Raw genomic sequence first — 40686 nt, 5'->3', positions numbered from 1 at the left:
ACGCCGAGCGGCCCGCCACGCCGAGCGGCCCGCCACGCCGAGCGGCCCGCCACGCCGAGCGGCCCGCCACGCCGAGGTGCGGCGCGGCGGAAGGAACAGCGCGGCGGGGACTCCGCGAGCGCCGAGTATCAAGCGGCCCGTGGGACCGAAACACCCGGCTCGGCCGCCGCCATCGTCGCCCGTACCTTGTCCTCGGCTGCCCCGGCCGTGCCGAGCGCGTCGAGAGCCAGCAACGCCGCCCCCACCGCCGGCGGCGTGTCCAGCACGCTGACCCGCACCCCCGGCGCCTGTGCCTGCGCGCCCTGCACCACCTGCCGGTGCAGCACCGGATGCTGGGCCCGCAGCACCCCGCCGCCCAGCACCAGCGCGTGCGGGGCCCGCAGCAGGCCGAGCCGGGTCGCCGCCACCCGGTGCTGGGCCAGGATCTCCGTCACCTGGCGCCGGACCAGCCGCCCGGCCACCGCGTCGCCGGCCGCCGCCGTGTCGAACAGCAGCGGGGTCAGCTCGCGGATCCGGGTGGTTTGCAGGTCGCCCAGGTGCAGGGCGATGCTCACCTCCGCCATCGTGGCGTAGCCGAAGTGGTCGGCGACCACCCGCGTCAGCCGGGTCTCGTCGCCGCGGCCGTCCTCGCCCCGGGCCGCCAGGCGCAGGGTGTGTTCGGCGAGGTCGTGGCCGCCGCCCCAGTCGCCGGAGATCGGGCCGAGGGCGAGGAAGCGGGCGGTGCGGCCGTCCGCCGCCCGGCCGACGCAGTTGTTGCCCGCGCCGCAGACGACCGCCACCGCGTCGGGCAGCGAGGTGCCCGCGCGCAGCACGGCGAAGCAGTCGTTGTCCACGATGGTCCGGTCTGCCCAGCACTGCGCGCCGATCGCCGCGTGCAGGCGCCGCACCTCGATCGGCAGGTCGGCGCCGGCCAGGTAGTACGCGGCCAGCTCGATCGGTGTGCCGGGGGCCAGGCCGGCGTCCGTGCGGACCGCGGTGATCAGGTCGCCGAGCACCTCGACGGCGCCGGGCAGGCCGATGGTGTGCGGTGAGCTGGTCGGCCCGCGGACGAAGCCGAGGATCTCCCCGTCCGCCGTGCCGAGGACGACGTCGGTCTTGGAGTTGCCGCCGTCCACGGCCAGGTAGAGCGTCCTCATCGGGCCCGGGCCAGGTGCTGCGCGCCCGCGGCGAGCAGCTTGCCGGTCAGGGCCTCGGCGTCCTCGTGCTGGCCGATCAGGGGGTGGGCGAGCAGGGCGCGGTACACCCGGTGCTCGCCGCCGCGGAGGGCCGCGTCCAGCGCCAGTTCCTCGTACCCGGAGACGTGCGCGACCAGACCGGCCAGGTCCGGGGCCAGCGGGGTGACCGGGAGCGGGACCGGTCCGGACCGGCCGGCCCGGGCGGACACCTCGATGACGGCCCGGTCGGGCAGGAACGGCAGCGTGCCGTTGTTGCGGACGTTGACCGAGTGGACGCCGTCCGGGTCCCGGCCGGCCAGCGCGGCGATCAGGCCCACCGCCGCCTCGGAGTAGTAGGCGCCGCCGCGCTCGCCCAGCAGGGCCGGCTTCTCGTCCAGGTCCGGGTCGCGGTACATCTCCATCAGCGTGGCCTCGATCTCGGCGACCCGCTGGCCGCGGGTCGGCACCCCGCGGGCCTGCCGGACGTGCCGGTCGTGCGCGTAGAAGTAGCTCAGGTAGTAGCTGGGCACGTTGCCCAGGGCGGAAAGCACCGCGGCCGGCAGGTCCACCTCCTCGGCCAGTTCCGGCAGGTGGGCGGCCAGCAGCTCGGGGAGCCGGTCGACGCCGTCCACGTACGCGGCGCGCTCCCAGGTCAGGTGGTTGAGGCCGACGTGGTCCAGGACCACCGCCGCCGGGTCCACCTCGAGCATCCGGGCGAAGCGGCGCTGGAAACCGATCGCCACGTTGCACAGCCCGACCGCGCGGTGGCCCTCGTCCAGCAGCGCGCGGGTGACGATCCCGACCGGGTTGGTGAAGTCCACGATCCACGCGTCCGGCCGGGCCCGGGCCCGGATCCGGGCCGCCACGTCGAGCACCACCGGCACGGTCCGCAGCGCCTTGCCGAGCCCGCCCGCCCCGGTGGTCTCCTGGCCGACGCAGCCGCAGTCCAGCGGGAACGTCTCGTCGCTGATCCGCGCCGCCTGACCGCCGACCCGCAGCTGGATGACCGCGGCGTCGGCGTCGGTCACGCCGGCGTCCAGGTCGGTGGTCCAGGTGACCCGGCCGGGGTGGCCGTGGCGCCGGAAGATGCGGGCCGCGAAGGCGCCGACCACGTCCAGCCGCTCCCGCGCCGGGTCGATCAGGACCAGCTCCGAGACCATCGGGCCGAGCCGGGCGAACCCGTCGACCAGCTCCGGCGTGTACGTCGACCCGCCGCCGACGACAGCGATCTTCATCCCTTGACCCCCGTGAGTGTGACGCCCTGGACGAAGGCCTTCTGGGCGAAGAAGAACACGACGACGATCGGGGCCATGGCCAGCACCGTGGCCGCCGTGACCAGGTTCCAGTCGACGTGATGGACGCCGTGGAAGGACGCCAGGCCCAGCGAGAGCGTCCACGAGCTCTCGTTCTCGCTGGTGTAGAGCAGCGGGCCGTAGTAGTCGTTCCAGGCGTAGAAGAACTGGAACAGCCCGGCGGCCGCGATGCCCGGGCGGGCCATCGGCAGCACCACCCGCAGCAGGGTGCGCCACTCGCCGCAGCCGTCGACCCGGGCCGCGTCCAGGTAGTCGGTCGGGATGGTGAGCAGGAACTGCCGCAGCAGGAAGATGCAGAACGCGTCGCCGAAGAGCATCGGGATGATCAGCGGCGCCAGCGAGCCGGTGAGGCCGTACCGGGCCCACATCAGGTAGAGCGGGACGGTCACCACCTGCGGTGGCAGCATCATCACGCAGATCACGGTGAGGAAGACCGCGTTGCGGCCGCGGAACTTGAGCTTGGCCAGGGCGTACGCCGCGGGCACGCTGGACAGCAGCATCAGCGCCGTGGCCGAGCCGGCGTAGATGACCGTGTTGAGCAGGTAGTGCGGCAGCGGGGTGACCTCGAAGACCCGCACGTAGTTCTCGAAGTGCCAGCTGTTGGGCCAGTAGTCGCTGGTCAGCGCCTGATCGCTGGTCATCACGGAGAGTAGGAACAGGTAGACCACCGGGGTCAGGAACATGACGGCCAGCGCGATCGCGATGCTGTGCCGGGCGATCCAGGCCAGCCGGTGCTGGCGGCGTACCTGTCGGACGGTGGGCGGCGCGGCCGGCGCCGCGCGTTCCAAGAGGGCGGTCATTGTTCCTCCCCGGAGAAGGCCTTGGCCCGGCGCAGCAGGATGACCGTCACGGCCAGGGCGACCACGAACAGCGCGACGGCCATGGCGTTGGCGTAGCCGAGCGCGTTGTAGCGGAAGCCGACCGTGTACAGCCAGAGCGGATAGGTGAAGGTGGAGCCCTCGGGGAAGCCGAACGACGACGAGATGCCGCCGCCGGTGACCGCCTGCCCGCTGGCAATCGACCCGGCCACCGCGGCCTGGTCGAAGTACTGCAGCGTGTAGATGACGCCGGTGACCGTGGCGAACAGGATCACCGGCTGGATGGTGGGCAGGGTGACGTAGCGGAAGCGGTGCCAGGCGTTCGCGCCGTCGAGCGCGGCCGCCTCGTACAGGCTGGCCGGGACGCCCAGCACCGCCGCCAGGAAGATGATCATCAGGTCGCCGATGCCCCAGAGGCCGAGCAGGACCAGCGACGGCTTGGACCAGTCGGGCGAGTTGAACCAGAGCGGGCCCTCGATGCCGAGCCGGGCCAGGAACGCGTTGACCGGTCCGGTGCCGGGCTTGAGCAGGTAGACGAACGCGATGGTGGCGGCCACCGGGGGCGCCAGCGCCGGCAGGTAGAAGATCGTGCGGAAGAAGCCCGCGCCCCGCCTGAGCTGGGTGAGCAGCAGGGACAGGCCGATCGCGCCGACGATCCGCAGCGGCACCAGGACGGCGACCATCCACAGCGTGTTGCGGATCGACTGGAGCAGGTACGGGTCCTCGCCCATCCGCCGATAGTTCGCCAGCCCCACCCACTCCGGCACGGTGAGCAGGTCGAACTTGGTGAACGAGAAGTACACGGCGCTGAGCAGCGGATAGCCAAAGAAGACGACGATGCCGATCAGCGCGGGGGCCAGGAACGTCCACGGGGTCAGCCGGCGCAGGCGCATGGCTCAGCCGCCCAGCGTCATCACGCTGTTGATCTGCTTGTCCGCGTCGGCCAGGCCGGCGTCCAGGTCCTTGACCTTGCCGGACTGCCAGTTGGTGACGAAGGTGCCGAAGGTCTCCTGGTACGCGGGCCCGGACGCGGCCGGCGGCGAGGTCAGCGAGTTCGGGTTGGCGAAGATGTCCATGAAGGTCTTGAACTCGGGCTCGACCTGCAGGCCCGGGTCACCGATCGCCCCGGTGGTGGTGGGCACGTTCTTCAGCGCGTTGGCCAGCTTGACGATGGTCTTGTCGTCGGTGGTCAGGTACTTGATCAGCTCCCAGGCCGCCTCGGGGTTCTTGGCATTCTTGGAGATGCCGACGATGTTGCCGGTGACGTAGCCGCCGCCGTACCGGGCGGGGTCGCTGGTCGGCAGCGGCGCGACGCCGTACTTGAGGTTCGGCGCCTGGTCCTTGACGAAGGCCAGCCGGTACTCGGCGTCGACGTTGATCGCCACCTGACCCTTCTGGAACGCGTTGTCCGCGCTGAACTCGTCGCCCAGCCCGGCCCGGAATTTCTGCAGGTTGTCGTAGCCGTACCAGTCGACCAGGTTCTTCTGCCAGGTCAGCAGCGTCTTCCAGGCCGGGTCGGCGCCGACCGCCGACTTGCCGTCCGCGGTGAGCCACTTCGCGCCGACCGCGGGGGCCAGGTGCGCGGCCGCGTTCTCGTAGAAGTCGAACAGTGGCAGGAAGCCGACCCTCTTCAGCGAGCCGTCCTTGTTCCTCACCGTGAGCTTCTTGGCGTCCTCGGCGAGCTCGTCGAGGGTCTTGGGCGGCGCCGCGATGCCGGCCGCGGCGAACAGGTCCTTGTTGTAGAACATCCCGTACGCGTCCGCGAGGAACGGCATCGCGCAGCGCTTGCCGCCGAACTCGGTGTACGAGCGCGTGGTGGCGTTCAGCCGGTTGAGGTCGACCTTGTCCCGGGCGATGTACGGCGCCAGATCCACCCATGCCCCGGACGAGCAGAACTTGCCGACGATGTCCGTGGAGTACGAGAGCCCGATGTCCGGCCCGTTGCCGGCGCCGATCGCCTGGGTCATCTTCGAGTCGTCCTGGCCCGGCTTGACGGTCACCTTGATGTTCGGGTGGGTGGCGGTGAAGTCCTTGATCACCGTGTCGATGGCGGCCGCCTCACGCTCGGTGAAGAAGTGCCACAGCTCGACCGTGCCGGACACCTCCGTACCGGGGTCGGCGATCTTCTGTTCCTTGGGGGCCGGGGTGCAGGCGGCGGTCAGCAGCAGGGCCGTAGCCGCGGCGACCAGCGACTTCCGGGCAGGGGGTATCCGCTTGTTCATGGGGGGAGTCCTCTCGGGAGGGTCAGTCTTGGTTGTCGCGGATCGAGGCGATGAGCGCCTCGCGGACCGCGGTGAGCCCGGCGTCGAGGGCGCCGAGCAGCACCGCGTCGTCGTCGATGGTGGTGACGGCGATGGTGCTCTCCAGGGGGGCGGCGCGGCGCAGCGCGACCTTGACCGCGGTCAGCAGCTGCCCGCCGCCGGCCTGGGCCACCGGGCCGGCCAGCACGACCAGGGAGGGGTCGAGGACGGCGATGACGGCGGCCAGCCCGACCGCGATCCGGTCGGCCAGGTGCGCGAGGAACTCGCCGGTCCCCGTCGCCGCGGCGACCACGTCGCTCGGGGTGGCGCCGGACAGGCCGTGGTCGCGGCCGAGCTCGAGGATCGCCGCGCCGCCGAACAGATCCTGGAGGTCGACCTTGCGGTGGGTCGAGTCGGGCGAGTACAGCGGCATGTAGCCGATCTCGCCCGCGCCGCCGCGGGCGCCGCGGATGAGCGCGCCGCCGATGTCGATGGCCAGGCCGAGGCCGTCCTCGCCGAGCCAGAGCAGGGCGAAACCGTCGGCCTCGCGGCCCACGCCGCGCCGGCGCTCGGCCACGGCGGCGAGGTTGACGTCGTTGTCGACGCCGACGTGGGTGCCGAGCGCGGCGGCGATGGCGGGGACCAGCCCGGGGCGGCTGAAGCCGGGCACGTCCACGTGGCGGATCGTCTCGGCCCGGCTGTCGTACGAGCCGGCCACACCGAGTTGCACGTGCCGTACCCGGTCGGCCGGCACGCCGGCCTGCTCGCCCAGGCCGGCCACCACGTCGAGCAGGGCGGCGCCGGGGTCGGTGAGCAGGAAGTCGACCCGGGACTCGGTGCGGGCCCGGACGGCGCCGGTCAGGTCGCAGAGCGCGGCCACCACCGACGGGCCGCCGCTGGTGCCCACATCCCGTACGGAGACGGCCGCCGCGTACGCTGCGTCCGGATTCGCGGCATAGATCTCCGCGTTCGGACCGGGGCGCCCGCTGTTGTGGCCCACGACGGTCACCAGCCCGGCGTCGGTGAGCCGGCGCAGCACCTCCGAGATGGTCGGGGTGGAGAGCGCGGTCAGCCGGCGCAGGTCGGCGCGGGTGAGGCCGCCCGGCTCGAGCAGGTGGGCCAGGGCCGCGCTCTCGTTCATGGCCCGCAGCAGCTTGGACGATCCCGCCAGTCGCGGCACGGAGCCCCCTCGAGGGATTGGCAAATCGGCTAACAATTAGCTGGACCGTAGGACCGCCCCCTTCCGGTGTCAAGACTTCGTCGCGCTCCGTCCCCTCCGGGCGCCCGGAGCGGGCCGTGAAGCCCCGCCAAACCGGCTATAGGTGATTTATCGACGGGGATTGATAAATCAACTTAACTGTCCTAGCGTGACCAGTCATCGCCCCCGGCGACGGTCCCCCCAACGGCCGTCATCGATGGCTTCACCCTGCGCGCCACCCCCCTCCACCCCCACGAGGAGCGCCATGACCATCCCCTCACGCCCGCACCGCCGTCGGAAAGTGATCGCGTACGCCCTCGGCGGCGTCCTGATCCCCGCCGCGGGCATCGCCTACAGCCTCCTGCCGGCCAGCGCGGCCACCGCCGGCGCGATCAAGGGCCTCGGCGGCAAGTGCGTCGACGTCGCCGCGTCCAACAGCGCGAACGGAACCGCGGTGCAGCTCTACGACTGCAACAGCACGGGCGCTCAGACCTGGAGCGTCGGCAACTCGGACAACTCGATCCGGGCGCTGGGCAAGTGCCTGGACGTGACCGCCGCCGGCACGGCCAGCGGTACGAAGATCCAGATCTACGACTGCAACGGCACGGGCGCCCAGAAGTGGACCGCCGGCGCCGGCGGCACGCTGATCAACACCGGCTCGGGCAAGTGCCTCGACGTCCCCGGCAACAGCTCCGCCAACGGCAACCAGCTCCAGATCTGGACCTGCGGCACCGGCGCCAACCAGAAGTGGACGCTGCCCGGCGGCGGCACCACGCCGACCACGTCGCCCACCACGACGGCGCCCCCCAGCAGCGGCGTGAACCTGGACAACCCGGCCAAGAAGGACGTGGCGATGCAGATCGTCTCGGCCGCCGAGAACTCCTCGCTCAACTGGCGTGCCCAGTTCTCCTACATCGAGGACATCCGGGACGGCCGCGGCTACACCGCCGGCATCATCGGCTTCTGCTCGGGCACCGGCGACATGCTGGAGCTGGTCGAGGCGTACACCGCCACCAAGCCGGGCAACGTGCTGGCCAAGTACCTGCCGGCCCTGCGGGCCGTCAACGGGACCGAGTCGCACGCGGGCCTCGACCCGAACTTCACCCGCGACTGGAAGACCGCGGCGGCCGACCCGGTGTTCCAGGCGGCGCAGGAATCCGAGCGGGACCGGGTGTACTTCAACCCGTCCGTGCGTGACGGCAAGGCCGACGGCGTCCGCGCGCTGGGCCAGTTCGCCTACTACGACGCCGCCGTGGTGCACGGCTACGAGGGCATGCGCTCGATCCGCAGCCGGGCGCTCAAGCTGGCCAAGCCGCCGTCGCAGGGTGGGAACGAGACCACCTGGCTGAACGCGTTCCTCGACGAGCGGGTCGTGGAGATGAAGAAGGAGGAGGCCCACTCCGACGTCTCGCGGATCGACACCGCCCAGCGCGTGTTCCTGCGCAACGGCAACTTCGACCTGAACACCCCGCTGGACTTCGCCGTCTACGGCGACCAGTTCCACATCGGATAGTCGTTCGGTTCCGGGGAAAGCAGGAGGGGGAGCCGCGGCTCCCCCTCCTCGCCCTATCGGTTCCAGGTCCAGGCGTAACCGGTGTCCTCGACGGACAGGGCCGCGTCGCAGAGCTCCAGCGGGCGGAACGTGTCGACCATGACGGCCAGCTCGTCGAAGGCCTCCGCCCCGATCGCCCGTTCCACCGCGCCCGGCTGCGGCCCGTGGGTGAAGCCGGACGGGTGCAGCGAGATCGAGCCCTGCTCGATGCCCGAGCCGCGGCGGGCCTCGTAGTTGCCGCCGGTGTAGAACATCATCTCGTCGGAGTCGACGTTGTGGTGGTTGTACGGCACCGGGATGGCCAGCGGGTGATAGTCGACCTTGCGCGGCACGAACGAGCACACCACGAAGTTCGGCCCCTCGAACGTCTGGTGCACCGGCGGCGGCTGGTGCACGCGCCCGGTGATCGGCTCGAAGTCGTGGATCGAGAACGCCCACGGGTACAGGCAGCCGTCCCAGCCGACCACGTCGAACGGGTGGTGGGCGTACACGTGCCTGGTCCAGCCCGCGCGGTGCTTGACGTACACCTCGACGTCCGTGCCCTCGGCCTGCAGCGGCGCGTCCGGGCCGCGGACGTCGCGTTCGCAGTACGGCGAGTGCTCGAGGAACTGCCCGCGCACCGACAGGTAACGCCGCGGTGGCCCGATGTGCCCGGTCGCCTCGATGGTCAGCATCCGTACCGGTCCGTCCGGCACGATCCGGTGCACCACCGAGGTCGGGATGATCACGTAGTCGCCGGCCGAGACCCGCAACGCGCCGAAGGTCGTCTCGATCGTGGCGGCGCCGTCCTCCACGTACAGGCATTCGTCGCCGACGGCGTCGCGGTACAGCGGGGACGGGCGGTCGGCCACCACGTAGCCGATGCGCACGTCGCCGTTGGCCAGCAGCGGCCGGCGGCCCAGGACCGCGTCGGCCGGGCCGGCGTCGAGCTTGTGGGTCCGCAGGTGCCGCGGCTTGAGCGGCAGGTTCGGCGTCTGGCTCGTGGCCGGCGGTTCGTGCACCTCGGCCGAGCTGATCGCGGTGGGTGGGTACCGGTGATAGAGCAGGGAGGAATCGGAGGAGAAGCCCTCCTGGCCCATCAGCTCCTCCGCGTAGAGCCCGCCGTCCGGACGGCGGAACTGGGTGTGCCGCTTACGGGGGATCTCCCCGACGCTGCGGTAGTACGGCATCGTTGCCACCACCCCTAGAAAACTGACATTACGGACGGTGTTGTCCGCCTCTCGAAGCGTCCATTAGGTTCAGTTTCGTGTCAACGCTGGTGCCGCCGCTGTTCGCAGGACTCGTCGATGACGCGTCCCTGCTGCCGCCGGGCATCCTCGGGACCCCCGAGGCGCTGGCCGGGCACGCCAAACACCGCGAATCGTGGTATTCGGAGCTGATCGGCGCGCTGCTCGTACCCTCGTCCCTGGTCAACCTCGATCTCTCCCCGCGCGGGCTCATGGTCGGCGTCGTCAACGACGCCGCGATCGGCGCCCTGCCCGCGGTCGTCGCCAAGCTGCGCGCCGGCGGCGCCGAGGTGGCGCGGGTCGAGGCGGCCGTCGCCCGCCGCGGCGAGGACCCGCAGCCGGGCCTGAGCGCGCTCGGCGCGCTCGCGGTCGAAACCCCCGAGCTGGACGTGTACGCGGAGATCCCGCTCAGCTGGGGCCTGCTCGCCGGCCTCGACACGGTGGCCGCCCAGCGCGCCGACGGCCTGCGGATCGCGCCCAAGTTCCGGGTCGGCGGGCTCGCCGCCGAGCTGTTCCCCACCCCGGTCGAGCTGGCCGCGGTGATCTGCGCCTGCCGGGACCGCAACCTGCCGTTCAAGCTCGCCGCCGGGCTGCGGCACGCGCTGCGGCACACCGACCCCGAGACCGGCTTCACCCACCACGGCTTCCTGAACGTGCTGGTCGCGTCGGCGGCGGCCAGCGACGGGGGCGAGGTGGCCGAGATCGCCGAGGCGCTGGCCGCGACGCACCCCGTGCCGCTGGTCGAGCCGGCCCGGGCCCGCCGGGACGAGCCGCGGCCGCTATGGGTCGGCTTCGGGGCCTACCACGTGCTGGAGCCGCTGACCGAGCTCATCCGCCTCGGCCTGATCAACGGCGGCGCCGAGTGACCCTCTACGACCTGCGCAACCTCCCGTACGGGGTGTTCAGCACCGGGGACGGCGTGCGGCGGATCGGCGTCCGGCTGGGCGACGGCGTGCTGGACCTGTCCCGGGCCGAGCAGGAGGACCTGATCCTGGCCGGCGGCGCGCTGCGGCAGCCCACGCTGAACGTGCTGATGGCGCTGGGGCGTCCGCAGTGGGGCGCCGTCCGGGCCCGGATCGCCGAGCTGGCCCCCACCCTGCCCGCGGTCCCGCTGGGCGAGGTCGAGCTGCACCTGCCGTTCGAGGTGGCCGACTACACCGACTTCTACTCCTCCGAGCACCACGCCACCCAGGTCGGCCGGATCCTCCGGCCGGAGCGGCCCGGCCTGCAGCCCAACTGGAAACACCTGCCGATCGGCTACCACGGCCGCTCGGCGACGGTAGTGGTCTCCGGCACCCCGGTCGAACGGCCCGCCGGCCAGCTCGGCCCGGGCGTCTTCGGGCCCACCCGGCGGCTGGACGTCGAGGCCGAGGTGGGTTTCGTGGTGGGCGTGCCGGGCCGGCGGATCGGCCCCGCCGACTTCGCCGAGCACGTCTTCGGGGTGGTGCTGGTCAACGACTGGTCGGCCCGCGACATCCAGGCGTTCGAGTACCAGCCGCTCGGGCCGTTCCTGGGCAAGTCGTTCGCCACCTCGGTGTCGCCGTGGGTGGTCCCGCTCGAGGCCCTGTCCGGCGCGCTCGTGCCGGCGCCGCCGCAGGACCCGGTCCCGGCGGAGTACCTGCGGCCCCCGGGCGACGGCCTGGACCTGTCCCTGACGGTCGAGTGGAACGGGACGGTGGTGAGCTCGCCGCCGTTCGCCCAGATGTACTGGACGCCGGCCCAGCAGCTCGCCCACCTGACGGTCAACGGCGCCAGCGTGCGGACCGGCGACCTCTACGCCTCCGGGACCGTCTCCGGGCCGAACCGCGCGCAGGCCGGGTCCTTCCTGGAGCTGACCTGGAACGGCGCCGAGCCGGTGGAGCTGGGCGACGGGTCGGTCCGGGGCTTCCTGGAGGACGGCGACACGGTCACCATCAGCGCCACCGCGCCCGGCCCGGACGGCGAGCCGCTGGGGCTCGGCTCGGTAACCGGAACTGTCTGTCGCTGACGAACGACTCCCCGTACCTTGTAGGCGGGAGGTGCCGATGTCCACGGTTGCGGTGACCCGACTGGTCGAGGCGCCGGTCGCCACGGTGTGGCGCGTCTTCACCGACCTGCCCAGCCGCTGCGAACGACTGTCCACCGTCATCGCCGTCGAGCTGCTCACCCAGGGGCCGTTCGGCGCCGGCACGAGTTGGCGCGAGACCCGGACCATGGCGGACGGCACGGAGATCACCGAGGAGTTCCGGGTCGACGAGTGCGTGAGCCCGGAACGGTTCGTGGTCTCCTCGCCCGGCATCGGCGCGGAGTACCGGATGACCTACACGTTCGTGCCGGTGCTGGAGGGACGGCACCGGGGCGGCACGATGGTCACCGTGGTGCAGGACGGCACCCCGACCGCGCCGGCGGGCCGGTTCCTGGCGCTGGTCTTCGGCGGCCTGGCGGCCCGTACGGTCGAGGGCGCGCTGCGGCGTGACCTGGACGACCTGGCCGCCGCCGCCTGACCTATCGTCCCTGTGGTGATCCGGCTGCTGCGTGTCGTCGTCCCCGTCGTGGTGCTGGCGGCCTCGGTCCTGATCGGCTGGCGGGTGCTGGCCCCGGCCGAGGTCCTCGAGCCGGCCACCGGCGCCTACCCGGTGGCCGTCACGCTGCCGCCGGGAACGACCGGCAAGACCACGATGGCGCCGCTGATCGTCGACGGCCGGATCCGGGTCTACGCGGGGGCGCGACTGGTCAAGGCGGACGGGCCGGTCCAGGCCGAGACCATGTACACGCCGCTGTGGTCGTACCGCCGGTGGCCGCAGCGGCTGGCCGGCGTCGTGGCCGTGGCGGCGACGGTGGTCACCCGCTGGTCCGACGGCGAGGTGGTGGCGCTGGACGGGCGTACCGGCGAACCCGTCTGGCGGGCTGCCGGGCCCGCCGCCGGATCCTTCACCGGGCGCACCGGCTCCGCGGCGGTCTGGGCGCCGCCCGGGCTGCACACGGCCGGGACCAGCGTGCTGATCGCCGGTGGCCGGCAGCTTACCGCCCGCGCGGCCGCCGACGGCACGCCGCGCTGGGCGGTGACCCTGCCGCCGGGCTGCGGCGACGGGTTCGTGACCGCCGGCGGTCGGTACGTGTGCGCCGCGGGCGCCTGGGACGTGCTCACGGGCCATCCGGTGCGGGGCTGGCCCAACGGGCCGTTCAGCGCGGTCGGCTGCGACGTGGCCCGGTCCGGCTGCGCCGGGCTGCGCGACGGCTCGGGCCAGGGCTGGCTGACCGGCGGCCGGCGCCCGGAACGCGCGCCGCGGCTCGACGCCCCGGACGCCACGGCCGCCGGTGACCTGGTGCTGAGCCCGGCCGGCGGGGCGGTGACCGCCTTCCGCGCGGGCCGCGAGGTGTGGCGCTGGGCGGGCGCGGCGCGGGTGCTCGGGGCCCGGGCCGGCCGGGTCGTGCTGCTCGCCGCGGATCTGCGCGCGGTGGTGCTGGACGCGGCCACCGGGGCCCAGCGGGCGGCGTTCCCGCTGTACGTGCCGGACGAGCGGGTCGAGCCGTGGCAGCCCGACGCCTGGCAGCTGACGGACGGCTTCCTGGCGGTGCAGCGGCTGGGGCCGGACGCGGGCGGCTTCTACACGACCGATCCGGTGGTCGTCGCCGCGCTCTAGGGTGGTGGGCATGCGGGTGGTGCTGGAAGGTCTCGTCATGGGGGAATCGACCCGGTGGCACGACGGGCGGCTCTGGTTCTGCGACTGGGGCGCCGGCGAGATCGTCCGGATGGACGGGGACGAGCCGCACGTGATGGCCCGGATCGACGACTTCCCCTTCTGCATCGACTGGCTGCCCGACGGGCGCCTGGTGGTGATCACCGGCCGCGGCCTGCTGCTGCGCCGCGAGCCGGACGGCACGCTGGTCACCCACGCCGACCTGCGCGCGCTCGGCGGCCCGTTCCCCTGGAACGACATCGCCGTCGACCCGGCCGGGCACGTCTACGTCAACAACATCGGGTTCGCCTTCCCCGGCGGCGAGCCCGCGCCCGGGACGATCGCGCTGGTCGGCCCGGACGGCGCCGCCCGCACGGTGGCGGAGGACGTGCGGTTCCCCAACGGCATGGCCGTCACCGCCGACGGGCGGACCCTGATCGTCGCCGAGTCCTACGCCGGGCGGCTGACCGCGTTCACCATCGCCGCGGACGGGAGCCTGGGCGAGCGGCGGGTCTGGGCCGAGCTCGGCTCTGGGGTCCCGGACGGCATCTGCATCGACGCGCAGGGGGCGGTCTGGTACGCCGATGTGCCGAACCGGCGCTGCGTCCGGGTCCTCGAGGGCGGCGCGGTGACGCGCACCGTCGACCTGGACCGGGGTGGCTTCGCCTGCGCGGTCGGCGACGGCGTGCTGTACGCGGTCACGGCGATCTATCCCGGCGCGGGCGAGCCGGCCGGCCAGCTCGTGGCCGTGCCGTTGTAGGGCCTCAGGCCAGCCGGGCCAGCAGCGCCGTCCACGCCTCCTCGGCCGCGCCCGCGATCGGGCCGTCGTCGCCCAGCAGCGCGGGCAGCACGGGTGGCGGGGCCGCGCGGCGGAAGCTCATCAGGCCGGCCCGGTAGGCGGCCATGAGCTGCTCCGGTGCGGCGGCCAACAGGTCGACGCCGAGGCCGCCCAGCGTGACCAGGTCCGCGTCCAGGCCGTTGACCAGCCCGGCGATGCCCCGGCCGAGCGCGGTCGCCACGGTCGCGGCGGCGGCGGCCGGGCCGGGCTGCGGCGAGGTGATGACCCGCCGGGCGTACGTGATCGGGTCGCGGGGCGGTTCGTGGCCCAGCAGCCGGGCCAGCGCCGAGCCGTCCACCGCCGCGCCCCAGCAGCCGTACGCGCCGCACGGGCAGCGCACCGCCGGATCGCCGAACGGCATGTGCCCGAACTCGCCGGCCGCGCCCAGCGCGCCGATCAGCACCTTGCCGCCGTCCACCACCGCGCCGCCCAGGCCCGCCTCGATGCGCAGGTGCAGGGCCACCGCCGCGCCGACGGCCGTCCCGCGCCGCGACTCGGCCGAGGCGGCGAGCGTGGCGTCGTTGCCGGCCACGAAGATCTCCGCCCGTGGCCACGCCGCCGCCAGGTCGACGTCGTGCCAGCCCAGGTTGCTGGCGTCCAGCATGAGGTCGCGGGACACCGTGCCGGGCACGGCGATGCCGATGCCGCGGATCCGGTCGCCGTACTCCTGCCGCAGCCGGCGTACCGCCGCGCCCAGCGCCGCGACCACCTCGTCGCCGCCGCGGCCGGCCAGCTCCTCGCCCGCGGTGGCCAGCACGCTGCCGCCCAGCTCGACCACGTCCACCCGCCACGCCTCGTACGTGATCGAGGCGGCGGCGATCAGCGGCCCGCGCGGATGCGGGATCAGCGCGGTCGTGGGGCGGCCGCGGGCCCCGCTGGGCGCGGTCGGGCCCTGCGCGAGCAGCTCGGCCTGCCCGAGCCGGCCGACCAGCTCGGTGGTCGCGCCGGTGCCGACGCCGATCAGGCGGGCGGCGTCGGCCCGGGTGACGCCGGGACGGGCGTGCACCACCCGCAGCAGCTCCGTTGCGCGCGTCGGCACAGCGGTCCCCCTTCTTTTGCTCGGATCAGGAGCATATTGTCGTGGCGTGAGCCGGCACCGGAAGGGACTGCTCGTCCTCGGCGCCGCCTGTTTCGTGTACGTCACCGCGGAGACCATCCCGGTGGGGCTGCTCCCGCAGATCGCCGCCGGCCTGACGGTCAGCGAGGCGGACGTGGGACTGCTGCTGACCAGCTACGCCGTCGTGGCGGCGCTGACCACCATCCCGCTCACCGCGCTCACCATGCGGATCCCGCGGTGCCCGCTCCTCGCCGCGACCGTGGCGATATTTGCAATCTCCCAGCTCATCGTCGCTTTCGCGGCCACCTTGCTGATCCTCACCCTGTCGCGGCTCAGCTGTGCGGTGGCCCACGGCGTTTTCTGGTCGACGATCGCGCCGGTGGCGGCCCGCCTCGTCCCGCCGGACCGCGCCGGCCGTGCTGGCGGCGCTGGTCTGGGGCGGCACGTTCACCGCGATCCCGGCGGTGCTGCAGGCGGCGCTGCTGGCCTGGCTGCCGGCCCTGGCCTCGGTGCTCACCGTGGCGGCGGCCCTGATCGTCCTGGCGGCCCGCCGGACCTTCCCGGACCGGTCCCCGGCGCCGGCGGCGGTAGCGGCCTGACCAGCCCCGTCTCGTAGGCCACGATCACCAGCTGGGCCCGGTCGCGGGCCCGGAGCTTGGCCAGCAGCCGGCCCACGTGCGTCTTGACCGTGGCCAGGCTCAGCCGCAGATGCTCGGCGATCTCGCCGTTCGACAGCCCCCGGCCGACCAGGGTCAGCACCTCCCGCTCGCGCTCGGTGACCCCGGCGAGCGAGCCGGCGGGCTCGCTCGCGGGCTCCGCCCGGCCGGCGAAGTGCGTGATCAGCCGCCGGGTGACCGAGGGGGCGAGCAGCGCCTCGCCGGCCGCGACCACCCGGATCGCGGCCACCAGATCGTCGGGCATGACGTCCTTGAGCAGGAAGCCGCTGGCCCCGGCGCGCAGCGCGGCGAAGACGTACTCGTCGAGGTCGAAGGTGGTGAGGATCAGCACCCGGGTGTGCGGGGTCTCCGCCGACCCGGCGATCAGGCGGGTCGCCTCGATGCCGTCGAGACCGGGCATCCGGATGTCCATCAGGACGACGTCGGGCTGCTCCCGGCGGGCGGCGGCCACCGCCTCGGCGCCGCTGCCGGCCTCGCCGACGGCGACCAGGCCGGGGGTCACGTCCAGCAGCAGGCGGAAGCCGGCCCGGAGCAGCGCCTGGTCGTCGGCGACGAGGACCCGGACCGGCGGGTTCACCTCCGTCATGCCGGCCGGTCGTAGGGCAGGGTCGCCAGCACCCGGAAGCCGCCCGCCTCCCGCGGACCGACGGTCAGCGCGCCCGCGTGCAGCGCGACGCGCTCGCGCATGCCGGTCAGGCCCGCGCCGTCCGGGGCCGGGCGGCGGCCCGCCGAGCCGTCATCGGTCACCTCCACGCGCAGCTCGCCCGGGCAACCGACGACGTCGACCCGGCACCGCGCCGGGCCCGCGTGTTTGACCACATTGGTCAGGGACTCCTGCACGATGCGCACCGCGGCCAGCGCGACGCCGTCCGGGACGTCGCAGTCGCCGCGCACGTCGAGCTCGACCGGGACCCCGGCCGCCGCCGCCCGGTCGGCCAGCTGCCGCAGGTCGGCCAGGGTGGGCGCGGGGGCGAAATCCGGCTCGGCCCGCAACGCGTCGACCGCGCGGCGCAGCTCCGCCAGCGCACTGCGGCTCGTCGCCGCGATGACATCCAGCGCGGCGGCCGCCTCCGCCGGCCGCTGCGCGGCGACGTGGCTGCCGATGGCCGACTTCACCGCGATCACCGTGAGGCTGTGGCCCACGATGTCGTGGATCTCGCGGGCGATCCGCAGCCGTTCCTCGGTCACGGCCCGGGCGGTGGCCAGCGCGGCGGCCCCCGCCGCGTTGGCGCGTCGTTCGCGCAACGTCCAGCCCAGCAACCAGCAGGCGCCGAGCAGCAGGGCGGCGAACGCCACCTCGACGGGCCCCGGGCCGTCGGCCGAGCGGGTGGCGACGAGCGTGGCGGCGGACACGGCGGCCGCGCCCAGCACCAGGACGGCGGGGCCGCGGCGACCGGGCACCGTCGCACCGACCGAATACAGCGCGATGCCGGCGGCGAGCGCCGGGGCGGGGAACGCGAAGTCCGGAACCACCCCGGTGGCCAGGCAGGCGGTGGTGGTGGCCAGCACGACCGTCGCGGCGCCCAGGGGCAGCCGGCGGCGGACGGCGAGGGGCGCGCCCAGGGCCAGGCCGGCCAGCAGGGTCAGCCAGGCCGGCTCGCGCGGGCCGCCGGCCGGTGCGTCGGCGGCCGCGTACCAGCACAGCAGGGTGACGCCGGCGGCCAGCGCGGAGTCGAGGACGCGCCGCTGGCCGGGACCGGGTCTCCAGAGGAGCGCGGAGGGGACAGGCACGTTGCCGACCTTAGCGGCGCCGAACCCCGGTGGCGTCGGGCCTGAGTCGTCATCCCGGGGTCGGACCCGGCGGTGCTCGTACCGTCCCGGGTGGACCCGGCGAGGGGGACCTGGGCCGGACGACATCGGGCGGCGTACGGGAGATCCTGCCGGGCATGACAGTCTCCCTCCGCGACGTGCGGATGATCTACCGCACCGGCCCCCGGCCGGTGCCCGCCCTCGACGGGGTCAGCGTGCGGTTCCCGCCCGCGACGTTCAGCGCCGTGATGGGACCGTCGGGCTCCGGCAAATCGACGCTGCTGCACTGCGCGGCCGGTCTGGAACGGCCGACCGGCGGCACCGTGTCGATCGCCGGCACCACCCTCGGCGACCTCGGCGAAACCGCCCTGACCCGGCTGCGCCGGGACCGGATCGGCTTCATCTTCCAGGCCTTCAACCTCGTCTCCTCGCTCACCGCGGCGCAGAACGTGGCCCTGCCGCTGCGCCTGGCCGGCCGCCGCCCGGCCGCCGGCGCGGTGACCGCCGCCCTGGCCGAGGTGGGACTGGCCGACCGCGCCGGGCACCGCCCGAGCGAGCTCTCCGGCGGCGAGCAGCAACGGGTCGCCGTCGCCCGCGCCCTGATCACCCGGCCGGCCGTGATCTTCGCCGACGAACCGACCGGAGCCCTCGACAACCGCACCTCCCGGCAGGTCCTCGAGCTGCTGCGCGCGCTGGTGGACGAGCACGGCCAGACGATCGTCATGGTGACCCACGACCCCGTCGCCGCCGCGGTCGCCGACCGGGTGCTGATGCTGGCCGACGGCCGGCTCGCCGGCGAGTTCACCGAGGCCGACGCGGGCGCCATCGCCGCCCGGATGACCGCGCTGGAGTCGGCGTGCTGACCCGCGACCGGCTGGGCACGTTCGTCGCCGTGGTGCTGAGCACGGCCATCGTGACCGCGGCGCTGCTGGCGTGGGCGTCCGCGCGACCCCGCGTGCCGGACCGGTTCGCCGGCCTGGGCGTGGTCGTGCAGAGCCCGGCCGCGGCGAACCCGGCCGAGTTCTTCGCCGAGCCGGTGCCCTGGTCCGCCGCGACGGCGCGGCGGCTGGCCGACGGTCTGGCCGCGCTGCCGGGCGTCACCGCCGTCGTGCCGGACCGGCCGTTCTATGCGCAGCCGGTCCGCTCCGGGCGGCCGGTGGCCGGCTCGACCACCGGGTACGCGTGGGCCCCGAACGCCGGGCGGCTGGTCGCCGGCCACCCGCCGGCCGGCGAACGCGACGTGGTCGTCAGCGCCCGCCTCGGCGTCCCGGTGGGCCGGGACATCACCCTGCTGACCGCCACCGGCCCCGGCTCGTGGCGGGTCACCGGGCACGTGGACACCCCGGCGGTGTTCGTGGCCGGCCGGGTCGCCGAGCGGTTGCAGCCGGGCGTCCGGGCCCTCGGGATCGCCGGCCACCCGGACCCGGACGCGGTGCGCGCGGTCGTGGGCGATTCCGGCCGGGTGCTCACCGGGGCCGCGCGAGGAGCGCTGGAGCCGCGGGCCGACGCGCGTACCCGCTGGATCGGTACGCAGGTGATGTCCGCGACGGTCGCCCTGGCCGGCTTCGCCTGTGTCTTCCTGGCCGCCTCGACGTCGGCCTTCGCGGTCAACCAGCGCCGCCGCGAGATCGGCCTGCTGCGCGCGGTGGGGGCGACACCACGGCAGATCCGGTCCACTCTGTACCGGTCGGCGCTGCTGGTGGGCGCGGCGGCCGCGGCGCTGGGCGTGGCGGTGGGTGCGGCGGCCGCGGTGCCGTTGGCCCGGTTCCTCGTCGGCGCGGGGTTCGAGCCGGTGGGCTTCACCGTGCGCTGGGAGCCGTGGGTGCTGGCCGCGGCCTTCGCCGCCGGACCGGTGGTGTCGCTGCTCGGCGCGGCGGCGTCCGCCCGGCGCGCGTCGCGGATCGGCCCGCTGGAGGCGCTGCGGGTCGCCGAGGTCGAGAACCGGCCGATGTCCCGTCCCCGCTGGATCGCCGGGTTGACGGCGGCCGCGATCGGAGCCGCGGCCGGCGTCGGCACGGCGGCGACGGAGAGCGTCAGTGACATGGCCCAGGTCGCGCTGCTGGGCGCCATGGCGCTGGTCGTCGCGGCGGCCCTGCTGGCCCCGGCGGTGGTGCCGCTGCTGGTCCGGGTGCTGCTTTGGCCGGTCACCGGCATCACCGGAACGTTGGTCAGGGAAAGCGTGCTCGCCGGGGTCCGCCGTGCGGCGTCCACCGCCGCGCCGGTGCTGCTCACCATGGCCTTCGGGGTGTTCGTCGCCGGAACGGTGCAGACGTCGGCGACGGCCTACGCGGCCCGGCGGGCCGCCGCCGTGCCCACCGGCGCCGTGCTGATCCCGGACGGCACGCCGGGGTTGACCGACGCGGCGGCGCCCGGCGCGCCGCTGCCCACCGAGGTGTACGTCGCCGGCGCCGCGGTCCCGGCCGTCGGGCTGCCCAGCCAGCCGCCCGGCGCCGCCCTGGTCTCCCCGGCGGCGGCCGGACGCTGGGGCAGCTCCGTGACGGTGACCTACCCGGACGGCGTCCGGGAGACGCTGCCGATCACCGGCACCGCGCCGCCCGGCCCGGTCGCGGCGGACCTGGTCCTGGCCCGCGGCGTGGTCCGCGCCCACGACCGGTCGGCCCTGGCGCCGGCGGCCTTCATCCCGGCCTCAGCCGCCGGCGGCTCGGCCTCCGACGCACCCGTCGCTGTGCCCGCGGTCTCCGGCGTCTCGGACGCCGTGCCCGCGGCCGGGACGGCGGTGGTCTCGGTCGCCGCCTACGCCCGGCGCGCCGACGCCGAGGAGGACCGCCTGGTGTGGTCCTTCACGGTGCTGCTGCTGGGCCTGTCGGCCGGCGCGGGAGCGCTCGCGGTGGCCAACACCCTGCTGATGGCCACCCGGCACCGGATCCGCGACTACCGGGTGCTGCGCCTGGCCGGCGCGACCCCACGCCAGGTCGCCCTGACGGTGGCGCTCGAGTCGACCCTGGTCGTCACGATCGGGGCGCTGCTGGGCGGCGCGGCCGCCATGCTCGCCCTGATCGGCTCGACGGGCTCCCTCGGCGCGCAGGTCGGCACCGAGGTCGGGGTGGTCGTCCCCTGGCCGCTGACAGCGCTGATGCTGGCCAGCTGCCTGCTGCTCGCGCTGGTGGCCAGCGTGCCGGCCGCCCTCACCGCCCGGCCCGGCGCGTGAACCCGCGGGAGACCGCCCTCAGAGGGCCGCCTCGGCCGCCGCCAGCAGGGCGTCGTTCTCCTCCGGCCGGCCGATCGTGATGCGCACGCCGTCCCCGGCGAACGGCCGGACGATGACCCCGCGCTTCTCGCAGGCCGCGCCGAACGCCGCCGCCTGGTCGCCCAGCGGGAGCCAGACGAAGTTGGCCTGGCTGGCCGGCACGTCCGGGTACAGCTTGCGCAGCGCCTCGGTGACCCGGTCCCGCTCGCTGACGACCAGCGCGCAGCGGCGGAGCACCTCCGCCTCGGCGTCCAGCGCCGCGAGCGCCGCCGCCTGGGCCACCAGGCTGGTCGAGAACGGGGTCAGCACCTTGCGGATGGCCGCCGCCACCTCGGGCTGGGCCACCAGGTAGCCGATCCGCAGGCCGGCCAGGCCCCAGGCCTTGGACAGCGTGCGGAGCACGACCACGTTCGCGCGGTCGCCGTAGGTCGCCAGTCCGTCCGGGACCTGCTCGTCCGTGACGAACTCGCGGTACGCCTCGTCCAGGACCACCAGCACGTCCGACGGCACGGTGTCCAGGAAGCGGTCGAGTTCGGCCCGGCGCACGCTGGTGCCGGTCGGGTTGTTGGGGTTGCAGACGAACAACAGCCGGGTGCGGTCGGTGATCGCGTCGGCCATCGCCCGCAGGTCGTGACCGTGGCCCGGGTCGTTGGGCACGCGGATGCTGGTCGCGCCCACGCCGGCCGAGATGATCGGGTACGCCTCGAACGAGCGCCACGAGTACACGATCTCGTCGCCCGGCAGGCACGTCGCCTTGGCGAGGTGCTCGGCCAGCGCCACCGAGCCGCAGCCGGTCACGATCCGCTCGGCGCTGACGCCGTAGCGGTGGGCCAGGCGGTCGCGCAGCTCCAGCACGCCCATGTCGGGGTAGCGGTGCGACTGGGTCATCGCCGCCGCCACCGCCTCCGGCACGCCGGGCAGCGGGCCGAACGGCACCTCGTTGCTGGCCAGCTTGATCGCCTCGGCGATGCCCAGCTCGCGGGCCAGGTCGGCGACGCTGCGGCCCGGCACGTACGCCGGCAGCGCGTCCAGATCGGCGCGGGTCAGCCTGCTCATCTCTTTCCTCCGGTGGAGTCGTCGGCGTTCTCGGGTGCGGCCTCGACGGGCTGCCGCGGCCGGCCGGGTGGCACCGCGACGACCACCGTCGCGGCGGACTTGTCGTGCAGGGCCTGGCGCAGCTGCTGGTCGAAGAGCACCGAGCCGGCGTCGACGAGCTGCGCCAGGAAGCCCAGTCCGTAACAGCTCCACAGCGGCGTCCACATGCCGAGCCGGGCCCAGCGGCGGAACGCCCGGCCGAAGCCCAGCGGCTCGGTGTTCTCCAGCTTCACGACCTTGACCTGCAGCAGCCGCTTGCCGAGGGTCTGGCCGCTGTTGGCCAGCGCCGGCACCTCGTAGGCGAACCACAGGGCCGTGGCCACGACCAGCATGGTCAGGATCAGGTAGCTGGACCGGGCCGAGGCCGGCTGCGGGGTGGCGAACGGGTCGGCCATGGTGGCGCGGAAGATCGGCTCCACCTCGAGCCACCACTGGTAGGCCAGCCAGCCGTTGACCAGCACGTTGAGGACCAGCACGGCGGCGATGTCGATCAGCCGGGCGACCAGGCGCCGGCCCAGGCCGGCGAGCGGCCGGCCGTGCGGGCGGGCCTGCACCTGGTACGCGTAGGCGTGCGGCGGGACCCAGCCGGGCGGCGGGACCCACCCGGGCGGGGGGACCCAGCCGGGCGGCGGGAGGTATCCGGGCGGGGGCGCCCAGCCCTGCGGGGGCGGGGCCCAACCGGGGGGCGGCCCCGTGGGCGGAACCCCACCGGGCGGCGTCTGCTGACCGGCTGGCTGCTGACCGGGCTGCTGACCCGGCTGCTGGTCGGGGGGCAGCTGACCGGGCGGCTGTTCACCGGCGGGCGGCCCCCACCCCGGCGGCGGCTGCTGATGACCCGGCGGCTGCTGATAGCCCGGCGGCGGCTGCTGCCCCGTCGGCGGCTGATAGCCCGCGGGCTGCTGATGACCCGGCGGTGGCTGATAGCCCGGCGGCGGCTGATAGCCCGCGGGCGGCTGATATCCCGGCGGTGGAGTGCCCCATCCCGGCGGAGTGCCCCATCCCGGCGGAGTGCCCCAGCCGGGCGGAGCGCCCCACCCGGCCGGCGGGAAGCCCGGCGCCGAGGAGCCCGGCGCCGATGAACCGGGCGTGGGTGAGCCCGGCGCCGAAGAGCCCGGGGTGGGCGAGCCCGGCGCCGAGGAGCCCGGGGTGGGCGAGTCGGGCGTCGAGGAGCCCGGCGCGGGCTCGTCGGCGGCCGGCGGCCCGTCCGGGGGCGTCGCGTCGGCCGGCAGCGCCCGCCCCAGCCAGCCCTCGCCGTCCCACCAGCGCTGGGTCGTCGGGTCGGCCGGGTCCTTGTACCAGCCGGCGGGCAGCGAAGTCATGGCGCAACCTTTACCACGACGGTCCGGGCGATCTTGTCGTGCAGGGTCTGCTGGAACGGTTTGTCCCAGAGCTGCCAGAAGCCGTCCAGGTAGCTGAAGAGCGGCACGAGCATGCCGACCACGAACTCGACCAGGTAGCGCTTCGCGGCCATGCCGCGGGTCAGCGTCGCCCCCGGCTCGATCGGCACCACGCGCACCTTCATGAGCCGCTTGCCGACCGTCTGGCCGCTGCGGTACATCATCTCGACGTAGTAGACGTAGTAGCCCGCCAGCAACAGCAGCACGAAGCCCAGCTCGATGAGCAGGAACGGCAGGAACAGGTCGGTGAACACGGTCTCCGGGCCGGTGGCCGCGTCGAAGTCGTCCGGCACCGCGGTCAGCAGCAGCACGGACAGCACCGGGATGAACACCACCAGGGCGATGCCGCTGAGGATCGCGCCGTCGATGAGGTAGGCCAGCAGCCGGGTGCCGAAGTCCGCCAGCGGCCGGCCGTCCGGGGCCAGCGGCACGGGCGGGGGCCGCCACCCGTGCTGCTGCGGTGGGCCGTAGTGGGGCGGGGGATATGCCGGTGGGCCACCGGCCTGCGGCGGCACCGGGGCGTGGACCGGCCCGCTGGTCGGCGGGCCGGTCACGGCCGAGGCGTCGTCGTTCGCTTGCGTCACGAAGACAGTGTTACAGGTTTCCGCGCAGCTCTTGCTCCCGCTCGATGGCCTCGAACAGGGCCTTGAAGTTTCCCTTGCCGAAGCCGAGCGACCCGTGCCGCTCGATCAGCTCGAAGAAGACCGTGGGGCGGTCCTGCACGGGCTTGGTGAAGATCTGCAGCAGGTAGCCGTCCTCGTCCCGGTCGACCAGGATCTTGCGCTTCTTCAGCTCCTCGATCGGCGCCCGCACCTCGCCGATGCGCGCCCGCAGCTCGGGGTCGTCGTAGTACGAGTCCGGCGTGTCGAGGAACTCGCAGCCCGCCGCGCGCATCGCGTCGACGCTGGCCAGGATGTCGTTGGTGGCCACCGCGACGTGCTGGGCGCCGGGGCCGCCGTAGAACTCCAGGTACTCGTCGATCTGGGACTTGCGCTGGGAAACGGCCGGCTCGTTGAGCGGGAACTTGACCTTGCGGGTGCCGTCGGCGACGACCTTCGACATCAGCGCCGAGTAGTCCGTGGCGATGTCGTCGCCGATGAACTCGGCCATGTTGGTGAAGCCCATGACCCGGCCGTAGAAGGCCACCCACTCGTCCATCTTGCCGAGCTCGACGTTGCCGACGACGTGGTCCACGGCCTGGAAGAAGCGCTTGGGCTGCAGGCCGGCCTCGATCGCGGGCCGGCGGTCGACGATCGGGCCGCGGGCCACGAAGCCGGGCAGGAACGGCCCGGTGTACCGCGAGCGGTCGATCAGGGTGTGGATGGTGTCGCCGTACGCCGCGATGGAGGCGACGCGGACCGTGCCGTGCTCGTCGGTGAGGTCGTGCGGCTCGCTCACTGAGGTGGCGCCGGCCGACAGGGCGTGCCGGTACCCCGCGTCCACGTCCGGCACGGCGAGGGCGATGTCGAAGATGCCGTCGCTGTGCTTGGTGACGTGCCCGGCCAGGGGCGCGTCGGCGTGCACCGCGCCGGTGATCACGAACCGGGCGGAGCCGCTGGTCAGCACGTACTCGGCGTAGTCGCGGAAGCCCTGCTCGGGGCCGCGGTAGGCCACGCACGTCATGCCGAAGGCGGTCGAGTAGTAGTGGGCCGCCTGCTTGGCGTTGCCCACGAGGAACTGCAGGTAGTCGACGCCCTTGACGGGGAAAACGTCGACGGTACCGGTGGCGGTTTCCAACATCTGCGTCATGTGCAGAGGCTGGCCCCCCGCTGAGCGCTGGGCAATAGTCGAAAATCTGGCTGGTCAGTCTGCGCATTCGGTAGAGTGCTGAGGCACTATGGCTGGACAAGATGTGCAGTTGGATGCCCTCGACGGCCGGTTGCTCGCGCTGCTCGCCGAGGAGCCCCGGATCGGCGTGCTCGAGCTCTCCCGCCGGCTCGGGGTCGCGCGCGGCACCGCCCAGGCCCGGCTGGACAAGCTGATCGCGCGGGGCGCGATCCGCGGCTTCGGCCCGGAGGTCTCACCCGCGGCGATCGGCTACGGCGTGATGAGCTTCGTCACCCTGGAGATCAGCCAGCGGTACGGCCACCCGGCCGTGACCGCGCACCTGGCGGACATTCCGGAGGTCCTCGAGGCGCACACGATCACCGGCAGCGGCGACCTGATGTGCCGGATCGTGGCCCGCTCGAACGCCGACCTGCAACGGGTGATCGACGAGATCGTCACCTACGAGGGCATCCTGCGGGCGTCGACGATCGTCGCGCTCGCCGAGCAGATCCCGTACCGCACGATGCCGCTGGTCCGGGCGGCAAGCCAGGCATAAGCGCTCGACACGGGCCTTTCGGGCTGTCGGCCGCGATCGGTCGATCTCGTTACCGTGTCGGGCGTGGCTTCCGGCGGGTCGGCGAAGGGCTACGCGCTGGTCGGCGTCGTGGTCGTCGTCGTCCTGGCCACCACCGGCGTCTGGAACCCGTTCCCGAAGATCTGGTCGTGGATCAACCAGAGCGACCCGATCGCCGAGGGCGTCGCGACCTGGCAGACGGCCATCGGCGGGTCGCCGCGCAGCGTGACGATCAGCGGCGGCGCCGTCGTGGTCGAGTACCGCACCTCCATCGAGGCGTACGGGATCACCGCCGGGGTCCGGCTGTGGAAGTCCGACGCCGACTGGGCCGGCGTCGCCGGCGGCGACAGCGACGCCGTCGTGGTGGCCGGCCGGCTGCTCACCAAGGGGTACGAGGTCCTGGACCCGGCCACCGGCGCGGTCCGCCGCCGCGACACCCAGGCCACCGCGGTGTGGACCTACGCCGACGCGGTCCTCGACCTGCGCTGTCCCCGGGCCGGCGAGTGCGAGCTGAGCGCCTGGGAGCCGCGCGGCAGCCGGCCGATGTGGACGATCGGCACCCCGGGCATCGGCTTCGTGCTGGACGCCGCCAACCCCGACCTGCCCGACACCCAGCCGCTGGGCTCGTCCCGGATCGACGCCCGGGTGGCCGGGCCGCGGCCGCTGCCCAACCTCATCGGGCTGCCCGGCGACGGCCGCATCCAGGTAGTCGACACGGCGCAGGGCCGGGTGGTGCAGACCCGGACCCCCGCCCGCGACCAGCGGGTCGCCGTGGTCGGCAGCCGGGTCCTGACGGTGACCGGCGAGGCCCGCGACGGCACCTGCTACTACAGCGTCATCGCGCACGACCCACCCAACGGCCAACCGGTCTGGCAGCGGGCCGGGCTCAACCTGCGGACCGCGGACAACGGCTCGGCCTGCAAGCAGGAACGCGACCCGGCCGGCGGGGACGAAGTGGTGCTCGGCGTCGACCCGGTGGGCCGCGAGGAGCTGATCGCGGCGCACGACGGCCGGGTGCTCTGGCGCGGCGCCAAGGACCAGGACGTGCTGGCCGTCGACGACGGGTACGCGCTGATCCGCACCGAGGACCAGCGGACCCTGCAGGCCCGGTCGTTCAGCCGGGGCAAGGTCGCCTGGCGGCGGGCGGTGTCCGCGGGCGCCCAGGCGGCGCTGACGCCGTACGCGGCGGTGGTGGCCGAGCGCCGGCCGGCCCGGGTGACCGCGTTGAGTCCCCGGACCGGGGCCGTGCTGACCGAGGCGCGTACCGATGCCAAGGTCTTCGCGGTGGGGCCCGGCGGCCTGATCCTGATCTCCGGGCGCGACATGGCGTACCTTTCGTTCGGTTCGTCGCCCGCGGGTTGATCGAACCGGTATCGCGGCGGCGCCGTGCTGGTTCGCGCCTCGTGCCCGCGCTGGCCTAGGCTTGCCCGTCATGAGCAGAGCCGCCGCTTTCTCGTACTCGCCTCTGTTGCCGACGGGTGACGACCTGACCGAGTACCGACTCCTCGCCGACGAGGGTGTCGACGTGGTCGACGGGCCCGGCGGCCGGCGGTTCCTCACCGTCGACCCCAGCCTGCTGACGTTGCTGACCGCCGAGGCCATGCACGACATCGCGCACTTCCTGCGCCCGGCCCACCTGGCCCAGCTGCGCGCCATCATCGACGACCCGAAGGCCTCCCCGAACGACCGGTTCGTGGCCCTGGACCTGCTGCGCAACGCGAACATCGCGGCCGGCGGCGTGCTGCCGATGTGCCAGGACACCGGCACGGCGATCGTGATGGGCAAGCGCGGCCGGCACGTGCTCACCGACGGCACCGACGAGCAGGCCATCGCCCAGGGCGTGTACCAGGCGTACACCCGGCTGAACCTGCGTTACTCGCAGCTGGCCCCGCTGACGATGTGGGACGAGCGCAACACCGGCTCCAACCTGCCCGCGCAGATCGAGCTCTACGCCGAGGACCCGGGCGGGCAGCCGGACGCGTACAAGTTCCTGTTCATGGCCAAGGGCGGCGGCTCGGCCAACAAGTCGTACCTCTACCAGGAGACCAAGGCGCTGCTGAACCCGGCGCGGATGATGGAGTTCCTGGACGAGAAGCTGCGGTTGATCGGCACGTCGGCCTGCCCGCCGTACCATCTCGCGGTCGTGATCGGTGGCACCAGCGCCGAGTACGCCCTCAAGACCGCGAAGCTGGCCAGCGCGAAGTACCTGGACAACCTGCCCCGCGCCGGCTCGATGGCGGCGCACGGGTTCCGCGACGTCGAGCTGGAGGCGGCGGTCCTCGAGCTGACCCGCGACTTCGGCATCGGCGCGCAGTTCGGCGGCCGCTACTTCTGTCACGACGTACGCGTGATCCGCCTGCCGCGGCACGGCGCCTCCTGCCCGGTGGCGATCGCGGTCTCGTGCTCGGCCGACCGCCAGGCGCTGGCCAAGATCACTCCTTCGGGCGTCTGGCTGGAGCGGCTGGAGCCGGACCCGGCGCGGTTCCTGCCCGACGTGGAGCTCTCCTCCGACGACGAGGTCGTCAAGGTCGACCTGAACCGCCCGATGGCGGAGATCCGCGCCGAGCTGAGCAGGTACCCGGTCAAGACCCGGCTCTCGCTGACCGGCCCGTTGGTCGTGGCCCGCGACATCGCGCACGCGAAGATCGCCGAGCGGCTCGACGCGGGCGAGCCGATGCCGGAGTACCTGCGCGACCACGCGGTCTACTACGCCGGCCCGGCCAAGACCCCCGAGGGCTACGCGTCGGGCTCGTTCGGGCCGACCACCGCCGGCCGGATGGACGCCTACGTGGAGAGGTTCCAGGCGGCCGGCGGCTCGCTGGTGATGCTGGCCAAGGGCAACCGTTCCACCCAGGTGACCGACGCCTGCCGGAGCCACGGCGGCTTCTACCTCGGGTCGATCGGCGGACCGGCGGCCCGGCTCGCCCAGGACTGCATCCGCCACGTCGAGGTCCTGGAGTATCCGGAGCTCGGCATGGAGGCGGTCTGGAAGATCGAGGTCGAGGACTTCCCGGCCTTCATCGTCGTCGACGACAAGGGCAACGACTTCTTCGCCGAGGTCACCAAGCCGGTGCTGAGCATCGGCCGGCGCTAGGTCCGGGGCTCAGACGGCGCACAGCCCGGCGATCGGGTCCATCCAGTCGGGCATCTTCGCGGCCAGCGTCCGGTCCAGGTCCTTGGTGGTCTTGACCTTGTCGAACAGGGCCTTGTCGGCGGCGCTCCGGGAGAACTTGGTCGCCGACACGGCGCCCGCCTGCTTGAGTTCCGGGTCCTCGGCCGCCGCGGTCTCCTTGCGGACCTTCGCGGCCACGTCCTTGAGCTCGGCGCTGGCCGCCTTGCGGGCCTGCTCGGCCTCGGCGGTCTGCTTGGCCTCCTTGTACGCGATCATCTTGCCCATCGCCGTGCCGAACTCGGCCACGTCCGCGTCGAAGACCTTGTTCAGCGCGGCGCAGACCTTGCGGGTGTTGGCGTAGTAGTTCGGCGCCGGCACGGTGGTGGTCGCCGCCGTGGGTGACTCCGCCACAGGCGCCTCGGCGATCGTCTCGGAGCCGTTGTCGTCGCTGCTGCAGGCGGTCCCGGTGAGGAGCACACCGGTGATCACGACGGCGGAGAGGGCGGTTCGCATCACAAAGATCCTGTTCGTCGGGGAAGTCCAGACCCCTGGCGACGATACGTTCCGGCCCGGGTGACGTCCAACCGGCGGCCGGCCCGCCACGCGTACAGCTCGCCCGCGGTCCACCGCGGACGAGCTGCACACCCCCCGTCGTGGGCCGTTCCGCTCCCTTGGGGCGATGAAGGACATCGGAAGCGGAACGGCTCGGCGAGAGCCTGCCGGAAAGCGCTCTCGTTCCGCTGTCGTTCCGCTCTCACCGGCGGGGTGGGGGCGGGCGGAGTTCGGCTATGGTCGATGCCGGTCGATGTGCGGGAACGGGGGTGTCCCACCTGGTGCTGACTTTCCGGATCCTCGGGCCGCTGTCCGTCACGGACGCCGGGCGTGAGGTGGCGATAACCGCCGGCCGGGACCGCGTGGTGCTGGCGATGCTGCTGCTGCGTCCGGGCCGGATCGTGGGCGTCGACGAGCTGATCGACGCGGTGTGGGAGGACCGGCCGCCGACCACGGCCCGCGGCCAGTTGCAGACCTGCGTGTCCCGCCTGCGCCGGACGCTGCCGCCGGGTCTGATCCTCACCGACCCGGCCGGGTACGGGATCAGGACCGGCGCGGCCGCCCTGGACGCCGCCGAGTTCACCCGGCTGGTCAGCGCCGCGGCGACCAGCGGAGCCGACGACGCGCGCAAGCTGCTGCGCGAGGCCTTGGAGCTGTGGCGCGGCCCGGTGCTGGCCGGCATCGACAGCCGGGCGGTACGGCAGCAGGCCGCCGTCCTGGACGAGCAGCAGGCGACGGTGCTGGAGGACCGCATCGAGCTGGACCTGGCCGGCGGCCACGACCGGGATCTGGTGGCCGAGCTGACCGGCCTGGTGGAGCGCTTCCCCCTGCGGGAACGGCTGCGCCGGCAGCTGATGCTGACCCTCTACCGGGTCGGTCGGCAGGCGGACGCGCTCGCCGAGTACCGGCGGGCCGAGGAGCTGTTCCGCGAGGAGCTGGGCATCGAGCCCGGCGAGGCCCTGCGTGATCTGCATCACCGCATCCTCACCGGAAGCGTCGCCGAGGACCCGCCGCCCGCCGCCCCGCCGGCCCCGGTCGACAGCGTCCCCCGCGCCGTCGGCGACTTCACCGGCCGCGGTGACCTGGTGAACCGGCTGGTCGGCGCGATCCGGACCGCCGGGCCGGCCGAGACCCAGGTCCGCGTGCTCGACGGCATGGCGGGCAGCGGCAAGACCACCATCGCCATCCACGTCGCCGGGCTGGTCCGGGACCGCTACCCGGACGCGCGGCTCTTCATCGACCTGCACGGGCACAGCGCGAGCCGGCCGGTCGAGCCGGCCGCGGCGCTGGTCACCCTGCTGCGGCAGCTGGGCGTGGCGGCCGACCGGATCCCCGACGACCTGGACGAGCGGATCCGGCTGTGGCGCGCCGAGCTGGCCCAGCGCCGGGCGCTGGTGGTGCTCGACAACGCCGCCTCCACCACCCAGGTCACGCCGCTGCTGCCGACCGCCGGCGGGGTCCTGGCGCTGGTGACCAGCCGGCGCCGGCTGGTCGGGCTGGACGCCGTACGGCCCGAGTCGCTGAGCGTGCTGCCCGAGCCCGACGCGATCGCGTTGCTGGCCCGCATCGCCGGCGACCGGGTCGGCGCGGAACCGGCGGCGGCCGCCGAGGTGGTCCGGCGCTGCGGTTGCCTGCCGCTGGCCATCCGGCTCGCCGGGGCCCGGCTGGCCCACCGGCCCCGCTGGCGGGTGGCCGACCTGGTCCGGCGGCTGGGCGAGTCGGCGCTGCCCGAGCTGGCCGCCGAGGACCGCACGGTGGCCAGCGCCTTCGCCGTGACGTACGGGCAGCTGCCGGAGCGGGCCCAGCGCGTGTTCCGCCTGCTGGGGCTGCACCCGGCCGAGCGTTTCGGCGTGCTGTCGGTGGCCGCGCTGGGCGGGCTCTCCCGGCACGACGCCCAGGACGTGCTGGACGAGCTGGTGGACGTGCACCTGGCCGAGGAGTCCGAACCGGACCGTTTCCGGCTGCACGACCTGGTCCGTCAGTACGCGGCCACCCTGGCCGAGCACATCGCCCCGGCCGAACGCCGGACCGCGCTCAACGGCCTCGTCGACCTGCACCTGCACGCCGCGGCGACGATCAGCTGGGCGGGGGAGATCGACAACGCCCGCCACGACTACCCGGTGGCCGCGCCGGACCGGCCCGAGCTGGTCGCCCTGGCGGCCGCGGACCCGCAGTGGCTGGAGCACCAGCGACCCGACCTGGTGGGCCTGGTCTCCGCGGCGGCGCGGGCCGGCTCGGTGGAACGCGCCTGGCAGCTGGCCCGGGTGAACTGGCGGTACCTGTACGAACGCAGCTACACCGACGACCTCATCGCCGTCCTGTCCCGGGCCCGCGCGCTCGCCGAGGCCGGCGGGGACGCCCGCGGCATCGCCGCGACCAGCAACTATCTGGCCTCCGGCTACTACCGCAGCGGACGGCACGAGGAGGCGCTGCGGATCATCGACGCGGCGGTCACCCGGAGCCAGCAGATCGGCGACTTCCTCGGTGAGTCCCGCAGCCGCGCCAACCGGGTCGGGGTGCTGATGCGGCTGGGCCGGATCGAGGAGGCGCTGACCGACGCGACCTGGGCGTACGTCTCGGGCACCAGGATCAGCGACCCGCAGGGGCAGAGCTCCCGGCTGAACAACCTGGCCATCATCACCGCCGCGCTGGGGCGTACCGGCCACGCGTTGCTGCTGGCCCGCCGGGCGCTGCAGCCCGCCGTCGAGGTCAAGGACGACCGCCGGCTGTGCAACGCGCTGGTGACCGTGGCGCAGATCCGCAACAAGCGCGGTGACACCGGACAGGCCGAACGGCTGCTGCGGGCGGCGCTGCGCCTCGCCGTCCGCATCGGCTACCGGGTGGGCGAGTGGGAGAGCCGCAACGAGCTGGGCCGGGTCGCCCTGGCCCAGGGCCGGTACGCGGAATCGGTGGCGCAGCACATGAAGGCGGTGGAACTCAGCCGCGAGCGGGGCGCCGACCCGGCCATCGCCGTCGCGTCCAACGATCTGGCCGCCGCCCTGCTCGCCACCGGCGACCGCGCGGGGGCCCGCCAGCTCCGGCTGCATGCGCTAGCGCTGGCCCGGCGGACGGTGGTCCCGTACGAGCAGGCGCGCTCGCTGGCCGGGCTGGCCGAGTGCGTGGTGGGCGACGACCCGGCGGCCGCCCGGCGGCACTGGCAGCAGGCGCTGGACCTGTTCGAGCGGATGGGCGTACCGGAACGGTTCGCGGTGCGGCGGCGGCTGGCCGGGCTCGACAGTGGCCCGGAACAACTGCGGACCCCGGCCGGCGGGGGCAGGATGGAAGCGTGACGACGACTGACGAGAGTGGTTACCGGATCGAACGCGACACCATGGGCGAGGTGCGGGTGCCGGCCGCCGCGCTGTGGCGGGCGCAGACGCAGCGGGCGGTGGAGAACTTCCCGATCTCCGGGCGCGGGCTGGAGCCGGCCCACATCCACGCGCTGGCGCGCATCAAGGGGGCGGCGGCGCAGGTCAACGCCTCGCTCGGGGTGCTCGACGACGACCTGGCCAAGGCGATCGTGACCGCGGCCGCGCACGTCGCCGACGGCGGCTACGACGACCAGTTCCCGATCGACGTCTTCCAGACCGGCTCGGGCACGTCGTCCAACATGAACACCAACGAGGTCATCGCCGAGCTGGCCACCCGCGCGCTGGGCCGGCCGGTGCACCCCAACGACCACGTCAACGCCTCCCAGTCCAGCAACGACGTGTTCCCGTCGTCGATCCACCTGGCCGCCACCGAGGCGATCACCAGCAGCCTCATCCCGGCGCTGGACCACCTGGTGGCCGCCCTGGGCGCGAAGGCGCACGACTGGTCGGAGGTCGTCAAGGCCGGCCGCACGCACCTCATGGACGCCACGCCGGTCACCCTCGGGCAGGAGTTCTCCGGGTACGCGGCGCAGATCCAGAACGGCATCGACCGGCTCACCGACACCCTCCCGCGGCTCGCCGAGCTGCCGCTCGGCGGCACCGCGGTCGGCACCGGGGTGAACACCCCGCCCGGCTTCGCCCCCGCGGTGATCTCGCTGCTCAGGGAGATGACCGGCCTGCCGCTGAGCGAGGCGCGCAACCACTTCGAGGCCCAGGGCGCCCGCGACGCGCTGGTCGAGGCGTCCGGGCAGCTCCGGGTGGTCGCGGTCAGCCTCTACAAGATCGTGAACGACATCCGCTGGATGGGCTCCGGCCCGCGGGCCGGCCTGCGCGAGCTGCGCCTGCCCGACCTGCAGCCGGGCTCGTCGATCATGCCGGGCAAGGTGAACCCGGTCGTGCCCGAGTCGGTCCGCCAGGTCGCCGCCCAGGTGATCGGCAACGACGCCGCGGTCGCCTTCGCCGGCACCCAGGGCGACTTCGAGCTCAACGTCATGCTGCCGGTGATGGCCCGCAACCTGCTGGAATCGATCAAGCTGCTGGCCGCGGCCGCGAAGATGCTGGCCGACCGCTGCGTCGACGGCCTGGAGGTCAACGAGGACGTGGTCCGCTCGTACGCCGAGGGCTCGCCGTCCATCGTCACGCCGCTCAACCGCTTCCTCGGCTACGACGAGGCGGCGGCCATCGCCAAGCAGGCGCTGAAGGAGGACAAGACCATCCGCGCGGTCGTCATCGAGCGCGGTCACGTGGCGAACGGCGCCCTCACCGAGGAACAGCTCGACGCGGCCCTGGACGTGCTGCGGATGACCCGGCCGTGACGAGCGGACGGCGCGCCCGGTCAACCCTTGTGGATGATGGCGATCTTCGATCAAATGCGGGGATGAGAAGACGCCTGACGGCCGGGGCCGTCGCCACCGCGACGGGCCTGGCCCTGCTCGTCGGCCTGCCCACCTCGCCCGCCGCCGCAGCTGCCACCGTCGATTACACCGTCGTCGCGGACGAGGGGGTGTCGGCCGCCGACGCGATCGCCGCCATCACCGCCGCCGGCGGCACCGTGCTCGGCAGCAACGCGGCCGTGGGCACCTACCGCGTGTCGTCGTCCGCCGCCGACTTCAAGATGAAGGCCGCCCGGTCCGCCGGGCTGATCGGGGCCTCGGTCAGCAAGCCCATCGGCCGTGCGCCGCGGACCTCGCCGGCGGTCGAGCAGCCGATCACCACCGCCACCCAGGGCCGGCCGCCCCGGGGGGTCGCCGCCGACCCGCTCGACGACAAGCTCTGGGGCCTCACGATGATCAGGGCCGACAAGGCCCACACCATCGAGCAGGGTGACCGCGGGGTCACCGTCGGCGTCCTGGACACCGGCCTCGACGCGAGCAACCCCGACCTGGCGCCCAACTTCAGCCGCCGGCTCTCCCGCAACTTCGCCCCGGACCTGGTCGACGTCGACGGGCCCTGCGAGGTGGCCGGCTGCGTCGACCCGGTCGGCACCGACGACGGCGGCCACGGCACCCACGTCGCCGGCACCATCGCCGCGGCGGCCAACGGCTCCGGGGTCACCGGCGTCGCCCCCAAGGTGACGCTGGTCGAGCTCAAGGGCGGCCAGGACTCGGGCTACTTCTTCCTCGACCCGGTGGTCAACGCGCTCACCTACGCGGGCGACGCCGGCCTGGACGTGGTCAACATGTCCTTCTACGTCGACCCGTGGCTCTACAACTGCCGGTCCAACGCCGCCGACGGCCCGGAGGCCCAGGCCGAGCAGCGGGCCATCGTCGCCGCCATGAAGCGCGCCCTGCGGTACGCCCACGCCCGCGGGGTCACGCTGGTCGGCGCGCTCGGCAACGAGCACACCGACCTCGGCGACCCCCAGGACGACCCGACGAGCCCGGACTACGGCTCCGCGCCGTACCCCCGGGACATCGACAATGCTGACTGCCTGAGCATGCCGGCGGAGGGCCCGCACGTCATCGGCGTCTCGGCCGTCGGCCCGTCCAAGGCCAAGTCGCACTACTCCAACTACGGGCTGGAGCAGATCTCGGTGGCCGCGCCGGGCGGCTTCACCCGGGACTTCTTCGGCACGCCGCAGTACAACTCGGCGGCCAACAACATCCTGTCGGCGTACCCGCTCAAGGTGCTCCAGGAGAGCGGCGCGGTCGACGCCAACGGCGAGCCGACCCGGCCCACGGTCTTCAAGGACTGCTCCAGCGGCACCTGCGGCTACTACACGTACCTGGCGGGCACCTCGATGGCCGCGCCGCACGCGGCCGGCGTCGCCGCCCTGATCATCAGCCGGTACGGCCACCGCGACTGGTGGCGCGGCGGGCTGACCATGAACCCGGACCAGGTCGAGCGGCGGCTGTACCGCTCGGCGACCGAGACGGCCTGCCCGGAGCCGCGGCTGCGCAGCTACGCCCAGGAGGGCTACGCGGCGTCGTTCGACGCGTACTGCGCCGGGCCGAAGAAGTTCAACGGCTTCTACGGGCACGGCATCGTCGACGCCTACGCGGCGGTCGGCGGGCGCTGAGCGCTAACCTCCCGCCCGGGGGTCACTCGGGCGGGAGGTTACCGGCTGGCGGAGGTCGGTACCCTTGTACGGTGACGCTCCGCCTGCACGACACCGCGACCCGATCCGTCCGGGACTTCGTCCCGCTGACGCCCGGTCAGGTCGGTGTGTACCTGTGTGGCCTGACCGTCCAGTCCGTGCCGCACATCGGGCACCTGCGCTCCGCGATCAACTACGACGTGTTGCGCCGCTGGCTGCTGCACATCGGCTTCGACGTGACCTTCGTGCGCAACATCACCGACGTGGACGACAAGATCCTGGTGAAGTCGCAGGAGACCGACCGGCCGTTCTGGGCGATCGCGTACGCCAACAAGCTCGTCCTGGACGCGGACTACCGCTCCCTCAACGTGCTCGCGCCGACCTACGAGCCGCTGGCCACCGGCCACATCACCGAGATGCACGAGCTGATCGCCGCGCTGATCGAGCTGGGTCACGCGTACGTGTCGGCCGAGGGCACCGGCGACGTGTACTTCGACGTGCCCAGCTTCGGCGCCTACGGCTCGCTGTCCGGCCAGAAGATCGACGACATGCTGTCCGCGGGCGAGGCCCCGGAACGCGGCAAGCGCCACCCCGCCGACTTCGCGCTGTGGAAGGGCGTCAAGGCCGACGAGCCGGCCGACGCGTCGTGGGCGTCGCCGTGGGGCCGGGGCCGGCCGGGCTGGCACATCGAGTGCTCCGCGATGGCCCGGCGCTACCTGGGCGCCGAGTTCGACATCCACGGCGGCGGGCTCGACCTGACGTTCCCGCACCACGAGAACGAGATCGCCCAGTCGCAGGCCGCCGGGCTGCCGTTCGCCCGGTACTGGGTGCACCACGCGCTGCTCAACCTCGGCGAGGCCAAGATGAGCAAGTCGCTGGGCAACGTCATCGACGTCGCGGCGGTGCTCGCCATGGGCATCCGCCCGGTGGAGCTGCGCTACTACCTCGGCGTGCCGCACTACCGCTCCCGCATCGACTACTCCGACGAGGCGCTGCGGGAGGCCGCCACGGCGTACCGCCGGATCGAGGGTTTCGTGCAGCGGGCGGTCGAGGTCGTCGGCCCCGGCCGGCCGAAGGACGTGCCGCCGGCCTTCGCCGCGGCGATGAACGACGACCTCAACACCTCGGCGGCGCTGGCCGTCGTGCACGACACGATCCGTGAGGGCAACACCGCGCTGGCCGCGAGCGACGAGACCGGCGTCCGCGCCGCGCTCACCGAGGTGCGGGCCATGCTCGGCGTGCTGGGCCTGGACCCGCTCGACCCCGCGTGGACCGCCGGCGACACCGGCGGCGAGCTCAAGCCGATCGTCGACGCGCTGGTGAAACTGGCGCTGGAGCAGCGCGCGCAGGCGCGCGCACGCAAGGACTGGGCGGCGGCCGACTCGGTCCGCGACCAGCTGAAGAATGCGGGAGTTCAGGTGGAGGACACTCCGGCCGGGCCGCGCTGGACGGTAGGAGAGCAGCACTGATGCCGGGTAATTCGTTCAATGTGAGCAAGCGCGTCACGGCCAAGAAGGGCGCGACCGCCGGCTCCGGCGGCAAGAACCGTTCGAGCTCGGGCCTCAAGGGCCGCGGCAAGACCCTGCCCGCCGACGAGCGGCCCTGGCACAAGGGCTACTCCGGCACCGAGAAGCTGCCCGACAAGACCGCCCGCAAGCAGGAGAAGGAACGCCGCGCGGCGGCCGCCGAGGGCCGGGCGCCCAAGGTCGGCATCCCGGGCACCAAGGACACCACCTGGGGTCGCGGCGGCGGCCGGGGCACCACCGGCCGGCCGGCGCAGCAGCGCGGCGCCCGGGCGCAGGGTCGCACCGGTCCCCGGGTCGCCCCCGGGCGCAAGTCCAACCCGACCCGGGAGGGTCCGGAGCTGCTGCTCGGCCGCAACCCGGTGACCGAGGCGCTGCGCGCGTCGATCCCCGCGACGGCCCTGTACGTCGCCCAGGGCATCGACATCGACGACCGGGTCACCGAGATCGTCCGCACGGCCGGCGACCGGGGCATCCCGATCCTGGAGATCAGCCGGCTCGAGCTCGACCGGATGACCGGCGGCGTCCTGCACCAGGGCGTGGGCCTGCAGGTGCCCCCGTTCGCGTACGAGAACTTCGAGGACCTGCTGGCCGCGGCGATGGAGCAGACCGCGCCGCTGCTGGTGGCCCTCGACGGGGTGACCGACCCGCGCAACCTGGGCGCGGTGATCCGCTCGGTGGCCGCGTTCGGCGCGCACGGCGTCTTCATGACCGAGCGCCGGGCGGCCGGCATCACGGCGACCGCGTGGCGCACCAGCGCCGGCGCGGCCGCGCGGGTGCCGGTGTCGCAGGTGGTCAACCTGACCCGGGCGATCAAGGCCGCCCAGCAGGCCGGTTTCACCGCGATCGGCCTGGACGCGGACGGCGAGACCGACCTCTACCAGCTCGAGGCGGCCGTGGGCCCGCTGCTGGTGGTCGTCGGCTCCGAGGGTCGCGGGCTGTCCCGCCTGGTCGGCGAGACCTGCGACCTGCGGGTCAGCATCCCGATGATGTCCGAGGTGGAGTCGCTGAACGCCAGCGTCGCCGCCGCGGTCACCCTGGCGGAAGTGTCCCGCCGCCGCATCTACGGGTAGCCGGGCCCGGCCTGTAACGTGACGGCCCGGTGGACCGTGGCGCGGAGGAGCAGGGCATGACCGACGGCTTGGCGCGCGACGGCTGGCTGCTCGGCGTGGATCTCGGCACCTCGCACACGGTGGCGATGCTGCGCCGGCCCGACGGCCGCACCCGGCCGCTGCTCTTCGACGGCCAGCCGCTGCTGCCCTCCGCGGTCTACCTGGACACCACCGGCCGGCTGCACGTCGGCCGGGACGCGGTCCGGCTCGGTCAGGCCGAGCCGGGCCGGCTGGAGCCGCACCCGAAACGCCACGTGGACGCCGAGACGGTGCTGCTCGGCGGGGCCGACGTGCCGACGGCCGACCTGCTGGCCGCATTGCTCGGGGCGGTGGCCCGGGAGGCCGTGGCGGCCGCGGGCTTCCTGCCGCCGGCCGTGCTGACCTACCCGGCGGCCTGGGGCGCGCGGCGCCGGGAGGTCCTGACCACCGCGCTGGCCCGGGCCGGCTGGCCCCCGGCCACGGCGCTGGTGCCCGAGCCGGTCGCCGCGGCGCGCTACTTCGCCGACGTGCTGCGCCGCCCGGTGCCGGTCGGGTCGGCGCTGGCGGTCTTCGACTTCGGCGGCGGCACGCTGGACATCGCCGTGGTCCGCAACGCGGGGGTGACCCCGGACGGGCTGCCCCGGTTCACGGTGGCGGCGTCCGGCGGCGTCGACGACCTCGGCGGCCTGGACCTGGACGCGGCGCTGGTCGAGCACCTGGGGGCCGAGCTGTCCCGCGGCGAGCCGGCCGCGTGGGCGGCGCTGACCGAGCCGGTGACGCTGGCCCAGTGGCGGGCCCGGCGGCAGTTCTGGGAGGACGTCCGCGGGGCCAAGGAGATGCTGTCGCGTACGGCGCTGGCGCCGGTCCCGATCCCGGGCGTGGAGCACGCGGCGCACCTGACCCGCGACGAGTTCGAGGCGGTGGCGGGTCCGCTGCTGCGCCGCGGGGTGGCCGAGGCCGCCGCGGTGATCGGCGCGGCCGGGGTGGCGCCGACCGAACTGGCCGGGTTGTTCCTGGTCGGTGGCTCGTCGCGGGTGCCGCAGGTGGCCCGGCTGCTGCACGGCGAGCTGGGCATCGCGCCGACCGTGCTGGAGCAGCCGGAGCTGCCGGTGGCGGAGGGCGCGATCATCGTGGCCGCCCCGGCGCCGGGCGACAACGCGGTGACGCCGGCCGAGCCGATGCGCCCGGCCGCGGTGCCCCCGCCGACCGACACGATGGCCCACCCGGTCCCGGACGGTGCTCCGGCCTCCGTGGATCGGGACGCCGCCGCCGTCTCGGCCGGCGACCGGCCGGATGCGGAGAGCGCCGGAACCGCCGGCCGGCCGGTCGCGGCTGCCGGCGATGCCGTCGGCCGGTCGGTTCCCGCTGCCGGCGGCCCCGTCGGCCGGTTGGTCGCGGCTGCGGCCGAGCCCGCCGGCCGGGAAGGGGCCGGCTTGGACCGGCCCACGGCCGCGGCGGCTCCGCTGCTCGCCACCGAGGCCATCGGCCCCCCGGCCGTCGCCGTCACGGAAACGGACGTGGCAGCGGGCGAGCCTGCTGCGTTCCCCGATCTCCCGCAGCGGGCTTCGGCTTCGAGCGTGACGGGGGCGCCTCCGGCCGCCCCATCGCCTGCCGCCCCACCTTCTGCCGGTCCATCGCAGGCCCCCGGGCAGCAGGCCCCCGGGCATCAGGCCCCCGGGCAGCACACCGCCGGGCCGCAGGGTGGTGCGGAGCCGCACTACGCCGAGCCCGTCGACCCGTGGGCCACCGGCGAGGCCGCCGCCTTCGGCAACGTGGGCGGTGGCCCGATGCTGCACCCGGTGTCCGGCGCCCCCGGGTCGGCGAGCCCGGTGTCGGCCGGTCCGGCGCCGTCCGGGGCCGAGTCGTGGCTGGCCTCGACGCATCCCGATCCCGCGCCGTCCGGCGAACCGGCGGCGCGCGCCGTGCTTCCGGCGTACCGGCGCAAGGGTCTCTGGATCGTCGCGGCCGCGACGGTCGTCGTGCTGGGGATCGCCGCGACCGTGGTCGCGCTGGTCTGGCCGCGGTACCCGGGGCTGGACTACCGGCCGCTGGCCGAGCTGCACCGGATCAAGCCGGCCGTGCCGGTCACGTCGGCCTTCAACGCCACCGCGCTGCGGGACGGCCGGGCCTACTTCGCGGGCGCGGACGACAACGGCACGCTCGGGGTCGTCGCGGCGGCCACCGACACCGGCAAGACCCTGTGGAGCAGCACCGAGGCCGGCACCGCGAGCCGCTGGGAGTTCTTCCTCGCGCTGCCGGACGCGGTCGTCGCGATCACCGCCACCGACTCCGGCACCAGCATGCGCCGGATGGTGCTGCTCGATCCCGGTAACGGCCACAAGCTCTGGGAGCGCACGATCGCGCGGGACGACGGCCTGACCTTCGCCGGCGGCAGGGTGGTGCTCTCCGACAGCAAGGAGGGCCGCCTGGTCGGGCTCGAGATCGGCGCCAAGGGCCGGGGCAGCTGGGAGCTGAAGA

The 40686-nt window shown here is 74.0% G+C and carries 33 protein-coding genes (1 of these 33 running past the window's edge); 18 read left to right on the top strand and 15 right to left on the bottom strand.

From position 1 onward, the window contains the following. Positions 1-128 precede the first annotated feature (128 nt). Genes Ani05nite_RS14570 through Ani05nite_RS14545 form a run of 6 tightly spaced genes read right to left on the bottom strand, consistent with a single transcriptional unit; the run spans position 129 to position 6705 of the window. Positions 129-1136, bottom strand: coding sequence for an N-acetylglucosamine kinase (locus Ani05nite_RS14570; RefSeq protein ID WP_203768697.1), 1008 nt, complete (start codon positions 1134-1136; stop codon positions 129-131). Next, complete coding sequence (locus tag Ani05nite_RS14565) at positions 1133-2389, bottom strand: family 4 glycosyl hydrolase (RefSeq protein ID WP_203768696.1); 1257 nt, start codon at positions 2387-2389, stop codon at positions 1133-1135. Before Ani05nite_RS14565 ends, Ani05nite_RS14570 begins: the two co-directional genes overlap by 4 nt. Continuing rightward, the gene (locus Ani05nite_RS14560) at positions 2386-3267 is read right to left on the bottom strand and encodes a carbohydrate ABC transporter permease (protein WP_203768695.1); all 882 of its coding nucleotides are present in this window, start codon (positions 3265-3267) and stop codon (positions 2386-2388) included. Before Ani05nite_RS14560 ends, Ani05nite_RS14565 begins: the two co-directional genes overlap by 4 nt. Continuing rightward, positions 3264-4178 carry a carbohydrate ABC transporter permease gene (locus Ani05nite_RS14555; protein ID WP_203768694.1) on the bottom strand — a complete coding sequence of 305 codons (915 nt, stop codon included), beginning with the start codon at positions 4176-4178 and terminating at the stop codon, positions 3264-3266. The genes Ani05nite_RS14560 and Ani05nite_RS14555 overlap by 4 nt, the downstream gene beginning before the upstream one ends. A gap of 3 nt (positions 4179-4181) precedes the next feature. After that, positions 4182-5507, bottom strand: coding sequence for an ABC transporter substrate-binding protein (locus Ani05nite_RS14550; protein WP_203768693.1), 1326 nt, complete (start codon positions 5505-5507; stop codon positions 4182-4184). A gap of 22 nt (positions 5508-5529) precedes the next feature. Beyond that, entirely contained in the window at positions 5530-6705 is a 1176-nt protein-coding gene (locus Ani05nite_RS14545) for an ROK family transcriptional regulator (protein ID WP_203768691.1), read from the bottom strand. A gap of 283 nt (positions 6706-6988) precedes the next feature. On the opposite strand from Ani05nite_RS14545, the gene Ani05nite_RS41850 reads away from it, so the two are divergent. Next, positions 6989-8236 carry a chitosanase gene (locus Ani05nite_RS41850; protein ID WP_203768689.1) on the top strand — a complete coding sequence of 416 codons (1248 nt, stop codon included), beginning with the start codon at positions 6989-6991 and terminating at the stop codon, positions 8234-8236. A gap of 53 nt (positions 8237-8289) precedes the next feature. Here the strand turns inward: Ani05nite_RS41850 and Ani05nite_RS14535 are convergent, their stop codons facing one another. Beyond that, positions 8290-9444, bottom strand: a complete 1155-nt coding sequence (locus tag Ani05nite_RS14535; protein WP_203768687.1) for a homogentisate 1,2-dioxygenase — start codon at positions 9442-9444, stop codon at positions 8290-8292. A 77-nt stretch (positions 9445-9521) separates the two neighbouring features. Between Ani05nite_RS14535 and Ani05nite_RS14530 the strand changes: the two genes are divergently transcribed. The 5 genes from Ani05nite_RS14530 to Ani05nite_RS14510 are packed head-to-tail and all read left to right on the top strand — an operon-like array spanning position 9522 to position 13920. Further along, positions 9522-10367, top strand: coding sequence for a hypothetical protein (locus Ani05nite_RS14530; RefSeq protein WP_203768686.1), 846 nt, complete (start codon positions 9522-9524; stop codon positions 10365-10367). Further along, entirely contained in the window at positions 10364-11488 is a 1125-nt protein-coding gene (gene fahA, locus Ani05nite_RS14525) for a fumarylacetoacetase (RefSeq protein WP_239129925.1), read from the top strand. Before Ani05nite_RS14530 ends, fahA begins: the two co-directional genes overlap by 4 nt. Positions 11489-11525: 37 nt before the next feature. Beyond that, positions 11526-11984: an SRPBCC family protein gene (locus tag Ani05nite_RS14520; RefSeq protein WP_203768684.1), complete on the top strand. Its 459-nt coding sequence runs from the start codon at positions 11526-11528 to the stop codon at positions 11982-11984. Between the two features lie 15 nt (positions 11985-11999). Beyond that, complete coding sequence (locus Ani05nite_RS14515; protein ID WP_203768683.1) at positions 12000-13124, top strand: outer membrane protein assembly factor BamB family protein; 1125 nt, start codon at positions 12000-12002, stop codon at positions 13122-13124. A gap of 10 nt (positions 13125-13134) precedes the next feature. Further along, the gene (locus Ani05nite_RS14510; RefSeq protein WP_239129923.1) at positions 13135-13920 is read left to right on the top strand and encodes an SMP-30/gluconolactonase/LRE family protein; all 786 of its coding nucleotides are present in this window, start codon (positions 13135-13137) and stop codon (positions 13918-13920) included. A 4-nt stretch (positions 13921-13924) separates the two neighbouring features. Here Ani05nite_RS14510 and Ani05nite_RS14505 read toward each other — a convergent pair whose 3' ends face one another. Next, complete coding sequence (locus Ani05nite_RS14505) at positions 13925-15037, bottom strand: ROK family protein (protein ID WP_203768682.1); 1113 nt, start codon at positions 15035-15037, stop codon at positions 13925-13927. Positions 15038-15083: 46 nt separating this feature from the next. Here Ani05nite_RS14505 and Ani05nite_RS14500 point away from each other — a divergent pair, with 46 nt between their 5' ends. Next, positions 15084-15671: an MFS transporter gene (locus Ani05nite_RS14500; RefSeq protein ID WP_239129920.1), complete on the top strand. Its 588-nt coding sequence runs from the start codon at positions 15084-15086 to the stop codon at positions 15669-15671. Here Ani05nite_RS14500 and Ani05nite_RS14495 read toward each other — a convergent pair. Both Ani05nite_RS14495 and Ani05nite_RS14490 read right to left on the bottom strand, forming a co-directional pair. Next, positions 15569-16318: a response regulator gene (locus Ani05nite_RS14495; protein ID WP_203768679.1), complete on the bottom strand. Its 750-nt coding sequence runs from the start codon at positions 16316-16318 to the stop codon at positions 15569-15571. The genes Ani05nite_RS14500 and Ani05nite_RS14495 overlap by 103 nt on opposite strands. Beyond that, the gene (locus Ani05nite_RS14490; RefSeq protein ID WP_203768678.1) at positions 16315-17463 is read right to left on the bottom strand and encodes a sensor histidine kinase; all 1149 of its coding nucleotides are present in this window, start codon (positions 17461-17463) and stop codon (positions 16315-16317) included. The genes Ani05nite_RS14495 and Ani05nite_RS14490 overlap by 4 nt, the downstream gene beginning before the upstream one ends. 155 nt (positions 17464-17618) lie before the next feature. Between Ani05nite_RS14490 and Ani05nite_RS14485 the strand changes: the two genes are divergently transcribed. Together Ani05nite_RS14485 and Ani05nite_RS14480 are read left to right on the top strand one after the other, a co-directional pair. Next, positions 17619-18344: an ABC transporter ATP-binding protein gene (locus Ani05nite_RS14485; protein ID WP_203768677.1), complete on the top strand. Its 726-nt coding sequence runs from the start codon at positions 17619-17621 to the stop codon at positions 18342-18344. Then, on the top strand, positions 18338-20650 hold the full coding sequence (locus tag Ani05nite_RS14480) for an ABC transporter permease (protein WP_203768676.1): 2313 nt from the start codon (positions 18338-18340) through the stop codon (positions 20648-20650). The genes Ani05nite_RS14485 and Ani05nite_RS14480 overlap by 7 nt, the downstream gene beginning before the upstream one ends. A gap of 18 nt (positions 20651-20668) precedes the next feature. Here the strand turns inward: Ani05nite_RS14480 and hisC are convergent, their stop codons facing one another. Genes hisC through hppD form a run of 4 tightly spaced genes read right to left on the bottom strand, consistent with a single transcriptional unit; the run spans position 20669 to position 24930 of the window. Then, on the bottom strand, positions 20669-21745 hold the full coding sequence (gene hisC, locus Ani05nite_RS14475) for a histidinol-phosphate transaminase (RefSeq protein WP_203768675.1): 1077 nt from the start codon (positions 21743-21745) through the stop codon (positions 20669-20671). Beyond that, entirely contained in the window at positions 21742-23103 is a 1362-nt protein-coding gene (locus Ani05nite_RS14470; RefSeq protein ID WP_203768674.1) for an RDD family protein, read from the bottom strand. Before Ani05nite_RS14470 ends, hisC begins: the two co-directional genes overlap by 4 nt. Beyond that, positions 23100-23765: an RDD family protein gene (locus tag Ani05nite_RS14465; RefSeq protein ID WP_239129919.1), complete on the bottom strand. Its 666-nt coding sequence runs from the start codon at positions 23763-23765 to the stop codon at positions 23100-23102. The genes Ani05nite_RS14470 and Ani05nite_RS14465 overlap by 4 nt, the downstream gene beginning before the upstream one ends. A gap of 10 nt (positions 23766-23775) precedes the next feature. Beyond that, the gene (hppD, locus tag Ani05nite_RS14460) at positions 23776-24930 is read right to left on the bottom strand and encodes a 4-hydroxyphenylpyruvate dioxygenase (protein WP_203768673.1); all 1155 of its coding nucleotides are present in this window, start codon (positions 24928-24930) and stop codon (positions 23776-23778) included. An 88-nt stretch (positions 24931-25018) separates the two neighbouring features. Here hppD and Ani05nite_RS14455 point away from each other — a divergent pair, with 88 nt between their 5' ends. The 3 genes from Ani05nite_RS14455 (at position 25019) to Ani05nite_RS14445 (ending at position 28616) form a co-directional block, all read left to right on the top strand. Then, positions 25019-25504, top strand: coding sequence for an Lrp/AsnC family transcriptional regulator (locus Ani05nite_RS14455; RefSeq protein ID WP_203768671.1), 486 nt, complete (start codon positions 25019-25021; stop codon positions 25502-25504). A 63-nt stretch (positions 25505-25567) separates the two neighbouring features. Further along, on the top strand, positions 25568-26884 hold the full coding sequence (locus Ani05nite_RS14450; protein WP_239129918.1) for a PQQ-binding-like beta-propeller repeat protein: 1317 nt from the start codon (positions 25568-25570) through the stop codon (positions 26882-26884). 70 nt (positions 26885-26954) lie between these two features. Beyond that, the gene (locus Ani05nite_RS14445) at positions 26955-28616 is read left to right on the top strand and encodes a fumarate hydratase (protein ID WP_203768667.1); all 1662 of its coding nucleotides are present in this window, start codon (positions 26955-26957) and stop codon (positions 28614-28616) included. 9 nt (positions 28617-28625) lie between these two features. Here Ani05nite_RS14445 and Ani05nite_RS14440 read toward each other — a convergent pair whose 3' ends face one another. Continuing rightward, a complete protein-coding gene (locus Ani05nite_RS14440; RefSeq protein WP_203768665.1) occupies positions 28626-29147 on the bottom strand; it encodes a hypothetical protein in 522 nt (173 codons plus the stop codon). Positions 29148-29467: 320 nt separating this feature from the next. Between Ani05nite_RS14440 and Ani05nite_RS14435 the strand changes: the two genes are divergently transcribed. From Ani05nite_RS14435 to Ani05nite_RS14410, 6 genes are all read left to right on the top strand, one after another. Further along, positions 29468-32476: an AfsR/SARP family transcriptional regulator gene (locus Ani05nite_RS14435; RefSeq protein WP_239129915.1), complete on the top strand. Its 3009-nt coding sequence runs from the start codon at positions 29468-29470 to the stop codon at positions 32474-32476. After that, on the top strand, positions 32473-33873 hold the full coding sequence (locus tag Ani05nite_RS14430; protein ID WP_203768663.1) for a class II fumarate hydratase: 1401 nt from the start codon (positions 32473-32475) through the stop codon (positions 33871-33873). Before Ani05nite_RS14435 ends, Ani05nite_RS14430 begins: the two co-directional genes overlap by 4 nt. Before the next feature lie 62 nt (positions 33874-33935). Then, a complete protein-coding gene (locus Ani05nite_RS14425) occupies positions 33936-35576 on the top strand; it encodes a S8 family serine peptidase (protein WP_203768662.1) in 1641 nt (546 codons plus the stop codon). A gap of 71 nt (positions 35577-35647) precedes the next feature. Continuing rightward, a complete protein-coding gene (cysS, locus tag Ani05nite_RS14420) occupies positions 35648-37063 on the top strand; it encodes a cysteine--tRNA ligase (protein WP_203768661.1) in 1416 nt (471 codons plus the stop codon). Continuing rightward, positions 37063-38190, top strand: a complete 1128-nt coding sequence (gene rlmB, locus Ani05nite_RS14415) for a 23S rRNA (guanosine(2251)-2'-O)-methyltransferase RlmB (RefSeq protein ID WP_203768660.1) — start codon at positions 37063-37065, stop codon at positions 38188-38190. Before cysS ends, rlmB begins: the two co-directional genes overlap by 1 nt. 56 nt (positions 38191-38246) lie before the next feature. Next, positions 38247-40686, top strand: partial view of an Hsp70 family protein gene (locus Ani05nite_RS14410; RefSeq protein WP_203768658.1) — the 5' portion only. The gene runs 812 nt beyond the window's last position; 2440 of the gene's 3252 nt are visible here — the first part of the coding sequence; its start codon is at positions 38247-38249; its stop codon lies off the right edge, out of view.

This window comes from Actinoplanes nipponensis (genome assembly GCF_016862275.1).
GTDB lineage: Bacteria > Actinomycetota > Actinomycetes > Mycobacteriales > Micromonosporaceae > Actinoplanes > Actinoplanes nipponensis.
Note: the sequence above shows the minus strand (reverse complement) of the source record. Positions and strands in the feature narration are given on the sequence as shown.

What these genes read in the sequence shown, in the direction of transcription:
- Ani05nite_RS14570 (WP_203768697.1), bottom strand. Translation starts at nt 1,136, where the DNA reads ATGAGGACGCTCTACCTGGCCGTGGACGGCGGCAACTCCAAGACCGAC.
- Ani05nite_RS14560 (WP_203768695.1), bottom strand. Translation starts at nt 3,267, where the DNA reads ATGACCGCCCTCTTGGAACGCGCGGCGCCGGCCGCGCCGCCCACCGTC.
- Ani05nite_RS14470 (WP_203768674.1), bottom strand. Translation starts at nt 23,103, where the DNA reads ATGACTTCGCTGCCCGCCGGCTGGTACAAGGACCCGGCCGACCCGACG.
- Ani05nite_RS14535 (WP_203768687.1), bottom strand. Translation starts at nt 9,444, where the DNA reads ATGCCGTACTACCGCAGCGTCGGGGAGATCCCCCGTAAGCGGCACACC.
- Ani05nite_RS14485 (WP_203768677.1), top strand. Translation starts at nt 17,619, where the DNA reads ATGACAGTCTCCCTCCGCGACGTGCGGATGATCTACCGCACCGGCCCC.
- Ani05nite_RS14520 (WP_203768684.1), top strand. Translation starts at nt 11,526, where the DNA reads ATGTCCACGGTTGCGGTGACCCGACTGGTCGAGGCGCCGGTCGCCACG.
- Ani05nite_RS14455 (WP_203768671.1), top strand. Translation starts at nt 25,019, where the DNA reads ATGGCTGGACAAGATGTGCAGTTGGATGCCCTCGACGGCCGGTTGCTC.
- hppD (WP_203768673.1), bottom strand. Translation starts at nt 24,930, where the DNA reads ATGACGCAGATGTTGGAAACCGCCACCGGTACCGTCGACGTTTTCCCC.
- rlmB (WP_203768660.1), top strand. Translation starts at nt 37,063, where the DNA reads ATGCCGGGTAATTCGTTCAATGTGAGCAAGCGCGTCACGGCCAAGAAG.
- Ani05nite_RS14565 (WP_203768696.1), bottom strand. Translation starts at nt 2,389, where the DNA reads ATGAAGATCGCTGTCGTCGGCGGCGGGTCGACGTACACGCCGGAGCTG.
- Ani05nite_RS14445 (WP_203768667.1), top strand. Translation starts at nt 26,955, where the DNA reads ATGAGCAGAGCCGCCGCTTTCTCGTACTCGCCTCTGTTGCCGACGGGT.
- Ani05nite_RS14495 (WP_203768679.1), bottom strand. Translation starts at nt 16,318, where the DNA reads ATGACGGAGGTGAACCCGCCGGTCCGGGTCCTCGTCGCCGACGACCAG.
- Ani05nite_RS14425 (WP_203768662.1), top strand. Translation starts at nt 33,936, where the DNA reads ATGAGAAGACGCCTGACGGCCGGGGCCGTCGCCACCGCGACGGGCCTG.
- Ani05nite_RS14555 (WP_203768694.1), bottom strand. Translation starts at nt 4,178, where the DNA reads ATGCGCCTGCGCCGGCTGACCCCGTGGACGTTCCTGGCCCCCGCGCTG.
- Ani05nite_RS14440 (WP_203768665.1), bottom strand. Translation starts at nt 29,147, where the DNA reads ATGCGAACCGCCCTCTCCGCCGTCGTGATCACCGGTGTGCTCCTCACC.
- hisC (WP_203768675.1), bottom strand. Translation starts at nt 21,745, where the DNA reads ATGAGCAGGCTGACCCGCGCCGATCTGGACGCGCTGCCGGCGTACGTG.
- Ani05nite_RS14510 (WP_239129923.1), top strand. Translation starts at nt 13,135, where the DNA reads ATGCGGGTGGTGCTGGAAGGTCTCGTCATGGGGGAATCGACCCGGTGG.
- Ani05nite_RS41850 (WP_203768689.1), top strand. Translation starts at nt 6,989, where the DNA reads ATGACCATCCCCTCACGCCCGCACCGCCGTCGGAAAGTGATCGCGTAC.
- Ani05nite_RS14550 (WP_203768693.1), bottom strand. Translation starts at nt 5,507, where the DNA reads ATGAACAAGCGGATACCCCCTGCCCGGAAGTCGCTGGTCGCCGCGGCT.